This window comes from Streptomyces sp. NPDC059989 (assembly GCF_042736975.1).
Taxonomy (GTDB): domain Bacteria; phylum Actinomycetota; class Actinomycetes; order Streptomycetales; family Streptomycetaceae; genus Streptomyces.
In genome coordinates, this window is record NZ_JBHWUO010000050.1 from 1 (window position 1) to 54,413 (window position 54,413).

The following is a 54,413-nucleotide window of genomic DNA, read 5'->3' on the forward strand; positions in this document are numbered from 1 at the left end:
CCGGCGGGGCTGGATCTGCCCCGCCGGCGGGATCTTCAGCCTCGCCGGCGTTTGAGGCGCGGGGTCTGGGGCGGAGCCCCAGCGGCGGCGCCGCACCCGATGACCTCGTCGCCGGGCTGATCGCTGCGCTCGCTTTCCCCGAGCGGGTGGGCAGGGCCAAGGGCGAGGGAGCCTTCCTCATGGCCTCCGGAACCGCGGCCGAACTCCCGGACGGGTCACCGCTGCGCCGCGCGCCCTGGCTGGCCGTGGCCGTCGCCGATCGCGCCCCCCACTCCGCCTCCGCGCGGATCCGGCTCGCCGCCGTCATCGACGAGGACACGGCCCTGGCGGCGGCCGCCCATCTGCGAAGCGAAGGGGAAGAGGTGCGCTGGGAGGGCGGGGACCTCGTCGCCCGCGCAGCGGAACGGCTCGGGGCGATCGAGCTCGCCGCCCGCCCGCTGCGCAACCCCGACCCGGCCCTCGTACGGGCCGCACTGCTCGACGGCCTGCGCACCGAGGGGCTCGGCCTGCTGCGCTGGTCCCCGGACGCTCAGACGCTCCGCGCCCGCCTCGGCTTCCTGCACCGGACGCTCGGCGGCGCCTGGCCCGACGTGGCGGACGACGGCGCCCTGCTGGACCGCGCCGACGACTGGCTGGAGCCCGAGCTGTCCAGGGCCCGGCGCCGCGCGGACCTCGGGCGGATCGATGCCGGGCAGGCCCTGAACCGGCTGCTGCCCTGGGCCACCGGCGAGGCCTCCCGGCTGGACGAGCTGGCTCCGGCGCGGCTGGAGGTGCCCAGCGGATCGCGGATCCGCGTGGCCTACTCCGCCGAGCACGGGCAGCCGGTGCTCGCCGTCAAGCTCCAGGAGCTGTTCGGGCTGGCCGAGACCCCGCGGGTGGCGGGGGTGCCCGTACTCGTCCACCTGCTGTCGCCGGCCGGCCGGCCCGCCGCCGTCACGGCCGACCTCGCGTCCTTCTGGCAGGGCGGCTACCGCGCCGTCCGCGCCGAGCTGCGCGGCCGCTACCCCAAGCACCCCTGGCCGGAGGACCCTGCCACGGCCGAGCCCACCCGCCACACCAACGCCCGGCTCAGGCGCTGAGCCCCTCCGCTCCCGCTCCCGCCCCCGGCTCCCGGCGGCCGCGCGCCTCCAGCCACAGCGCCAGCCCCAGGAGCGCCAGCCCGCCGACCGCCAGGCCGATGGGCGCGTAGGTGTGCAGCGCGAGGACCTTCGTACGGTTCGACTTGACCAGGTCGACGGTGTAGTCGCTGTAGTCCTCGCGCATCTTCACGTGCCCGGCGAAGGCGGTGAGCTTGCCGTCGGGGCCGCCCGCCGCGATCCCGCCGCGCATCTCCTGCTGGATCTCCTGCTCGGCGTTGACGGGCGCCCCGGTCACCGGGTCGACCCAGAACATCGCCTTCGTCGTGTACCAGAGGGTGGTGCCGGTGGTCGCCTCGATCGTCGCCGGGTCGATGCCCTCGATCGGCATCTTCTTCGGCATGGGCACCTTGGTCCACGGGACGGTCTGCTCGAAGTAGTAGACGTCCATGCCCTTGAAAGTGCGCGGCCCGACGTAGTGGATCGGCGAGGACGTGCGGGTCTGCGCGTCGAAGTACAGGTAGTCGCGCGGCTCGGTGAAGAACGGCCACTTGAACTCGATGCCCTGGCGCTCGACCGCGTCGCCGTCGACCATCTCACCGGTGGCGTGCACCGGGTCCTGGGTGTGCGCGTCGAAGATGTAGCGCTCGGGGATCTGGGAGACCATCTTCCCTTCCGGGTCGATGATGTGCGTCAGCGTGTCCCAGACGACGACGTCCTTGCCCGCGCCGGCCTCGATCTCCTTGGACGCCTCCACATTGCCCTTGAGGGTCTGGACGATCGTGACCTTGTCGACCTTCTTGGGCTGCATGCCGTTGAAGTAGTCGAGGAGGGTCGCGTCCTTCGCCTCCAGGACCACTTCCTGGTACTGGTTCGGCGGGATCTTGGCGAGCCGCGGGTACGCGTACCAGCGCAGCAGCGGCGCCAGGGCCGCGAAGAAGACGGCCAGTGCCAACAGGACAAGGCTCGCTCTGCGTCGCATCGCCGGGCCCTCCTCTACTTTCCGGGCGCGGCGGGCGCGGTGGTGAGCAGGGGTTTGGGTGAGGTCTTGCCTTCGGGCGCCCCGAGCGCCGTGATGGCGAGGACGAGGAGCACCGCGAGGACGAGCCCGCTGGCGGCGGCGATGAATGCGCGCATGCCGGTGCCTCCGGAATCTGATAGGGCGTCAGGGCGGAGGCACCGTAGCAATGCGGACGCGAGATGAGAACCGTTTGACTACGGGGTTTCCCCCGGGCCCGTCGCCTCCGGCGCGGGGGACGCGGAGGAGGACCGTGCCGGTGACGGTGCCGGTGACGGTGAGGCGGACGGCTTGGGCGCCGGGGTCGGAGTCCGGGTCGGGCCGGCCGTGGGCGTCGGCTCGGGGCTGGGGGTGGGAGTCGGCGTCGGGGTGGGCGTGGGCGACGGAGTCGGCGTAGGAGTAGGAGTAGGAGTAGGAGTAGGGGTGGGAGTCGGCGTCGGGCTGGGAGTCGGCGTAGGACTCGGCTCCGGCTTCGGCGTGGGCGTCGGCGTGGGGATCGGCTTCGGGGTCGGGGGCGGCGTCGGCTTCGGCTGTGTCGCCGCCAGCGCGCCCGGGCCCGTACCGCCCGTGTCCGGGACCTCGTGCGCCCCCTGGAGGTAGTACGTGAACCAGGACCGCACCGTCCGCAGGTACTCCGTGGACCGGTTGTAGGAGAGCACGGCCCGGTCCAGGTCCGCGTCCAGCCGCAGGTTCCGGGTTCCGGCGCACAGGTAGCGCCCGGCCGCGAGGGCCGCGTCGTGCACGTTGTTCGGGTTGCGCCGGCCGTCGCCGTCCGCGTCCTGGCCCCACGCCGCCCAGGTGGAGGGGATGAACTGCATCGGCCCCACCGCCCGGTCGTACCGGGCGTCGCCGTCGTACGCCCCGCCGTCGGTGTCCGGGATGTTGGCGAATCCGTTGCCGTCGAGCACGGGCCCCAGGATGGGCCGCAGCGTGGTGCCGGCCGCGTCCACCCGGCCGCCGCCCGCCTGCCCCGACTCGACCTTGCCGATCGCGGCGAGGAGTTGCCAGCGCAGCCCGCATCCGGGGTCGCTCTTCCCCACCGTCTTCTCCGCGCCGACGTACGCCGCGAGCACGCTCGCCGGGATCCCCTGCGCCCCCGTCCCCGTCGCCGCCGGTTCGGTGGCCGGACCGGTCACGGCCGCCGCCTGCCCGGCGGGTGCGTTCGGTGCGGCCGGCGCGTCCTCGGTCGCCAGGAGCACGGCCGGCGGTGCGGGGCTCACCAGGGGCGGCAGTTCGGTGAAGTAGGAGGAGTCGCCGCCGCTTGCGGTCGCCGGAGGGGGCTGCGCGCTGCCCTCTCCGGCCGCCGCGACCCGGTCCGTGCGGCCGGCGGCCGGCCCCTGGGAGGCGGTCACCGCGGCGACCACCAGCGCGGAGACGAGGGCGGCCGCCCCGCCCCTGCGCAGCCTGCGTCCGAATATTCGAGCCGACATGAGCCGGGCCCCTCCCCCTCGACGTCCGCGCGACCCTACGTCAACTCCCTTCACAGGGCACGCATCATGGTCCGGAATTCACCACATCCCCACGTCCTGTGCGGCTCGCGCATACTGGCGTCGACCACCGGGCCCGTTCAGATTGGCAAGACGCACCATGCCGTTCACACTCAGCCATGCGGCCGCCGTACTTCCGGCCCTCCGCCGGACCGGGCGTGCCCGGGGGCCGCTGGTCGCCTCCGCGCTGGTCCTCGGGTCGTTCGCGCCGGACACCTTCTACTTCGCGGCCACGATCGTCTCCAGGGTCAAGCCGTACGGCACCTTCACGCACTCCCTGCCCGGCGTGCTGACCGCGGACGCCGCCCTGACTGCGGTCCTCGCGGCGTGCTGGCTGCTGCTGCGCGAGCCCCTGATCGCGCTGCTGCCGCGCGCCCGGCAGGGCCGTGTCCACGCCTTCGTGCGCGGGGAGCACTGGCGGCGGCGCCGACTGCCCTCGCTCGCGCTCTGGTTCTACCTCTCCGCGGTGGCCGGCTCCCTCACGCACGTGGTGTGGGACAGCTTCACGCACATGGACCGCTGGGGGATGCGCGCGCTGCCGCGGCTCGGCGAGCCGCTCGCCTTCGGCCTGCCGCTCTACTTGTACCTCCAGTACGGCACTTCGGTGCTGGCCGCCTGCGTCCTGCTCTGGTTCACGGTGACCGGCCTGCGCCGGCTCCCGGCGCAACCGGCCCCCGCGTCCGTGCCGGTGCTCGGCCGCGCGGAGGTGTGGGGCGGGCTCGCCCTGGTCGGGGTGTGCGTGGCGGTCGGGGTCACGCTGCGCGTGCTGCGCTTCTTCACCTTCTTCGACCGGATCCGTACGCCGCTCGACATCATCCCGACGGTCTGCTTTGGCGCGGGCGGCGGCCTCTGCGTGGGCCTGCTGCTGTACGGGGTCCTCGTACGGCTCCGGCACCGCGGCGACCGCAACGGAAGCCGGGACGGAAGCCGCGACGGGCAGCGGGCGGACGAGGACACGCGAACGCCCGTCCCCACCGCATAGCGGGGACGGGCGCCGACGGAACCTTCCGCGGGGATCAGTGCGCGGCGGACTCCCAGTCGGGGCCGACGCCCACGGACACGTCCAGCGGGGCCCGGAGCTCGACGGCGGCGCCCATCTCGCGGCGCACCAGCTCCTCCACCTTCTTCCGCTCGCCCGGGGCGATCTCCAGCACGATTTCGTCGTGGACCTGGAGCAGCATCCGCGACTTCAGCCCGGCCGCCACGATCGCCTTGTCCACGCGCAGCATCGCGACCTTGACGATGTCGGCGGCGGTGCCCTGGATCGGGGCGTTGAGCGCCATCCGCTCGGCGGCCTCGCGGCGCTGGCGGTTGTCGCTGTTGAGGTCGGGCAGGTACCGGCGGCGGCCGAAGACCGTCGCCGTGTAGCCGGTGGCCCTGGCTTCCTCGACGACGCGGCCCAGGTAGTCCCGGACCCCGCCGAACCGCTCGAAGAAGGTCTCCATCAGCCCCCGCGCCTCGGCGGGCTCGATGTTCAGCTGCTGTGCGAGACCGAAGGCGGAGAGCCCGTACGCGAGCCCGTACGACATGGCCTTGATCTTGCGGCGCATCTCGGCGTCGACGGCGGACCGCTCCACCCCGAACACCTGGGAGGCGACGGTGGTGTGCAGGTCCTCGCCGGACAGGAACGCCTCGATCAGGCCCTCGTCCTCGGAGAGGTGGGCCATGACGCGCAGCTCGATCTGGCTGTAGTCGGCCGTCATGAGGGACTCGAAGCCCTCGCCGACGACGAACCCGCGGCGGATGGCGCGGCCCTCGTCGGTGCGCACCGGCACGTTCTGCAGGTTGGGGTCGGTGGAGGACAGGCGTCCGGTCGCGGCGACGGTCTGGCTGAAGCTGGTGTGCACCCGGCCGTCGGCGGCGATGGTCTTGACCAGGCCTTCGACGGTGACGCGCAGCTTGGCCTGCTCCCGGTGGCGGAGCATGATCACCGGGAGTTCGTGGTCGGTCTGCGTGGCCAGCCAGGCCAGCGCGTCCGCGTCCGTGGTGTAGCCGGTCTTGGTCTTCTTCGTCTTCGGCAGGTCCAGCTCGCCGAAGAAGACCTCCTGGAGCTGCTTGGGCGAGCCGAGGTTGAACTCGTGGCCGACCGCCGCGTGCGCCTCCTTCACGGCCTGCTGCACCGCTCCGGCGAACTGCTGCTCCATGGCCTCCAGGTGGTCGCGGTCGGCGGCGATGCCGGCCCGCTCCATCCGGGCGAGCAGCTCTGAGGTCGGCAGCTCCATGTCGTGGAGCAGCTCGACGGCGCCCACCTCGGCGAGCTTCCCGGTGAAGGCCTCGCCGAGGTCCAGGACCGCGCGGGCCTGCGCCATCAGCGCCTCCGCCTCGGCCGTCTCGTCGGCGCCGAAGGCCAGCTGCCCGTCGGCCGCGGCCGGCGCGAGCTCGCGGTGCAGGTACTCGTTGGACAGTACGTCCAGGGCGAAGGACCGGCGGCCCGGCTTGACCAGGTAGGCGGCGAGCGCGGTGTCCATGGTGACGCCCGCCAGGCTCCAGCCGTGCTCGGGGAAGACCCGCATCAGGCCCTTGGCGTTGTGCACCACCTTCGGCTTCGCCGCATCGGCCGCCCAGGCCGCGAAGGCCCGCTCGTCGGCCTCGTCCAGCTCGGACGGCTCGAACCAGGCAGCGGCGCCCGCGGCCGAGGCCAGGGCGATCTCGCTGATGTTGCCCTGGCCCAGCGCCCAGCTGTCGACGGTGGACACGCCCAGCGGCGCGCCCGCGTGGGCTTCGAGCCACGGCGCGAGCTCGCCCGCACCCAGCACGGAGCCGTCCAGCTCCACACCGGCCGCCGCCGGAGCGGGGGCCGGCTCCTCGGCCGCGCCCGGGTCCACGGCCAGCAGCCGCTCGCGCAGCGAGGCGTTGCGGATCTCCAGCACGTCCAGCACACCGGTCAGCGCGGACCGGTCGTACGGCAGGCGGGCCAGGTCGGCGGGGGTCTTGGGCAGCTCCACGTCCTTGACCATCTCGGTCAGGACGCGGTTGAGCTTGACGGCCTCCAGGTGGTCCCGGAAGTTCTGCCCGGCCTTGCCCTTGACCTCATCGGCGCGCTCCACGAGCTCCGCGAACGACCCGAACTGGGTGATCCACTTGGCCGCCGTCTTCTCGCCGACGCCCGGGATGCCGGGGAGGTTGTCGGACGGGTCGCCGCGCAGCGCCGCGAAGTCCGGGTACTGCTGGGGGGTGAGCCCGTACTTCTCCTCGACCTTCTCCGGCGTGAAGCGGGTGAGCTCCGAGACGCCCTTGGTCGGGTAGAGCACGGTGGTGTGCTCGGAGACGAGCTGGAAGGAGTCGCGGTCGCCGGTGACGATCAGCACGTCGAAGCCGAGGGCCTCGGCCTGCGTCGCGAGCGTCGCGATCACGTCGTCGGCCTCGAAGCCGTCGACCGCGAACCGCGGCACGTGCATCGCGTCGAGCAGCTCGCCGATCAGCTCGACCTGGCCCTTGAACTCATCGGGGGTCTTGGAGCGGTTCGCCTTGTACTCGGGGAACTCCGTCGAGCGCCACGTCTTGCGGGACACGTCGAACGCCACCGCGAAATGCGTGGGCGCCTCGTCGCGCAGCGTGTTCGCCAGCATCGACGCGAAGCCGTAGATGGCGTTCGTCGGCTGGCCGGTCGCGGTGGTGAAGTTCTCCGCGGGCAGCGCGAAGAACGCCCGGTACGCCAGGGAGTGCCCGTCCATGAGCATCAGGCGGGGGCGGTCCGCTGCGGTCGTCTGGTCGGTCTTCTTCGATGCTGAATCTGCCACGCCCCCGATCCTAGGCGCCCCCACCGACAAATCCGCCGTCGGCGATGTCGGCCGGGCGTGACAGGATCGGATGTGTACGACATGAGTACGCGAAGACTGCTCAAAGGGGAGCGACATGGCCGCCAAGCCGCCCGTAGGTGATCCGGTTCAGGACGCGCCGCAGGTCGCGCCGCCGAAGCACGCGGCCGCCGGGCTGCCCGCGATCGGGCACACCCTGAAGATCGCGCAGCAGCAGATGGGCCTGGCCCGCACCGCCCGCACCCTGCTCAAGGTGAACCAGAAGGACGGCTTCGACTGCCCCGGCTGCGCCTGGCCCGAGGGCGACAAGCGGCACACCGCCGAATTCTGCGAGAACGGCGCCAAGGCCGTCGCGGAGGAGGCCACGCTGCGCCGGGTCACCCCGGAGTTCTTCGCCGCGCACCCGCTCTCCGACCTCGCCACGCGCTCCGGGTACTGGCTGGGCCAGCAGGGCCGGATCACCGAGCCCATGTACATGGCGGAGGGCGCGGACCGGTACGAGGCCGTGAGCTGGGATCGGGCCTTCGCGATCATCGCGGAGGAGCTGCGCGCCCTCGGCTCCCCCGACGAGGCCCTCTTCTACACCTCCGGCCGCACCAGCAACGAGGCCGCGTTCCTCTTCCAGCTCTTCGCCCGCGAGTTCGGCACCAACAACCTGCCCGACTGCTCCAACATGTGCCACGAGTCCTCGGGCTCCGCGCTGAACGAGACGATCGGCATCGGCAAGGGCAGCGTCTCCCTCGAAGACCTCCACCAGGCCGACCTGATCATCGTCGCCGGCCAGAACCCGGGCACCAACCACCCGCGCATGCTCTCCGCCCTGGAGCAGGCCAAGTCCGCCGGCGCGAAGATCATCTCGGTGAATCCGCTGCCCGAGGCCGGCATGGAGCGGTTCAAGAACCCGCAGACCCCCCTCGGCATGCTCAAGGGCACCGCCCTCAACGACCTCTTCCTGCAGATCCGCATCGGCGGCGACCAGGCCCTCTTCCGCCTCCTGAACAAGCTCGTCATCGAGGCGGGCGGCGCCACCGACGAGGACTTCATCCGCGAACACACCCACGGCTACGAGGAGTTCGCGGCCGCCGCCAAGGAAGCGGACTGGGACGAGACCCTCACCGCCACCGGCCTCACCCGCCCCGAGATCGAGCACGCCCTGGCCATGATCCTGGCCTCGCGGCGCACCATCGTCTGCTGGGCCATGGGCCTGACCCAGCACAAGCACGCCGTCGCCACCATCCGCGAGGTCGTCAACCTCCTCCTGCTCCGCGGCAACATCGGCCGCCCCGGCGCCGGCGTCTGCCCCGTCCGCGGCCACTCCAACGTGCAGGGCGACCGCACGATGGGGATCTTCGAACGCCCGGCCCCCGCCTTCCTCGACGCCCTCGACCGGGAATTCGGCATCACCTCGCCGCGCGAGCACGGCTTCGACGTGGTCCGCTCCATCCAGGCCCTGCGCGACGGCCGGGCCAAGGTGCTCTTCGCCATGGGCGGCAATTTCGTCGGCGCCACCCCCGACACCGAGGTCACCGAGGCCGCGATCCGCCGCGCCTCCCTGACCGTGCACGTCTCCACCAAGCTCAACCGCTCCCACGCGGTCACCGGCCGGCGCGCCCTGATCCTGCCCACCCTCGGCCGCACCGACAAGGACGTCCAGGCCACGGGCAAGCAGTTCGTCACCGTCGAGGACTCCATGGGCATGGTCCACTCCTCCCGCGGCAACCTCGCCCCCGCCGGCCCCCGCCTGCTCTCCGAGCCCGCCATCGTGGCCCGCATGGCCCGCGCGGTCCTCGGCGAGGCCTCGAAGACCCCGTGGGAGGAGTTCGAGCGCGACTACGGCACCATCCGCGATCGCATCTCCCGCGTGGTCCCCGGCTTCGAGGACTTCAACACCAAGGTCGCCCACCCCGGCGGCTTCCAGCTCCCGCACGCCCCGCGCGACGAGCGCCGCTTCCCCACCAAGACCGGCAAGGCGAACTTCACCGCCGCGCCCGTGGAGTACCCGAAGGTCCCGGCGGGACGGCTGCTCCTGCAGACCCTGCGCAGCCACGACCAGTACAACACCACGATCTACGGCCTCGACGACCGCTACCGCGGGATCACCGGCGGCCGCCGCGTGGTCATGGTCAACCCCGAGGACGCCGCCGAGCTGGGACTGGCCGACGGCTCCTACACGGACCTGGTGAGCGAGTGGAAGGACGGCGTGGAGCGGCGCGCGCCCGGCTTCCGCGTCGTGCACTACCCGACCGCCCGCGGCTGCGCCGCCGCCTACTACCCCGAGACCAATGTGCTGGTCCCGCTCGACTCCACCGCGGACACCAGCAACACCCCGGCGAGCAAGTCCGTCGTCATCCGCTTCGAACGGGCCTGATAGAACGACCCAGGACAAGATGGTTAACGAGCGTTGACGAACGGAGCCGGCCCATGGGCGAGCAGCACGCAGTGAAGTTCCCGCAGGAGGTACTCGACGAGTACGCGGCCCTGGGCCTGGACCTGCCCGCCCTCTTCTCGGCGGGCGCCCTCGGGCAGCGCATGGACATACAGATCCTGGAGGCCTCGGCCGAGCGGGTCGTGGCCACGATGCCGGTCGAGGGCAACACCCAGCCGTACGGGCTGCTGCACGGCGGGGCCTCCGCCGTGCTGGCCGAGACCCTCGGCTCGGTCGGCGCGATGATGCACGGCGGCATCACCAAGGTCGCCGTCGGCGTGGACCTGAACTGCACCCACCACCGGGGCGTGCGCTCCGGCATGGTCACCGGCGTCGCCACCCCCGTGCACCGGGGCCGCTCCACCGCCACCTACGAGGTCGTCATCAGCGACGAGCAGGAGCGGCGCGTCTGCACCGCCCGCCTGACCTGCCTCCTGCGCGACGCCGCCCCGGCCGGAGCCTGACCCCCTGCCGCCGAGCCGCAGGCCCGGACCCCGCCCCACTCGGCGAGGGCTCCCGGGCCTGCGCCCGTCTCCGCCCCACATCCCGAGTCGGCACCGCCGGGGCCGGGTGTGTGCCGGGGCGCCCCCGCAGGGCGCCGAACGCAACAAGGCTGTCACTCTCCGACCCCTGGCCACGTTCGGCGCCCGAGGAGGTGCCTCGGCGCGCGCCCGGCCCCGGCGGACCCCCCGCCGCTGCGCGGAGCTGGGAAGCCCGGCTCCGCCGGGACCTGGGGCTCCGCCCCAGACCCTCCCCCAGACTCCGTCCGGGGGGACCCCCACGCCTCAAACGCCGGCGAGGCTGGATTTCCCCGCCTCGCGCCCGGGTGCGGCTCAAAGACCGCACCTCAAACACCGGCGAGGCTGGATTGTGCCCACCCTGAGCGCCCTAGTCCGGCCTCACCCACCCGGAATCCGCCAGTCCGAAACCTCGCGCGCCCGCATGTGTTGTGTCACCGATGGTGACGGCCTACCTTCCCCTCATGGGGACCCCGCCACGCTCCACGGTCCGGTACGCCGCCTCCACCCTCCTCGCGGCGCTCGCCCTGACCGGATGCTCAGCCTCCACCCCACCACCCGAGGCCGACCGCTCCGCTTCCGAGAGCCCCGCCCCGAGCCCCTCCTCGCCCGCCCAGGTCTGCACCAGCCTGGTCTCGTACTGGGCCAAGGAGACTCTCCTCGGAACCAAATGGTCCGGTTTGGACTGGGAGCAGAAGGGTCTTTCCAACGAGCAGTACGCGATCCACGAGGACGCGGTCGCCGCGGGCCGCGCCGAGGAGCGAACTGCCGGACAGGCCAAGGCACTTGAGCTCATCGACCGATTCGTGGCCCAGCGCTGCGCGGAGCAGAACGGGGCGACCGGGAGCTCCGAGAACTGGCGCCCCCCGACGTGACCGGGGTCACCGCATTCCCGCGCGCACTGTCCGGCTTCCGGGCACATGCCACCCACATGCCACCGTACGGACGAACCGCAGGTGGCAGGCCCTACGACCACCGGAACAAGATCCATCCGAGCCGTTTGGATCAACCTCGTTCGTTACTCTACGTAATGAACATGCCGGATCGAATCCCCCTTTTCCCTTGGGAATGGCCACCCGGCGGATTCTTTCGGCCACGCGCTGCCACATTCGGCTGAATTGGATCAAAGACAGGTGCATGGAGGCCTCAAGCCCCTTAGGGGAGCAGGTATTTCTCACGATGCGGACATTCCCAGCCGTCGCTAAACGCCCGATCTGTCCACACTCCCACCACCCATTCTTGCCCTTGGCATAACAAGAGCGTCACATCATCCTTTCCCCGCTCCCCGTGCTCGCCACCTCGGGCCTAGAGTCACGGCCAGTCACCGCGCCGATGGGCGCGACTCAGCACGGCCGTGGACCTCCCAGTGCGGCCCGGCGACCTACCGGCACCTCGACAGAGGGCGCCGCGCCAGGGAAAGGAAGAATCGTGCGACACCGTTCTTTGCTCGTCCTCACCACCGTGATCACCACGGGAGCACTGACCCTCACCGCTTGCGGCTCGCGCGACGGAGAATCCAAGGACAACGGCGGCGGCAAGAAGACCGTCGTGGTCATCGGCGTGGACGCCCCCCTCACGGGCTCGCTCTCCGCGCTCGGCCAGGGCATCAAGAACTCCGTCGACCTCGCGGCCAAGACGGCCAACAAGAACAACGAGGTCCCCGGCATCGAGTTCAAGGTCGAGGCCCTCGACGACCAGGCGGTCCCCGCCTCCGGTCAGGCCAACGCCACCAAGCTCGTCGGCAACAAGGACGTCGTCGGCGTCGTCGGCCCCCTGAACTCCGGCGTCGCCCAGCAGATGCAGGGCGTCTTCGCCTCCGCCAAGCTGGCGCAGGTCTCGCCCGCCAACACCAACCCCTCGCTCAGCCAGGGCGACAACTGGGGCAAGGGCGAGTTCAAGCGCCCCTTCGACACCTACTTCCGCACCGCCGCCACCGACGTGGTCCAGGGCAAGTTCGCCGCCCAGTACCTCTTCAAGGACGCCGGCAAGAAGAAGGTCTTCGTCGTCGACGACAAGCAGACCTACGGCGCCGGCCTCGCCGCGATCTTCTCCGACGAGTTCAAGAAGCTCGGCGGCGAGGTCGTCGGCACCGACCACGTCACCGTGAAGGAGACCGACTTCTCCTCCACCGCCGACAAGGTCAAGACCTCCGGCGCCGACTCCGTCTACTTCGGCGGCCAGTACCCCGAGGGCGGCCTGCTCGCCGACCAGATCAAGAAGACCGGCGCCAACATCCCGCTCATGGGCGGCGACGGCATCCAGGACCCCGCCTTCATCAGCGCCTCCGGTGAGGCCAACGAGGGCGACCTCTCCACCTCCATCGGCTACCCGGTCGAGAAGCTCCCCACGGCCAAGCAGTTCATCGAGGACTACAAGGCCGCCGGCTACAAGGACCCGTACGCCGCCTACGGTGGCTACTCCTACGACGCCGGCTGGGCCGTCATCCAGGCCGTCAAGGCCGCTGTCGCCGCCAACGGCGGCAAGCTGCCCACCGACGCCCGCGCCAAGGTCGTCGAGGCTCTCGGCAAGGTCTCCTTCGAGGGCGTGACCGGCAAGGTCGCCTTCGACCAGTACGGCGACACCACCAACAAGCAGCTCACGGTCTACAAGGTCGAGGGCGGCAAGTGGATCGACGTCAAGAGCGACACCTTCAACCAGTAGCCCCCACGTCCCGCTAGCCGGGACCCCGGGCCGGTCCTTCCCGACGGCCTGACCCCCTCAAAAGAACCAGCCGCGCGAGGGCGCAAACAGCGCCCTCGCGCGGAGTCTTATCCGACACGCTCATCGGAGGCCCTGCGGTGCACGAACTGCCGCAACAGCTGGCCAACGGCCTTGCCCTCGGTGCCCTTTATGGCCTCATCGCCATCGGGTACACCATGGTCTACGGCATCGTCCAGCTCATCAACTTCGCCCACGGCGAGATCTTCATGATCGGCGGCTTCGGCGCGCTCACCGCCTACGCCATCCTCCCGACCGGCACCTCCCTGCTGATCGCGATACCCGTCATGATCGTCGGAGGCGCGCTCGCCTCGGTCCTCGTCGCCACCGCAGCCGAACGCTTCGCGTACCGACCCCTGCGCAGCGCCCCCCGACTGGCCCCGCTCATCACCGCAATCGGCCTCTCGATCGCGCTCCAGCAGCTCGTCTGGCAGTTCTACCCGGACGCCAAGAAGGCCGTCAGCTTCCCCGAGTTCAAGGGCGCCGCCTTCAAGATCACCGACAACCTGGCGATCCAGCGCGCGGACCTCTTCGTCCTCATCCTCGCCCCGCTCTGCATGCTCGCCCTCGGCGTCTTCGTCTCCAAGAGCCGCAGCGGCCGCGCCATGCAGGCCACCGCGCAGGACCCCGACACCGCCAAGCTCATGGGCATCAACACCGACCGCATCATCGTCATGGCCTTCGCCATCGGTGCCGCGTTCGCCGCCGTCGCCGCCGTCGCCTACGGCCTCGACAAGGGCCAGATCAACTTCGAGATGGGCTTCATCCTCGGCCTCAAGGCCTTCACCGCCGCAGTCCTCGGCGGCATCGGCAACATCTACGGCGCCATGGTCGGCGGCGTCGTCCTCGGCCTCGCCGAGGCCCTCTCGATCGCCTACATCGAAGAGATCCCCGGCATGCAGCAGCTCGGCGGTGGAGCCTGGTCCAACGTCTGGGCGTTCGTACTCCTCATCGTCGTCCTCCTCGTGCGGCCACAAGGCCTGCTCGGCGAGCGCGTCGCGGATCGGGCGTGAGAACCATGACCACCAACACCACCCCGCAGACCGCCGTCGCCAAGCAGGGCCCCGCCCCCGCCGCACTCCTCTACGCGGTCATCGGCGGCAGCCTCCTCACCATCGTCAGCGCCTTCCTCGCCTGGACCTGGACCGCCGAATTCCCCGGCGACCTGACCTACTACGGCAGCCCGGCGCCCATCCAGACCCTCAGCCTCGTCGCCGGACTCCTGACCGCCGCCTTCGCGCTCTCCGCGCTCGGCGTCAAGGGCCTGCGCTGGCTCACCCCCACCGGCGCCCGCAAGCCCGTCTGGATCCTCGCGCTCGGCACCCTCGCCGGCACCTGGTTCACGGTCATCTCCATCGCCGTGGTCCTCGGCGGCTTCGCCCACCTGGAACCCGGCGCCTACGTCGCCCTCGTCGGCTCGCTCATCCCGGCCCTCGCCGCGTACAAGCTCCCCGACGACAGCCACAAGGCGGCCCCCGCCAAGAAGCTGCCCTCCTGGGCCGAGATCCTCATCATCACCGGCGCCTTCGCCCTCGGCCTCTACGTCATCACCTTCGGCATCGACACCGATGACAAGGAACCGCAGCTCTTCGTCACCTACCTGATCATCGTTGGCTTCGCGGCCTTCGCCCTGCTCAAGTCCGGTCTCCTGGACCGCTTCAGCACGATCACCGCGAACAACCGCCAGGTCACCCTCATCGGGACCGCGGCCGCCGCGATCGCCTTCCCCTTCATCCAGCAGAGCGGCGACACCTACACGCTCATCGCGGTCAACATCCTGATCTTCGCGACCGTCGCCCTCGGCCTCAACGTCGTCGTCGGCCTCGCCGGCCTCCTCGACCTCGGCTACGTCGCCTTCCTCGGCGTCGGCGCCTACACCGCCGCCCTGGTCTCCGGAAGCACCGCCTCCGCCTTCGACGTCCGCCTCCCCTTCTGGGCAGCGATGATCGTCGGCGCCCTCGCCTCGCTCATCTTCGGCGTGGTCATCGGCGCACCCACCCTGCGCCTGCGCGGCGACTACCTCGCCATCGTCACCCTCGGCTTCGGAGAAATCTTCCGCATCGCCATGGGCAACCTCGACGGCGACTCCGGCCCCGACATCACCAACGGCCCCAACGGCATCCCCAACATCCCCCACCTCGAAATCTTCGGGTGGAACTTCGGGGAATCCCACACGGTCGGCGGCATCGTCCTCGGCGCCTACGCCAACTACTACTTCCTGATGCTGCTCGTCATGGCGCTGGTCATCCTGGTCTTCGCCCGCGCCGGCAACAGCCGCATCGGCCGCGCCTGGGTCGCCATCCGCGAGGACGAGACCGCCGCCGAAGCCATGGGCATCAACGGCTTCAAGGTCAAGCTCATCGCCTTCGCCCTCGGCGCCACCCTCGCCGGCCTCGCCGGCACCGTCCAGGCACACGTCAACAGCACGGTCGTCCCCGAGAACTACGTCTTCGCCGGGCCCGTCCCGCCGAACTCCGCGTTCCTCCTCGCCGCCGTCATCCTCGGCGGCATGGGCACCATCCGCGGCCCCATCCTCGGCGCCGCACTCCTCTTCCTGATCCCGGCGAAGCTGGCCTTCCTCCAGGACTACCAGCTCCTCGCCTTCGGCATCGCCCTCATCCTGCTCATGCGCTTCCGCCCCGAAGGCCTCATCGCCAACAAGCGGGCGCAGCTCGAGTACCACGACGAAGAGACGACTGACCAGGCCCCCACGGACCTGGCCACCGCCAAGGCGGGGGCGTGAACACCATGACCACCACAGACACCACCACCACGACCACCGTCCTCGAAGCCAGCGGCGTCACCATGCGCTTCGGCGGCCTCACCGCCGTCAAGGGCGTCGACCTCAAGGTCAACGCCGGCGAGATCGTCGGCCTCATCGGCCCCAACGGCGCCGGCAAGACCACCTTCTTCAACTGCCTCACCGGGCTGTACGTCCCCACCGAGGGCACCGTCAGCTACAAGGGCACCGTCCTGCCGCCCACGCCCCACAAGGTCACCGCAGCAGGCGTCGCCCGCACCTTCCAGAACATCCGGCTCTTCCACAACATGACCGTGCTGGAGAACGTCCTCGTCGGACGCCACACCCGCACCAAGGAAGGCCTCTGGTCCGCCCTCCTGCGCGGCCCCGGCTTCAAGCGCGCCGAAGCCGCCAGCGAAGCACGCGCCATGGAACTCCTCGAGTTCATCGGCCTCCAGAACAAGGCCGGACACCTCGCGAAGAACCTCCCCTACGGCGAACAGCGCAAGCTCGAAATCGCCCGCGCCCTCGCCAGCGACCCCGGCCTCATCCTCCTGGACGAGCCCACCGCCGGCATGAACCCGCAGGAAACCCGCGCCGCCGAAGAACTCATCTTCGCCATCCGCGACATGGGCATCGCCGTCCTCGTCATCGAGCACGACATGCGCTTCATCTTCAACCTCTGCGACCGCGTGGCCTGCCTCGTCCAGGGCGAAAAGCTCATCGAAGGCACCGCCGCCGAAGTCCAGGGCGACGAACGCGTCATCGCCGCCTACCTCGGCACCCCCTTCGAGGGCGCCCCCGGCGACGAAGAAGTCGCCGAGGTCGAAGCCGCCGAGGCCCACGCCGAAGCGGAAGCCGAGGCCGAAGTCGAGGCCGAGACCGCCGCGGACGCGGACGCTGACGCGGACAGCACCACCAGCACCACCAGCACGGAAGGAGAGGCCAAGTGACCGCACTGCTCAAGGTCGAAGACCTCAAGGTCGCCTACGGCAAGATCGAAGCCGTCAAGGGCATCTCCTTCGAGGTCAACGAAGGCGAAATCGTCTGCCTCGTCGGCACCAACGGCGCCGGCAAGACGACCACCCTGCGCACCCTCTCCGGGCTCCTCAAGCCCACCGCAGGCAACATCACCTTCGACGGCAAGCCGCTGGCCGGCGTACCCGCCCACAAGATCGTCTCCATGAAGCTGGCGCACTCCCCCGAGGGACGCCACATCTTCCCCCGGCTGACGATCGCCGAGAACCTCCAGCTCGGCGCCTTCCTGCGCAGCGACAAGGAAGGCATCGAGAAGGACATCCAGCGCGCCTACGACCTCTTCCCCATCCTGGGAGAGCGCCGCAAGCAGGCCGCCGGCACCCTCTCGGGCGGCGAGCAGCAGATGCTCGCCATGGGCCGCGCCCTCATGTGCCAGCCCAAGCTGCTCATGCTCGACGAGCCCTCCATGGGCCTCTCCCCGCTCATGATGCAGAAGATCATGGCGACCATCGCCGAGCTCAAGGCCACCGGCACCACCATCCTGCTCGTCGAGCAGAACGCCCAGGCCGCGCTCTCGCTGGCCGACCAGGCGCACGTGATGGAGATCGGCAAGATCGTGCTCTCCGGCACCGGCCAGGACCTCCTGCACAACGAGGACGTCCGCAAGGCCTACCTCGGCGAGGACTGACCCCGCCCTCCACGCCGTGAGGCCCGTCTCCCCTCGGGGGGAGACGGGCCTCACGCATGTTCCGGGGCCGGGGCCGGGGCCCTACTGGCCCTTGGCGGCGTCCTGCTGCTGCTTCTTCTCCTCGGCGTCCTCGATGACCGCCTCGGCGACCTGCTGCATGGACATGCGGCGGTCCATGGAGGTCTTCTGGATCCACCGGAACGCGGCCGGCTCGCTGAGCCCGTACTGGGTCTGCAGGATGCTCTTGGCCCGGTCCACGAGCTTGCGGGTCTCCAGGCGGAGCGAGAGGTCGGCGACCTCCTTCTCCAGCGCCTTCAGCTCGGCGAAACGGGAGACCGCCATCTCGATGGCGGGCACGACGTCGCTCTTGCTGAACGGCTTCACGAGGTACGCCATGGCCCCGGCGTCACGGGCCCGCTCGACCAGATCGCGCTGCGAGAACGCGGTCAGCATCAGCACCGGCGCGATGGACTCCTCCGCGATCTTCTCGGCGGCGGAGATCCCGTCCAGGACGGGCATCTTCACGTCGAGGATGACCAGGTCGGGCCGGTGCTCGCGCGCGAGCTCGACGGCCGTCTGCCCGTCCCCGGCCTCGCCGACGACGGCGTACCCCTCCTCCTCGAGCATCTCTTTCAGGTCCAGGCGGATGAGCGCCTCGTCCTCGGCGATGACGACGCGGGTCGTCAGCGGCGGAACGTGCGACTGGTCGGCGTCGGGCGTGGGCGTCGACTCGTGCTCGGCGGTCACGGGGGCTCCTTGTTGCAAGGCGATTCAGCTCCCCCGAGCCTACCTAGCTCCTGTATGTTTGTGACACGGAGGGTCTTAGGTATCCTTCGTTTCCAAGGGGCCCCGGTAGCCCAGCGGTAGAGGCGATGGATTCAAAACCCATTCAGCGTCGGTTCGAATCCGACCCGGGGTACTTCTCCTTTAGTTCCAAGGTCGCCAAGCGCATTTTGCGATCTTCACTCGTCACGGTGAACGAAACTTCGATTTACGGCCAACCGGACGATTGACGGCGAAGCTCCCGGGTGTGGAGCACAATCCTTCGATACGTGAAGAAGCAGTCTTGCTGCTACGCCGGGGCGTGACCAACCGGGTAGTGGCCGAGCACCTCGGCGTGCCGCGCGGCACCATCGGATGGTGGCGGCACGAGGACCGAAGACACCGCGGCGAGACCTACTTCCAGCCGACCGATTGCCCGAGGTGCACAGGCCGGGAATTCGATCAGCGCGCGTACGCCTACCTCTTGGGCCTCTACCTCGGTGACGGCCACATCATCTCGAAACGCAAGCAGCACCACCTGTCCATCTTCTGCGACGCGTCGCGGCCAGGGCTCATCGACGCCGCCGAGGAAGCGATGCACCTCGTCATGCATCAGCCCAGGGTGGGGCGACGCCTCAGGCAGGGCTGCGTGGAGGTCAAGTCGTACACGTGGCACTGGACATGCATGTTCCCGCAGCACGGGCCCGGCAAGAAGCACGAGCGCCGCATCGTCCTCGACGACTGGCAGCAGGAGATCCTCGATGCCCACCCGTGGGAGTTCATCCGGGGGCTCATCCACTCCGACGGATGCCGGACGATCAACTGGACCACGCGGATGGTCGGCGGCGAGCGGAAGCGGTACGAGTACCCGCGATACTTCTTCACCAACAAGTCGGACGACATCCGGAAGCTCTGTACCGACACGCTCACCAAGGTCGGCGTCCGGTGGACGATCCTGGCCCGGGGCAGCGACCCGTTCAACGTGTCCATCGCCCGCAAGGAATCCGTCGCGCTGATGGACGCCCACATCGGGCCCAAGTACTAGCCCCGCGCCTAAAGTGCCACTGTGAACGACAGCACCTATGACATACGGATCAGACCGGGCAGGCCGGAAGACGCGGCCGGCATTCTGGGGATGCTCGACGCCGCGGTGGTCTGGATGAACCAGCGCGGCAATACCGAGCAGTGGGGCACGACGCCGTACTCGGAGCGGCCCGGCGGGCCGGCGCGGGTCGAGCGGTACACGACCGAGAACGCCCCCTACATCGCGGAGTTGGACGGGACACCCGTCGGAGCCCTGGTGCTGGATTCCGGGCCCAGCCCGCAGATGCCGATCGCGGCGGCCGGTGAACCCGAGCGGTACGTCCGGCTGCTGGTGTCCGACCGGCGGTACGCGGGTCTGGGCATCGGGGCGGCGCTGCTGGCCCATGCCGTCGAGGAGGCCCGGCGGGCCGGGGTGGGCTTGCTGCGGGTGGACTGCTGGGCGGGTGGCGGGGGCGCTCTGGTCGCGTTCTACGAGCGCAACGGCTTCACCTCGACCGAGCGTTTCCTGTCCGGGGACTGGCCGGGGCAGGTGCTGGCCCGGCGGGTCGGTTAGGGAAGGTCGCCGTTGCCGCCGAGGTTGGCTACGAGGCGGCGCAGGACGTCGATGGTGGCCGCGTAGGCCGCGTCGTCGATGCCTTCCCGCATGCGGGCGTGGACCTTGGCGTTGCGGTCGCGGGCGCGGAGGCGGCCGGCTTCGCCCTGGTCCGTGAGGGTCAGGGTGTCGTCGGTTTCGGTGAGCCAGCCGCGGGCTTCGAGGTCGGCGAAGAGGGCCTCGAAGTCGGTGTCCTGGTCGTCGTAGGGGGCCAGCTTCGTGGTGAGGGCGGCGCGGGTCCACTCTCCGGGGGCGCCGGCGATGTGGTTGAGGGCCCACCAGTGGGGCTGGGTGAGGTCCTCCTCGGCGAGGGCGGCGCGGAGGCCGCCTATGGCGAGGTTGGCGGCTTCGCGGGTCCAGTAGCCGGTGGGCTGGGCGGCGAGCTGGTTTTGGGGGTATTCCTTGATCGACATGTTGTTGACCGTAGGACCTGAAGTCAGGTTGAGGTCAAGGCGTTCGATGAAGGGGACTGTGTGATGAGTGAGAAGGCCCGGAAGCTGTTCGAGGCGTTGGATTTGAACGCGGATGGTGAGCTGACCCGGCTGGAGGTGATCTCGGCGTTGCGGTCGAAGGGGCCGACGCTCGCTGCCCAGGGGGTTCTGCCGTTTTGGGGTGTGGGGGATGTGGACGCTTCGTCGGCGTTGTTCGATGCGGCGGACGCGAACGGGGATGCGGTGTTGACGTTCGAGGAGTTCGCGGCCGTGGTGGATCGGCGGTTCGGCTGGTAGTGCCTCATGGGCGGCGCGTGAGGCCGTTCAGGATGGTGGTGACGTGGGCTTCGGCGTCTGCCGGGTCGAGGGGGGCGTGGGCGATGAGGAGGCGGTACCAGAAGGGGCCGAAGATCAGGTCGGTGGCGTGGTCGAGGTCGGTGTCGGCGGGGATTTCTTCGCGGGTGATGGCGCGGGTGAGGAGGGTGGTGACGAGTTCGCGGCGGGTTTGGACCCAGGCGCGGAAGGGTTGGGCGAAGGCGGGGTCGAGTTGGGCTTCGGCCATGAGGCCGGTGAGGGCTTTGGTGCGGACGGGGTCGTTGCCGATGCGGTAGAGGTCGGTGACGAAGGCGGTGAGGTCGCCGGTGAGGGTGCCGGTGTCGGGTTCGGGGACGCGGGTGGCGGTTTCGTGGGCGTAGGCGTCCATGACGAGGGCGGGTTTGGATTTCCACCAGCGGTAGACGGTGCTTTTGGCGACGTTGGCGCGTTTGGCGACGCCTTCGATGGTGAGGGCGCCGTAGCCGTTTTCGACGAGTAGTGCTGCGGTGGCTTCGAGGACGGATTGGTGGGCGTCTTCGTTGCGGAGGCGGCCGCCCGTTCGGGGCGTGGGGTTCTGGGGAGTGGTTGACACGTCATCACGATAGCCCTACCTTTAATCGAAACGCTGCGTAGCGTTTCGATAGATCGAGATGGTGGGGGACAGTCATGAGCAGGATCGTGATCGCGCACGGGTACGGGATGAGCAGTGGCGAGCATTGGTACGGGTCCGTGGTGCAGGAGTTCTCCGGCGAGGGGCACGAGGTGCGGGTGCCGGACTTCCCGGAGCCGTTCGCGCCGGAGGCGGGCGCGTGGCTGAAGGGTTTGCGCGCGGAGACGGAGGGGGCTCCGGCCGGTGAGACCGTGCTGGTGGGACACAGTCTGGGCGGGGTGAATGTGGTGCGTCTGCTGCAGGAGCACGACACTGAGGCCGAGGGGGCGTTCGCGGGGGTGGTGTTCGTGGCGTCGATGTCCGGCGAGGTGGGTTATGACGCTCTGGCGCCGTTCTTCTCGTCTGAGTTCGACTGGGCGAGGATCCGTGGGGCGGCGCGGGGGTTCCGGGTGTTGCATGCGGCCGATGACCCGGTGACCGGGGCGAAGACCTCGGAGCACGTGATGCGGTTCGTGTCGGAGCTGGGGGCGACGGCGCGGGTGACCGCGTCGGGCGGGCATTTCCCCAGTACGGGTGAGAGCCTGTTGGAGCTGCCCGACGCGGTGCGTCTTATACGTGAGGTGCTGTAGCCGCAGTGGCTGCGGGTGGTCAGCGGACGGCGTCGCCGATGTGGTGGATGCGGACCAGGTTGGTGGATCCGCTGACGCCGGGGGGTGAGCCGGCGGTGATGACGACGATGTCGCCGGGGACGCAGCGGCCGATGCGCAGGAGTTCTTCTTCGACCTGGGCGACCATGGCGTCGGTGGAGTCGACGTGGGGGCCGAGGAAGGTTTCGACGCCCCAGGTGAGGTTGAGCTGGGAGCGGGTGGCGGGGTCGGGGGTGAAGGCGAGGAGGGGGATGGGTGAGCGGTAGCGGGAGAGCCGGCGGACGGTGTCTCCGCTCTGGGTGAAGGCGACGAGGAATTTGGCGTCGAGGAAGTCGCCCATTTCGGCGGCGGCTCGGGCCACGGCTCCGCCTTGGGTGCGGGGCTTGTTGCGCTCGGTGAGGGGCGGGAGGCCCTTGGCGAGGATGTCCTCTTCGGCGGCTTCGACGATGCGGGACATGGTGCGGACGGTTTCGACGGGGTATTTGCCGACGCTGGTTTCACCCGAAAGCATCACGGCGTCGGTGCCGTCGATGACGGCGTTGGCGACGTCGGAGGCTTCGGCGCGGGTGGGCCGGGAGTTGTCGATCATCGAGTCGAGCATCTGGGTGGCGACGATGACGGGTTTGGCGTTGCGCTTGGCGAGTTTGATGGCTCGCTTCTGGACGATCGGGACCTGTTCCAGGGGCATTTCGACGCCGAGGTCGCCGCGGGCGACCATGATGCCGTCGAAGGCGGCGACGATGTCGTCGATGTTGTCGACGGCCTGGGGCTTTTCGACCTTGGCGATGACGGGGAGGCGGCGGCCTTCCTCGTTCATGATGCGGTGGACGTCGTCGATGTCGCGGCCGCTGCGGACGAAGGAGAGGGCGATGACGTCGGCGCCGATGCGCAGGGCCCAGCGGAGGTCTTCGATGTCTTTTTCGGAGAGGGCGGGGACGGAGACGGCGACGCCGGGGAGGTTGAGGCCCTTGTGGTCGGAGACCATGCCGCCTTCGACGACGCGGGTGTGGACGCGGGGGCCGTCGACCGCGGTGACTTCGAGGGTGACGCGGCCGTCGTCGACGAGGATGCGTTCGCCGGTGGTGACGTCCTGGGCGAGGCCCTTGTAGGTGGTGCCGCAGGTGTGGCGGTCGCCTTCGTGGTCTTCGACGGTGATGGTGAACTCGTCGCCGCGTTCAAGGAGTACGGGTCCTTCGCGGAAGCGGCCGAGGCGGATCTTCGGGCCTTGAAGGTCGGCGAGGATCCCGACGCTGCGGCCGGTCTCGTCGGCGGCCTTGCGTACGCGCTGGTAGCGCTCTTCGTGTTCGGCGTAGGTGCCGTGGCTGAGATTGAAGCGGGCGATGTCCATTCCGGCTTCGACCAGGGCTTTGATCTGGTCGTATGAGTCGGTGGCGGGGCCCAGGGTACATACGATTTTCGCTCGGCGCATGAGGCGAGCGTATTCCCCTACCAGGCAGTAGGAAATTGGTTCCGGGTGTCCACTCAACAACCTTTGGGCAAAAGCTTGTTGACAATTGTTGAATGTGCATGGGGGTGCTCTGATGAGCACCCCCGGGGTGCCGATTCCGCAGTTTTTCAGAGTTGCGGAGGGGTCATGGTGAAGCGGGCGTTCACCTGGGCGTAGACGGTCTGGCGCTGTGGTTCGAGGTCGAGGGGCGGGGGGCCGGCGTCCTCGGCGGCGCTGAAGGCCATGGTGCGCATTCCGGCGCCGGGGGCGGGCTGGAAGGGGGCGGCGTTCTCGGCTCCGAGGTCGGCGAGTTCGACGAGGGCGGCGAGGCGGGCGCCGAGTGCTTCGGCGTATTCGCGGGCGCGCTGGACGGCTTCGAGTACGGCTTGGCGGCGGGCTTCGCCGTGGGCGGGCGAGGTGGGGCGCAGGGCCCACCAGGGGCCGTCGACCTCGGTGAGTTCGAGGTCGGCGAGGCGGGTGGTGAGTTCGCCGAGGGTGGTGAAGTCGTTGAGCTCGGCGGTGATGTGGACGCGGCCGTGGTAGGCGCGGATGCGTTCGCCGCGGCCGTGGCGGGTGAGTTCGGGGGTGATGGAGAAGGAGCCGGTTTCGAGTTTCTCGACGGGGTCGCCGTAGCCCTTGACGAGGTCGAGGACGGTGTTGTTGCGGCGGGTGAGGTCGTCGAGTGCGGTGCGCCGGTCGGTGCCGCGGGCGCTGACGGTGATGCCGATGCGGGCGATCTCGGGGTCGACTTCGATGCGGGCTTCGCCGCGGACGGCGACGCGGGGTACCTCGGGGGTTCCGTAGGGCTGGTGCGATGCGTGCGATGCGTCCTGGGTCATGGTTTCACTCTCGCACTGTCGCTCGTACCGGTCCGGTCATCGGATCGAAACCCGGGCGGGGTGTTGCTGCTTGTTACCGATGGGTCAGAATCTACGCGCGTTGTTGAGCTCACAAGGGGAGATGGCATGGCGTTCGACCGTAGGGCGTTTCTGGGGACCACGGCCGCGACAGGTGCGGCCGTTGCGTTGGCGGGGGCCACGAGCACCCCGGCCGCCGCTCAGGCCGGGTCGGGGAAGCCGCAGCCGCGGACGTACTCGTTCACGGTGATGGGCACGACCGATCTGCACGGGAATGTCTTCAACTGGGACTATTTCACGGACAAGGAGTTCGACGACAAGGCGCACAACGACGTGGGTCTGGCGAAGATCTCCACGCTGGTGAAGCAGGTGCGGGCGGAGAAGGGGCGGTGCAACACGCTGCTGATCGACGCGGGTGACACGATCCAGGGCACGCAGCTTTCGTACTACTACGCCAAGGTGGACCCGATCACCGCGCGGCGGGGTCCGGTGCATCCGATGGCCCAGGCGATGAACGCGATCGGCTACGACGCGGCGGCGCTGGGGAACCACGAGTTCAACTACGGCATTCCGGTGCTGCGCAAGTTCGAGCAGCAGTGTGACTTCCCGCTGCTGGGGGCGAACGCGCTGGATGCGAAGACGCTGCGGCCGGCGTTCGCGCCGTACAGCATGCACCGGCTGCGGACCCCGCACGGGCCGGATGTGAAGGTGGCGGTGCTGGGGCTGACGAACCCGGGGATCGCGATCTGGGACAAGGCCAATGTCCAGGGGAAGATGACCTTCCCGGGGCTGGAGGAGCAGGCGGCGAAGTACGTGCCGAAGCTGCGTTCGATGGGCGCCGACGTGGTGATCGTGTCCGCGCACTCGGGGTCGAGCGGGACGTCCTCGTACGGGGATCAGCTGCCGTACATCGAGAACGCGGCCGGGCTGGTGGCGGAGCAGGTGCCGGGGATCGACGCGATCCTGGTGGGGCACGCGCACACGGAGATCCCCGAGTACCGGGTGAAGAACAAGGCGACCGGCAAGGACGTGGTGCTGTCGGAGCCGCTGAAGTGGGGGCAGCGTCTGACGCTGTTCGACTTCCAGCTGGTGTGGGCGAAGGGCCGCTGGTCGGTGGCGCAGGTGTCGGCGAAGGTGCTGAACTCGAACACGGCGGTGGAGGACCCGGAGATCACGGGGCTGCTGTCGGACGAGCACCGCAAGGTCGTGGCGTACGTGAACCAGGTGATCGGCACCTCGACGCAGGCGATGTCCTCGGCGGACGGGCCGGTCAAGGACGTGGCGATCATCGATCTGATCAACCATGTCCAGGCGGAGACGGTGAAGGCGGCCCTCTCGGGTACGGAGTGGGCGGCGCTGCCGGTGGTGTCGCAGGCCTCGTGCTTCTCGCGGACGGCGTCGATCCCGGCGGGTCAGGTGACGATCAGGGACGCGGCGGGCCTGTACCCGTTCGAGAACACGCTGGAGGCGCGGCTGCTGACCGGTGCGCAGTTGAAGGACTATCTGGAGTACTCGGCGCGGTACTACGTGCGGACCGCCCCGGGTGATGTGGTGGATCCGGCGAAGCTGACGAACTCCGAGAGCATTCCGGACTACAACTACGACGCCGTGTACGGGTTCACGTACGACATCGACATCGCGCAGCCGGTCGGTTCGCGGATCACGGGGCTGTCGTTCCAGGGGAAGCCGGTGGATCCGGCGGGGCAGTTCGTGCTCGCGGTGAACAACTACCGGGCGTCGGGGGGCGGGAACTTCCCGCACGTGCCGCAGGCGAAGCAGCTGTGGGCGAATTCGGACGAGATACGCAACACGATCATCCAGTGGGTGAAGGCGAAGGGGACGGTGGATCCGGCGCAGTTCGCGGCGGTGGACTGGCGGCTGACCCGGGCGGGTACGCCGGTCTTCTAGTCGGGGTACCCGTGTGGACGGGGGCCGGGGTCCGCTGTGGCGGGCCCCGGCCCCTTGCGGGTTGAGGGGGCGGTGCGCACGAGGTGGGCCGGTATGGCGGCGACCCTGGCGCCGGGGGTGGGGCGGACACCCTCTAGGGGTGTTCGACCAGTGGGAGGAGGTCGACGGTCGGTTGGGGGCGGGTGTGTTCGCGTTGTTCGAGGCCGAAGGTGGTGAAGGCGGTGCGTTCGGGCTGGGGGTAGGGGTCTTTGCCCGTGAGGGTGTTGAGGATGGCGGCGCTGCGCCAGGCGGCGAGGCCGAGGTCGGGGGCTCCGACGCCGTGGGTGTGGCGTTCGCCGTTCTGGACGAAGATGCTGCCGGTGACGGCCGGGTCGGTGATCATCCGGTAGTGGTCGTCGATGCGGGGGCGGCCTGAGGAGTCCTTGCGCAGGTAGGGGTCGAGGCCTGCGAGGAGGCTGGTGAGGGGGCGTTCGCGGTAGCCGGTGGCGAGGACGACGGCGTCGGTGGTGAGGCGGGAGCGGGTGCCCTGTTCCACGTGTTCGAGGTGGAGTTCGACCTTGGTGGTGGCGACGCGGCCGGCGGTGCGGACGCTGACTCCGGGGGTGAGGACGGCGTCGGGCCAGCCGCCGTGGAGGGTGCGGCGGTAGAGCTCCTCGTGGATGGCGGCGATGGTGTCGGCGTCGATGCCCTTGTGGAGCTGCCATTGGGCGGGGACGAGCTTGTCGCGGACGGGTTCGGGGAGGCCGTGGAAGTAGCGGGTGTAGTCGGGGGTGAAGTGTTCCAGGCCGAGCTTGGAGTACTCCATGGGGGCGAAGGAGGGGGTGCGGGCGAGCCAGGTGAGGCGTTCGCGGCCGTGGGGGCGGGCGCGCAGGAGGTCGAGGAAGACTTCGGCGCCTGATTGGCCCGATCCGATGACGGTGACGTGTTCGGCGCCGATGATGCGTGCGCGGTTGTCGAGGTAGTCGGCGGAGTGGACGACGGGGACGGTGGGGGCGTCGACGAGGGGGCGCAGGGGTTCGGGGACGAAGGGGGCGGTGCCGACGCCGAGGGCGAGGTGGCGGGTGTAGGTGCGGCCGAGGGCTTCGGCTTCGCCGTCGGTGTCGAGTTCGGTGAAGTCGACTTCGAAGAGGTCGCGTTCGGGGTTCCAGCGGACGGCGTCGACCTGGTGGCCGAAGTGGAGGCCGGGCAGGCGGCCGGCGACCCAGCGGCAGTAGGCGTCGTATTCGGCGCGCTGGATGTGGAACTGCTCGGCGAAGTAGAAGGGGAAGAGCCGTTCCTTGTGCTTGAGGTAGCTGAGGAAGCTCCAGGGGCTGGCCGGGTCGGCGAGGGTGACGAGATCGGCGAGGAAGGGGACTTGGAGGGTGGCTCCGTCGATGAGCAGGCCGGGGTGCCAGCGGAAGTCGCGGCGCTGGTCGTAGAAGGCGGTGGCGAGTTCGCCCGCTCCTAGGTGCGGCAGGCCGTGGGCGAGGGCGGCGAGGGAGAGGTTGAAGGGTCCGATGCCGATTCCGACGAGGTCGTGGGGTGCATCGAGCTGGGCGGTCATCGGTGGGTGCTGCCTTCCAGGAGGGTGACGAGGGTGTCCAGGTCCCGCGCGGTGGCGTGGGGGTTGAGCAGGGTGGCTTTGAGCCAGAGGCGGCCGTCGGCGTGGGTGCGGCCGAGGACGGCGCGGCCTTCGTGGAGCAGGGTGCGGCGCAGGGTGGCGACCTGGGTGTCGTCGGCGTGGGTGGGCCGGAAGAGCACGGTGGTGAGGGTGGGCGGGGAGTGGAGTGTGAAGCGGGGGTGGGTGTCGAGGAGCCGGGCGAGGTGTTGGGCGAGTGCGCAGGTGTGGTCGATGAGGCGGGCTAGTCCGTCGCGGCCGAGTGAGCGCAGGGTGGTGGCGATCTTGAGGGCGTCGGGGCGGCGGGTGGTGCGCAGGGAGCGGCCGAGGAGGTCGGGCAGGCCGGCTTCGGTGTCGTCGGTGGCGTTGAGGTAGTCGGCCTGGTGGGCGAGGGGGGCGAGCAGGGCGGTGTCGGGGACGGCGAGGAGTCCGGCGGCGACGGGCTGCCAGCCGAGTTTGTGCAGGTCGACGGTGAGGGAGTGGGCGCGGGCGAGGCCGTCGACTGTGGTGCGGTGGCGGGGGCTGAGGGCGAGGAGGCCGCCGTATGCGGCGTCGATGTGGAGGTCGGCGCCGTAGCGGTCGCAGAGGTCGGCGATGCGGTGGAGGGGGTCGATGAGTCCGGCGTCGGTGGTGCCGGCGGTGGCGGTGACGAGGACGGGGCCGGGGGTGGCGGCGAGGGCCTCGGCGAGGGTGGCGGGGTCGAGGGTGCCGGTGGGGGTGGGGAGGGCGCGGGCGGGCGGGAGGCCGAGGAGCCAGGCGGAGCGCGGGATGGAGTGGTGGGCGTTGGCGCCGTGCAGGACGGTGAGGCCGGGTCCGTGGCGTTCGCGGGCGAGGAGGAGGGCGAGCTGGTTGGCTTCGGTGCCGCCGGTGGTGACGAGGGCGTCGGGGTGGGGGGCGTCGGGGTAGAACTCGGCGGCGAGGGTGCGGGTGAGGAGGGCCTCGATGGTGGCGGCGGCGGGGGCCTGGTCCCAGGAGTCGAGGGAGGGGTTGAGGGCGGAGGCGGCGAGGTCGGCGGCGGCCGCGACGGCGAGCGGCGGGCAGTGCAGGTGGGCGGCGCAGAGGGGATCGGCGGGGTCGGCCGCGCCGGCGGCGAGGGTGTGCACGAGGGTCCGGAGCGCTTCGTGATCGCCGTGGCCCTTTTCGGGGAGTACGTCGCCCAGCGCGGCCTGGACGCGGGCCGCGAGCGCGTCGGGGCCGCCGGCCGGAATGGGCCCGCCGCGCTCCTGGGCTCCGGTGTGCAGGGCGTCCAGGACGGTGTCGAGGAGGGGCCGCAGGGCTTCGGCGCCGTGGAGGCCGCCGGCGAGCGGGGGCGGTGTGCCGGGCGGCTCTGTCATGCGGGGTCCTCCGGAGGCTGGGGCGGGCTGGGTGGCTGCGCTTCGGCTGCGCCGGGGCTGGGCTGGGCGGTGCGGTGCGGGGCTGGGCTGGGCTGGGCGGTGCGGGCACCCGGCCGGTACAACGATCAGACCCGAATGGGGTAACCGCCGGGGTTTGTCCGGATCGCCTACCTGCCGGTTCCCTGCGGGGGCGGCGGCGGGGGCGGGGGCGGGGGCGGGGCATGCGGGTGCGGCGCCGCTGCCGGGGCTCCGCCCCGGACCCCGCGCCTCAAACGCCGGCGAGGCTGGATGTGCCCGCGCCTCGAACGCCAGTGAGGCTGGATGTGCCCCGTGCCTCGAACTCCCCCAGCTACCGCTGGGAGGTGCCCCCAGGCGAGGCTGGATGTGACGCCGGTGGGGCCGGAGGGGACCCGGAGCGCCGGTGGGGTCGGATGTCAGACTCGATCTTCATGAGCGATTGGTTCTTGCAGCAGGGGCACGGGGTTCGGTTCGAGTGGGGGCCCGCCGGTGCGAGGGAGTTGGCGGCGGGTGGCGGCTGCCTGGTGGTGGTCGACGTGCTGTCGTTCACGACGGCGGTGAGCGTGGCCGTCGAGGCGGGCACCCGGGTCTTCCCCTATGGCTGGCGGGACGAGACGGCGGTCGCCTTCGCGCGGAGCAAGTCGGCGGCGCTGGCCGTAGGGCGGAGCGCCGCGAGCCCGGCCTCTCCGTGGTCGCTGTCTCCCGCGGCGCTCCGGCGGGCCCCGTATGCGCCCCGGCTCGTGCTGCCCTCGCCCAACGGATCCGCCATCTCCGCGGCGGCGGGCGATGCCACGGTGGTGGCGGCCTGTCTGCGCAACGCCAAGGCGGTCGGGCAGTGGCTGGCCGGGCACGGTTACGGGACGGCGGAGCGGCCCGTCCTGGTGGTCGCGGCCGGTGAGCGGTGGCCCGACGGGGGGCTGCGGCCGGCGCTGGAGGATCTGCTGGGTGCGGGGGCGGTCATCGCCGCCCTGGCCTCGCAGGGCGTCGGCTCCCTGTCCCCCGAGGCCGCTGCCGCCCGGGGCTGTTTCACGCAGACCGCCGATGTCGCCGGGGCGGTGGCCGGCTGTTCCTCGGGGATCGAGCTGGCCCGGGGCGGGTTCGCCGACGACGTGGCCGTCGCTGCCGAGCTCGACGCGAGCGCGGTCGTGCCCGTACTCGCCGACGGGGCCTTCGCGCAGGGCGCCGACGTCCCGTAGGCCGCCGGCGCCCGCCCCTCGGTGGGGCGGGCGCCGGTCGGATCAGGAGGTGCGGACGCGCAGGGCGCGGGCGAGGTCGTCGAGCTGGTCGACGAGCTTGCGGCGGAGCAGGGGGAGGATCTCCGGGTCCTCCAGGCAGGAGCGTCCGGCCTGGAGGTTGATCTCGTCGATGGCGTAGGCGGGGAAGGCCCAGCGGCCGGCGGCCTCGGCGATGGCGGGGCCGCGGCGGGCGCCGAGGGCGACGGCCTCCGGGTAGAAGCGGGTCACGTACTCCCGTACGAGGTCGGCCTGTTCGGGCTGCCAGAAGCCCTGGGCGGTGGCGCTGAAGAGGTAGTTGGAGAGGCTGTCGTCGTGGAAGAGGCGCTGCCAGGCGGCGGCCTTGGCCTCCGCCGAGGGGAGCGCGGCGCGGCAGCGGGCGGCGCCTTCCTCGCCGGTGGCGCTGGGGTCGGCGGCGAGGGCGGCGTCGATGTCCCGCTCGCCGACGGCGCCGAGGACGGCGAGGCGGGCCAGGATGCGCCAGCGCAGTTCGGGGTCGAGCTCGGGGCCGCCGGGGACGGTGTCGTCGGCGAGCCAGGCGGCGATGGTGTCGGGCTGGGTGGCGCTGTCGACGAGGGTGCGGACGGCGGTGAGCCGCAGGCCGGGCTCGGAGCCGTCCTCGGTGCGCCGCAGCAGGTCGCGGGCGATGGAGGTGATGGTGGCCAGGGCCGCCGGCCGCTCCTCGGGAGCGACGTAGCGCACGGCGACCTGGTGGCGGGCGAAGGCGAGGACGCCCTGGACGACGGCCAGGTCGCGTTCCTGGTGGAGGTGGGCGGCGGCGGTCATCAGGTAGGTCTCCGGCTCCAGTTCTCCGTCGCGGACCATGTCGCGCAGGGAGTTCCAGACGACGGCGCGGGTGAGCGGGTCGGGGATGCCGGAGAGGCTGCTGAGGGCGGTTGCGACGGAGGTGTCGTCGAGGCGGACCTTGGCGTAGGTGAGGTCGGCGTCGTTGAGGACGAGGAGGGCGGGGCGCGGGCCGCTCGCGGAGACGATGTCGCCGGAGGGGACGTCGAGGTCGAGGAGTTCGCGCAGTTCCAGGATGTGGGCGTCGACGGGGTCGTGGTCGTAGAGGCCGACGGCGATGTGGTGGGGGCGGCTGCCGCGGCGGTCGACGGTGAGGGTCCAGCCCTCGGGGGCCTCCTCGATCTGCGGGGTGAGGGTGTCGATGCCGGTGGTGCGCAGCCAGATGTCGGCCCAGGCGTGGACGTCGCGTTCGGTGTGGGCGGCGAGGGAGTCCACGAAGTCGGCGAGGGAGGCGTTGGCGAACTTGTGGCGGGCGAAGTGGGTGTTGATGCCGGCGAGGAAGTCCTTCTCGCCGAGCCAGGCGACGAGCTGGCGCAGGGCGGAGGCGCCCTTGGCGTAGGAGATGCCGTCGAAGTTGAGGAGGGCGGAGGCGGTGTCGGGGACGTCCTCGGGGGCGGGGGCGACGGGGTGGGTGGAGGGCCGCTGGTCGGCGTCGTAGCCCCAGGGCTTGCGCTCCATGCCGAATTCGGTCCAGGTGCCGGTGAAGCGGGTGGCTTCGGTGAGGGTCTGGTAGCCCATGTACTCGGCGAAGGACTCGTTCAGCCAGATGTCGTCGAACCAGGCGAGGGTGACGAGGTCGCCGAACCACATGTGGGCCATCTCGTGCGCGATGACCATGGCGCGGCGCTGGCGTTCGGTGTCGGTGACGGCGGAGCGGAAGATGAACTCGTCGCGGAAGGTGACGAGGCCGGGGTTCTCCATGGCGCCGGCGTTGAACTCGGGGACGAAGGCCTGGTCGTAGGAGTCGAAGGGGTACGGCTCGGTGAACTTCTCGTGGTAGCGGTCGAAGCAGGCCGTGGTGATGGAGAGGATCTCTCCGGCGTCGGCGTCCAGGTGGGGGGCCAGGGACTGGCGGCAGTGGATGCCGAAGGGCAGTCCGGCGTGCTCGGTGCGGACGCTGTGCCAGGGGCCTGCGGCGAAGGCGGCGAGGTAGGTGGAGATGACGGGGGTGGCGGCGGACTGCCAGATGCCGGCGCCGTCCGTGTCCCGGTCGGCGAGGCGCGTGGTGATGCCGTTGGCGAGGACGCTCCAGTGCGCGGGGGCGGTGATCGTGAACTCGAAGACGGCCTTGAGGTCGGGCTGGTCGAAGGCGGGGAAGACCCGCTGGACGTCGTCCAGGAACATCTGGGTGTAGACGTACGTCTCCCCGTCCGCGGGGTCGGTGAAGCGGTGCAGGCCCTCGCCGGTGCGGGAGTAGCGCATGCGGGCGTCGATGTGCAGCTCGTGGGGGCCGGGGGTGAGGCCGGTGAGCGGGAGGCGGTTGCCGTCGAGGGAGGCCGGGTCGAGGGGGTGGCCGTCGAGGGCGACGGAGCGCAGGACGTCCGGTTTCAGCTCCAGGAAGGTGTCTCCGGCGGTGCGGGCGGTGAACCGGATGACGGTGGTGGAGTCGAAGGTGTCGTCGCCGACGGTGAGGTCGAGGCGGACGGCGTAGTGGTGGACGTCGAGGAGCTGTGCTCGGAGCTGCGCTTCGTTGCGCGTCATTGCGGACATGGGGCCCATGCTGCCTGACCGCTGCGCTGGGCTGTAGGCCGTCCCCGGGCGGTGCCGGACCCGGAGCCGCCGTGCCGGGCGGCGGCCGTGCCGGGCGGCGGCCGTGCCGGGCGGCGGCCGTGCCGGGCGGCGGCCGTGCGCGGGGTCTCTCCGGAGTGTCTCCTCGTCCTCGCGCACCAAGCCTTGTCTCGGCGTTCAGGGTGGTTGCGCGCTCGTCCTGCGGGGACCCTCCTGCGCGCCCCCGCACACGGCCGCCGCCCGGCCCGGCGGGGCCCGAGGGTCGGGGGGCCCGAGGTCAGGGGCCGTCGACATGGCGCAAGTGCCGCGGCGGTGACCTGGGGGCGGGCCTGGCCCCGCCGGGCGGGCGGGGGCTGGGCGGCGCCGGATCCGGGGCTGTTACTGCTCGCCCGCGGCGATGGTCTCGTGGTGGCGGATGACCTCGGCGATGATGAAGTTGAGGAGCTTCTCGGCGAAGGCCGGGTCGAGCTTGGCGTTCTCGGCGAGCTGGCGGAGCCGGGCGATCTGGCTGGCCTCGCGGCCGGGGTCGGCCGGGGGCAGGTGGTGCCGGGCCTTGAGGTGACCGACCTGCTGGGTGCACTTGAAGCGCTCGGCGAGCATGTGGACCACGGCCGCGTCGATGTTGTCGATGCTGTCCCGCAGGCGGGCGAGCTCGGCGGTGACGGCCTCGTCGGTCTCGTCGATGTCGCTGTTGTTCATGGTTCCCGAGAATACGTGGCGCAGGCGGGTGGTCGTCGGGCCAGTCGGCCAGTGAGACGGATACCGGCCGGGGCGCTCCCCTCCTCCCCTTACAGGGGCAGGGTCGCGGTGACCAGCCAGCCGCCTTCCGGGGCGGGGCCGGCGGTGAGGGAGCCGCCGAGGGCCTCGGCGCGTTCGGCCATGCCGGCCAGTCCGTAGCCGCCGCCGCGGGCGTTCTCGGAGAGTCTGGCGGGGCGTCCGCCGTCGTCGGCGATGCGGACCTCCAGGCCGGCGGGGACGGTGCGCAGCCCGATGCGGACCGCGGTGGCGGTCGCGGCGTGCTTGCCGATGTTGGTGAGGGCCTCCAGGACGATGCGGTGGGCGGTGGCGGCGACGTGGGCGGGCAGGCGGTCCTCCAGGCCCGCCTCCACGTACAGGACGACGGGCGGGCCGGTGACGGAGAAGCGTTCGGTGAGCACGCGGATGTCGGCGAGGCCGGCGACGGGGCTGGTGCCGCCGCCGGGGGTCTCGGCGCCGCCCGGGCCGCCCGGACCGTCGGTCTCGCGGAGGATCGTGACGAGGCGGCGCATGGAGCCGAGGGCCTCGTCGCCGGCGTTCTCGATCCGGCCGAAGATCTCGCCGGCGCGTTCGGCGGAGACCTTGGTGAAGCGGGCGGCGCGCGCCTCGACGACGATGCCGGTGACGTGGTGGGCGACGAGGTCGTGGAGCTCGCGGGCGAGCTCCAGGCGTTCGGCGGTGCGTACGGCGCGCAGTTCGCGCACGCGCTGGGCGGCCTGGAGGCGCAGGAGGAGGGAGTACGCCGCGACGACGACGGCCAGGACGGAGAAGAGGAGGGTGAACCGGCCGGGGTCGGTGTCCCGGACGGGCACGGCCGTGCAGCCGAGGCCGAGGAGGGGGCCGAGGACGGCGGCGGTCCGGGCGGGGGCGCGCAGCAGGACCTGGGTGAGGAGGACGAGGAGGGCCACGGCCTCGCCGCCGCCCCAGACGACGATGGGGTGGTTGCCGAAGATGAGGAGGAGGGTGGCGGTCCAGGTGACGGCGGCGGCGAACCAGGCGCGGGTGAGGAGGGGGATGCGGGGCCAGGGCGCTGCGCTGAGGCACACGAGGATGCCGGACACCCAGACGGTGGCGTGCGGGAGGCTGGGCCGGCGGGCCAGGACGACGCCCTCGAAGGTGACGAGGGCGAGGAGGACGAGGGAGAGGCAGAGGCGGGCCCAGTTGGCGGTGTGGGGGTTGCGGCGGGCCCAGCCGGAGAGGGGGCTCATGGGGTCTTCCCGCTGCGCGGGGGGCTGGGCGTACGGGTTCCCGTGGCGGTGGGGGTGTGCGGCGTCGGGGCGGCTGCGCCGCGGCTTCCCGGGGCTCCGCCCCGCACCCCGCGCCTCAATCGCCGGCGGGGCTGGATTTGGCGGTCCGCAGCCCCGGAGTGGGGCGAGAGGCACCGCAGCAGGGCTCCTGCGGACCGGCCTCCTGGGGCTCCGCCGCGCCTCAAACGCCGGCGGGGCTGGATGTGGCGGGGCCGGGTGGTCCGGTGCGGGTCACCGATCGGGGCTCCGCCCCGCACCCCGCGCCTCAAACTCCCCCGGCTACCACTGGGAGGTACCCCCAGGCGAGGCTGGAATTGCCCGGCCCGGACCCTCAGGCGAGGCTGCAGGTTCACGCCGTTGCGGCGGCCAGGCCGCTTTCCCAGGCCCAGGCGGCGATTTCGACGCGGTTGCGGGCGTCGAGTTTGGCCTGGACGTTGGCCAGGTGGGTTTTGACCGTGGACAGGGAGACGAAGAGCTCGCCGGCGATCTCGGCGTTGGTCAGGCCGCGGGCGAGGCAGCGGACGACCTCGCGTTCCCGGTCGGTCAGGGGTTCGACGGGGCGGCGGGCCGCCTGGGCGGCGGGGGTGCGCGGGGCCATCTCGCGCAGCAGGCGGACGGTGATGGCCGGGGAGACCAGGGAGTCGCCTACGGCGGCCGCGCGGACCGCTTCAACCAGCATGGCCGGGCTGGCGTCCTTCAGGAGGAAGCCGGATGCTCCGCCGTGGAGCGCCGCGTGGACGTACTCGTCGAGGTCGAAGGTGGTGACGATGACGATGCGTGGTGTGTCGTTGCCCGAGGTGCCCGTGGTGCCCGAGGTGCCCCTGGTGGCGGAGAGGCGGCGGGTCACTTCCAGGCCGTCGAGCTTCGGCATGCGGATGTCGAGGAGGAGGACGTCCGGGCGGTGTTCGGCGACGGCGGCCAGTGCGGCCTCGCCGTCGACCACGTCGGCGACGACCTCGATGTCCGGCTGGCTTTCGAGGATCATCCGGAATCCGGTTCTGACCATCTCCTGGTCGTCCGCGATGACCACTCTGATCGCCATGCCCTGCCTGCCCCACTGTCGCCCGGTGCGTTCTGTCCATGGGACCGGCGCGTGCGGCGGCCCGCAACCGCAGCCGTGCTGCCCGTCAGCCGACGATACGTACATTTGGGGCATGGCGCCTCGTCCTTCCGGCCGGTTCCCGCCCGGCCGGAAGAACGGGGCGGTTCGGCTACAGGGTCGCCGCGGCGGCCTTGATCGCGGAGGCGAAGGTGGAGACCTCGGTGTAGACGCCGGGGTAGTCGGGCCGGGCGCAGCCTTCGCCCCAGCTGACGATGCCGACCTGGATCCAGGCTCCGGCGTTGTCGCGGCGGAACATGGGGCCGCCGGAGTCGCCCTGGCAGGTGTCGACGCCGCCCTCGTCGAGGAAGCCGGCGCAGATCTCCTCGTTCGGTACGAGGGAGGAGCCGTACGCGGCCTTGCAGGCGGCGTCGGAGACGAAGGGGACGGTGGCCTTCATGAGGTAGCGCTGCTGGCCGCCGCCCTCGCGGGTGGCGCCCCAGCCGGCGACGGTGAAGGTGCCGTTGTCGTAGGCCTTGGTGTCGGCGATCTTGAGGGTCGGGAGGTTGATGGGCCTGGCGAGCTTGATCAGCGCCCAGTCCTTGCCCGTGCCGTTGTAGCCGGGGGCCTGGAGGACCTTGGTGGACTTGACCTTGATGGCGCTGGAGCTGTTGAGGTCGACGACTCCGGCGGTGGCGGTGATGGAGGTGTTGTTGCCGGAGCCGTTCACACAGTGGGCGGCGGTGAGGACGATCTGCTGGGTGTAGAGGGCGCCGCCGCAGCCCATGGAGAGGCGCACCATGAAGGGGAACTCGCCCTGGGCGGCGCGGGTGCCGCCGACGACGGGCGCGGTGGAGGCGGTGGCGGAGCCGGGCTGGAGGCTGACGGCCGCGAGGGCGACCGCGCCGGCTGCCAGGGTGCGCTTCGCGAAGCGGGCAAGGGTGGTCACAGTCAACACACTGCCTTTCGTGGGGGGTTGGGCCGTGCGCGTCATCGGGTGAATGACACGTCCATGACACATCCGATGTATGGCGGGCATCAAGAACGCGTTTTCGGACAACTTCCGGCCCTGGGGGCGGCATGACGGAGAACAGCGGGCCCGGCAGCCCGATCGAGCACGGATTTCCGCACCTGGAGACCGTGCGCGCCTCGATCGCCGCGCTGTTCCGGCGCCTGTCCGCCGACGGGGTCCGCGCCTACGCCGGCAGCCTCGCCCCCGCGGACGCCGCCTTCACGGCCGAGGACGACCTGCACCTGGGAGCCCAGCGGGTGGCCTCGGCGGTGGTGCGCGCGCTGCGGCTGCCCGACGCGCGCATGGTGGTGAGCTTCCGGCCGATGGAGGAGGCGGCGACCGTGGAACTGGCGGCGGGGCCCGAGTACTTCATCGAGGTCAACGACCGCTTCCGCGTCCACCGGCGCGATCTGGCGGCGGCCCTCGCCCACGAGGTCACCCACGTCCTGCTGCACCGCCTGGACCTCTCCTTTCCCGCCACCGCGAAGAACGAGATCCTCACCGACACCGCCGCCGCCCACCTCGGCGTCGGCTGGCTGCTGCTCGACGCGTACCGCGAGGACGCGCTGACCCACCAGAAGCTCGGCTACCTCACCCCCGAGGAGTTCGGGTACGTCCTCGCCCGGCGCGCCCGGCTGACCGGCGAGGACCTCTCCGCCTGGTTCACCAGCCCGCAGGCGTACGAGGCCTACGCGCGCGGCCGCGCCATGGCCGAGCGGGATCTGCGCCGGCCTCCGCTCGCCGCCGCGGGCCCGGTGGCGCGGCTGCGCTACGCCAAGGACCGCCGGGCCGGGGCCGCTTCGGGGCGGGGGGCGGCGTACCGCTTCGAACGCCTCGACGACGGCCTGCGGGTGAGCTTCCCCTGCCCGGTGTGCGAGCAGCGGCTGCGGGTGCCGGTGCGCGGGCGGCTGAGGGTGCGGTGCGGGCTGTGCCGCACGGTCCTGGACTGCGATACGTAGCGCCGCGGGGCGGGGGGTTCACCGGGTGGCCACAAAAAGTTTCCTACCGGCCGGTAGACAACGGTGCGGATCTCGCCAACTCTGATCACGTACATGTCAACGCGTGATCGAGGAGCGTCCCCCCATGCGCAGCACCCGTACCGCCACCGCCGCCGCGGTGGCCGCAGCGGCCGCCGTCCTGACCCTGGTTCCGGCCACCGCCGCCCAGGCGGCCCCGGCCGCCCCGGCGTCCGTCACCGCGTCCGCGCCTGGCGGAAACGCTGCGATCCTCGGCATCGACTACGCCACCTGGCAGCGCGATGTCGCCGCCGTCATCGACGCCGCGCGTCCCGCCATCGAGCAGCGCATCGCCGCCGCCCCGGCCGGTGAGAAGCCGGCGATCGTCCTCGACATCGACAACAGCTCGCTGGAGACGGACTTCCACTGGTTCTGGACCTTCCCGACCCCCGCGATCTCCAAGGTCCGCGAGCTGACCCGGTACGCGAACGACCGCGGGGTGGCGATCTTCTTCGTCACCGCCCGCCCCGGGATCATCCACTCCCTCACCGAGCGCAACCTCAAGGCGGTCGGCTACCCCGTCTCCGGCCTCTACGTCCGCGATCTGCCCGACCTGTTCGACGAGGTCAGCGCCTACAAGACGGGCAAGCGCGCCGAGATCGAGGCCCGCGGCTACACGATCATCGCCAACATCGGCAACAACGAGAGCGACCTGGTCGGCGGCCACGCCGAGCGCACCGTCAAGCTGCCGGACTACGACGGCAAGCTGTCCTGACGGCCGAGGGCCGCGGTGATGGCGTTGACCGCGGCCCAGCCGAAGGCCATGGCCGGGCCGATCGTCGCGCCCGGCCCGGGGTAGGTCTCCCCCATCACCGCCGCCGAGCAGTTGCCGGACGCGTAGAGGCCCTCGACGGGTGAGGAGTCCTCGCGGAGCACCCGGCCGTCGCCGTCCGTGACCAGGCCTCCCTTGGTGCCGATGTCCCCCGGGTGCACGGGCACCGCGTAGAAGGGGGCCTTCACGATCGGCGCCAGGTTCGGGTTCGGCAGCGTCGGGTCCCCGTAGTAGCGGTCGTAGACGCTCTCGCCGCGCCCGAAGTCCTCGTCCGTGCCCGCCTCGGCGAAGCCGTTGAAGCGGCGGATCGCCGCGGGCAGGCCGGGCGCTGCGATCCGCCGGGCCAGCTCCTCCACGGTGTCCGCCTCCTTCAGGAAGCCGCTCTCCCGCCACGCCTTGGGGAAGGGCTGCCCGGGGAAGAGGCCGGCGAACAGGTAGCGGGCCTTGGAGCGGGCGTCGAGGATCAGCCAGGACGGCACCGTCCGGGCCTCCGGGCGGTCGGCGGCGTACATCCGGTCCACGAACGCGTGGTACGGCAGCGCCTCGTTGGCGTACCGCTCCCCCGCCTCGTTGACGATCACCATCCCCGGGATGCCGCGGTCGGCGACCAGGAAGAACGGCTTCTCCCCCGGCGGGCACACCGAGGGCGCGCCCCAGACCTTGTCCAGCAGGTCGGTGGCGGCCCCCAGTTCGCCGGCGAGCCGCAGGGCGTCGCCGGTCTGGCCCTCCGCGGCGTGCGTCCAGGCCGTCGAGGTGGGCGCGGGCAGGTGCTTCTCCCGTAGCGCCTGGTCGTGCGAGAAGCCGCCCGAGGCCAGGACCACCCCGCCCCGGGCCCGTACGGCCACCTCGCGGCCGTCCCGCTCCACCCGTACGCCCGTCACCCGGCCCGCGGCGTCCGTGACCAGCCCGGTCAGCGGCGCCGACAGCCACAGCTCCCCGCCGAGCCGCTCCAGCGAGAGCCGCATCCGGGCGATCAGCGCCTCGCCGAGGGAGAGCAGCCTGCGGCCGGTGGCCAGCGCCTTGACGGCCCGCGCCCCGACCTTCAGGGACGCCTTCTTGCCGGCCCAGGTGCGGCCGACCATGTTCAGGAAGCGGAAGTCGTACGAGGTCATGGTCAGCCCGTAGGTGGGCAGGCCCGCCCGGCGCATGCCGTGGCGCAGGGCGCCCAGGCGGTTGAAGTCCACGATGCACGGCTCGACGGAGCGGCCCTGGGCCATGCCGCCCTGGGCCTCGGGGAAGTAGTCCGCGTAGCCGGGGGTGTACATGAAGCGGATCTCGGTGCGGTCGTGGAACTCGCGGACCATGCGCGGCCCGTGGGAGAGGTACGCGTCCTTGCGGGCGGCCGGGACACGGTCGCCGACGGTGGCGTCGAGGTAGGCGCGGGCCTTGTCGTAGGTGTCGGCGAGGCCCGCCCGGTCGAGGTGGAAGTTGCCGGGGACCCAGATGGCCCCGCCGGACAGGGCGGTGGAGCCGCCGTACTTGTCGGTCTTCTCCACGACGAGGGCGGTCAGGCCGCGCAGGCGGGCGGTGACGGCCGCGGCGAGGCCGGCCGCGCCGGACCCCACCACGACCACGTCGTACTCGTACTCGAACCCGTACTCGGGCGCGTTGTCGGATGTCACGATGCGAAGGCTCCGGTGGCGTAGTCGCTGCGGAAGTACAGCAGGGGCGATCCGCCGTCGCGGGCGGTCGGTTCGAGGACCCGGGCGGTGACCAGGTAGTGGTCGCCGGCCTCGTGGACCTCTTCGAGGGCGCAGTCGACGGTGGCGAGGGCCCCGGAGATCCGGACGGCGCCGTGCTGTGACAGCTCCCAGTCGACCCCGTCGAACTTCTCGCCGCCGCGCCGCCCGAGGGCCTGGCACACCTCCCGCTGTTCCTCGGCGAGGATGCTGACCCCGAACCGGCCGGCCGCCCGGACGGCGGGCCAGCTGGAGGAGGACCTGCCCACGCACAGCAGGACCAGCGGCGGATCCAGGGACAGGGAGGCGAAGGACTGGCAGGCCAGGCCCGCCGGACTGCCGTCCTCCCCGACGGCCGCGACGACGGTGATGCCGGAGGCGAAGGCTCCGAGCACCTCGCGGAACGAGGCCGGGTCGATCAGCCGTTCCACTGGTGGCCCCAGAAGCTGTCCGCGGTGATCTCCTTCGCCGTCCAGGTGGCGGGGTCGACGACGAGTCCGTCCCAGCCGTATTCGACCTGGAAGCCGCCGGGGGCCTGCGCGTAGAAGGAGACCATGTGGTCGTTGGAGTGCCGGCCGAGGGTGGAGGCGATGGGGATGCCCGCCCGGTTCATGCGGTCCAGGCAGTAGCCGACGTCGTCGAGCCGCTCCAGTTCGACCATGAAGTGGACGATGCCGGGCGGCAGCGCGCCCGGGTAGAGGCCGAGGCTGTGGTGGCGGCGGTTGGGGCTGAGGAAGTGCATCCAGTGGAAGTCGCGGCCGGGCTCGCCGGTGGGGACCGCGACCGGGGGCAGCCTCATCGAATCGCGCAGCTGGAAGCCGAGGAGGTTCTCGTAGAAGTCGAGGGTGGCCCCGGTGTCGGGGGCCGGGAGGACGACGTGGCCGAGGCCGAGGTCCCCGTGGGGGCCGCCCGTGACGAAGCGGTTCCCGTACGGGGCGGCGAGCGGGCTGTGGTCCTGGGCCTGGCCCCAGTAGATCTCCAGCGGATTGCCGCTGGGGTCCTCGCAGTGGACGAGTCCCTGGACGCGCCGGTCGGCGAGGGTGGCGGCGTCGCCCTCCTTGACGGCGAACCCGGCGGCCTCCAGCTCGGTGGCCGCGTCCTCCAGCGCGCGGGAGTTCGCGACCTCGAAGCCGGCGGCGAGCAGCCGGTCCTGGCTGCCGGCGACGAACTGGAAGCGGTGGACGCGGTCGTCGATCCGGACGTTGAGGAGGGTGTCGGTGGTGCCCTCGGCCTCGGCCATGCCGAGGATGTCGAGGACGTACGTGCGCCAGGCGGCGAGGTCGGCGGTCTCGATGCGGAGGTAGCCGAGTGCGCGGATGTCCATGTGAAGGCTCCCTAGTACCGGAAGAAGGCGGTGGCGAGGCGGTTGAACTCGGCGGCGGCCTCGGTCTGCGCCCAGTGGCCGCAGCGCGGGAAGACGTGGAGCCGGGCGTCGGGGATGGCCTTCAGGGCGAGGAAGGCGCCGTCGACGGGGTTGACGCGGTCCTCGCGGCCCCAGGTCAGGAGCACGGGCCGGGTGATGCGGTGGGCCTCGCGCCAGAGCATGGTGTCCTCGGGCCACCTGGCGAAGGTGGCGGCCATGCGGGCGTTGCCGAGCCGGGCCTGCGGGTCGGTGGCCTGGGCGTAGCGCTCCTCGACGAGCGCGTCGGTGACGAGCGCCGGGTCGTGGACGAGGGTGGTGAGGAAGGTGCGCATCTGCTCGCGGGTGGGGTCGGGCGCGAGGCTGAACTCGAAGAGCCGCTTGATGCCTTCGGTGGGGTCGGCGGAGAACAGGTTGAGGGAGATCCCGCCGGGGCCCATCAGCAGGAGCTTGTCGACCCGGTCGGGGTGGTCGAGGGCGAGGCGGGTGGCGGTGCCGCCGCCGAGGGAGTTCCCGATGAAGTGGGCGCGCTCGATGCGCAGTTCGTCCATGAGGGCGACGAGCGCGCGGGCGCTGTAGGTGAAGTAGTCGCGGTCGGGCTCGGGTTTGTCGGAGCGGCCGTAGCAGGGCTGGTCGACGAGCAGGGTGCGGAAGTGCTCGGCGAAGTGGGGCAGGTTGCCGCCGAAGTTGGACCAGCCGGAGGCGCCGGGGCCGCCGCCGTGCAGCATGATCACGGCGGGTGCCTGCGGGTCCGCCGGTCCGGCCTCGTGGAAGTGGAGGGTCAGGCCCGCGGCCTTGGCGGTCCGGGAGGTGTTCTCGTACGTGAGGCTCACAGCATCGTGTCCTGGATGTCGAGGCCGAGGGCGCCCTGGCCGAAGAGGACCAGGGCCCGCTCGGGGTCGTTGGCGGCGTGGCCGCGCCCGGTGTGGACGTCGCGCCAGGCCCTCTGGACGGGGTTGGGGCCGGTGCGCAGGGCGCTGCCGCCCGCGTTCTCCATGAGGAGGTCGACGGCGGCGACGCAGCGCTCGGTGGCCAGGACCTGGTCGCGGCGGGCCCGGGTGCGCAGGGGTGTCGGCAGCTCCTCGCCGCGTTCGGCGAGGGCGTACAGCTCGGCGATGTTGCGCCGGAGCTGGAGCCAGGAGGCGTCGATGTCGCTCGCGGCGCGGGCGATGCGGACCTGCGCGAAGGGGTCCTCGGCGACCTGCTGGCCGTAGGAGATGCGGAAGCGCTCGCGGGTGGCGGCGACGTAGTCCTCGTACGCGCCCTCGGCGATCCCGACGATCGGGGTCGAGATGGTGGTGGTGAAGACGGCGGCGTACGGGAGCCGGTAGAGCGGTTCGGGGTTGAGCCGGTGGCCGGGGACCTGGAGGGCGGTGACCGGGCCGAAGCTCAGGGCGCGGTGCTCGGGGACGAACACCTGGTCCAGGGTGATGTCGTTGGAGCCGGAGCCGCGCAGGCCGACGGTGTCCCAGACCTCGTCGATGCGGTACTGGGAGCGGGGGACGAGGAAGGTCCGCATGTCCACGGGCCGGCCTTCGGCGTCGGTGACGAGTCCGCCGAGCAGGGCCCAGTCGGCGTGGTCGCAGCCGGAGGAGAAGTGCCAGCGGCCGCTGATGGTGAACCCCCCGTCGACGGGGGTGACCTTGCCGGTGGGCGCGTAGGAGGAGCAGATGCGGGTGTCGGGGTCCTCGCCCCAGACCTCTTCCTGGGCGCGGGGGTCGTAGAGGGCGACGTGCCAGGGGTGCACGCCGACGACGGAGGCGACCCAGCCGGTGGAGCCGCAGGCCTTGGCTATCTCCTTGACGGCGGCGTAGAAGACGGCGGGGTCGGCGGCGAGGCCGCCGTGGGCCTTGGGCTGGAGGAGGCGGAAGAAGCCGGTGTCGGCCAGCTCCTTGATGCTGGCCTCGGGCACTTTGCGCAGGGCTTCGGCCTCGGCGGTGCGCTCGCGGAGGCCGGGGGCGAGTGCGCGGACCGCTGCGAGGACCTCTTCGTCGCTCATGGTGTCCCCTTGCTGCGTCGGACGTCGGGATCGATGGCGTGGAACGTACGCCGGGTGCCGCGGGCGCGGAACGCGCCGTTCCCGCTGAGTGGGAAGCCGGTCCGGGGCTCGGGCTCGCGCCCCGCCCGGCGCGCATCCGACCCACACCTGGCTACCCAAAGTATTACTGAATGAAATACCTCGGTCCGGGTTCTTCCCTCCGCCCCGGGGCCCGTGGCAGGGTCGCCCCAACGCCTCACGCAGGGGGTTCCTCGTGCTTGACCAGGTCATGGAGTCCGCGCTCGCACCGCTGTCGCTGCTGGAGAAGGCCGCGCGGGTGCTGGGCGCCTTCGAGGGTCCGGAGCCGCGGCTCTCGCTCACCGAGGTCGTACGCCGCTCCGGAATCCCGCGCTCCTCCGCCCACCGGATCCTCGACCAGCTGGTGCAGCTGCGCTGGCTGGACCGCGAGGGCCGGGACTACCGGATGGGCATGCGCATGCTGGAGCTGGGGGCGCTGGCCTCCCACCACAACCGGCTGCGCCGGGCCGCCCTCCCCCTGCTGCACGCGCTCCACGAGCAGACCGGGCAGCTGGTGCACCTGTCGGTGCTGGACGGGGCCGAGGTGGTCTGCCTGGAGCGGATCGGCGGCTCGGAGGCCACCGCCGTGCCCTCCCGGGTGGGCGGGCGGATGCCCGCGTACTGCACGGCCGCCGGCAAGGCGGTGCTCGCGTTCGGCGATCCGGCGGCGGTGGAGCACGTCCTGGCCCAGGGGCTGCGGCCGCGCACGGCCCGCACGCTCATCCGGCCGCTCGCGCTGCGCTCGGAGCTGGCGGCCACCCGCGAGCGCGGGGTGGCCTACGACCGGGAGGAGAGCTTCCGCGGGATCTCCTGCGTGGCCGCCCCGCTGCGGGGCGCGGGCCGGGCCGTCGCCGCGGTCTCGGTCTCCTCCTGCCGGAGCGAGCGCGAACTGGCCCGGCTGGGACCGGTGGTCGCGGCGTGCGCGCGGGCCGTGTGGCGCGAGCTGTACGGACCGGGGCGCGCGGGGCGTTCGGCGGCCGCTCCGTCGCGGGATCCGGAACCGGCGGTGTCCGCGCAGGCGATGGACAACATGATGGGCTGGCTGCGGTTCAGCGAGTGGATGTAGCGGGTACAGATATCCCACGGACCCGACCCCTCGCCAGGGGGCCGGGCCCGATACTTTTGGTCCCCATGACCACTTTGGAGACCATCCACGACGTTCCCGTCATGATGTACCCCGCCGTGGGCGCGCCCATCGCCGCCGAGGCCGACGCCCTGGATCTCATCGGCGATGCCTCGTACCAGGGCGCCCAGTGGGCCGTCGTCCCCGCCGAGCGGTTCGACGACGCCTTCTTCCGGCTGCGCACCCGCGTCGCCGGCGACATCATCCAGAAGTTCGCCCAGTACCGCATGGGCCTCGTCGTCCTCGGCGACGTCTCCCGGCACACGGAGGCCAGTTCGGCGCTGCGGGACTTCGTCCGCGAGTGCAACCGCGGACGCCAGACCTGGTTCCTGGCCGATGTCGAAGAGCTCCGGGAACGCCTGAAGGGCTGAGGCGGCGCAGGTCAGTCCGCGACGGCGGCCGGCTGCGGCCCCACGGTCTCGACCGTGCCGTCCCGCCGGGCGCGTTCGGCGGCGAGGACGGTCAGGTGGCTGGTGAGGGACTCCCGCGGGCCGGACTTCACCAGCTCGGGATCGCCGGTGGCGACGGCGGCGACGAAGGTGTCCATGAGGCCCGCGTCGCCGCCGCCGTGGCCGCCCGCCGCGTCCATCGCCCCCGCGTCGCCGCCCAGTGCGACCTGCTCCTCGGTGCGCGTCAGGAAGTCGTAGACCCGCAGGCTCCGCCCGTCGCCGCGCAGTTCGCCGCGGGTGCCGAAGACGCGGGTCTGGCGGTCCGCCTGCTCGGTGAAGGCGGTCATGGTGAAGGTGGCCGTGGCCCCGGAGTCGAACTCCATGGCCACCACCTGGTGGTCGACCACGTCGTTGTCGCAGGCGTACACGCACCGCCCGTACGGTCCTTCGCGCAGCGCGCTCTCCAGTGCCCGCGGGGTGAACTCGTCGAGCACCACGTTCAGCGGCCAGGAGTGCTCGCCGCGGGCCAGCCGGTCGCCGTACTCGCGGGTGGCGGAGTACGGGCAGGTGCTCTCCACGGCGCAGTCCAGGCAGCGGTCCGCCGCGCCGGCGGGCCTGTTCCCGGGCCTGAAGTGGGAGAGGCGGCCGAAGCTGGAGACGCGGACGGGCGGCCGGCCGAGCACGTACTGGAGCCAGTCCAGATCGTGGCAGGACTTGGCCATCAGCATGGACGTCGCCTGGTCCTCGCGGCGCCAGTTGCCCCGTACGAACGAGTGGGCCTGGTGCCAGAAGCCGACCGGCTCCAGGTGCTGGACGCTGACGACGTCCCCGAGCCGGCCGGAGTCGACGACGGCCTTCAGCGCCCGCGTGTAGGGGGTGTAGCGCAGGACGTGGCCGACCGCGAGGGTCACCCCGGCCTCCTCCACCGCGTCCACGATCCGCCGGCACTCCGCCTCCGTCAGCGCCATCGGCTTCTCGAGCAGGATGTGGTAGCCGAGCGCGGCGAAGGCCAGGACGGGCTCCAGGTGGTCCCGGTCCAGGGTGCAGATCAGCACCGCGTCGGCGATCCGCCCGCGGGCGGCCAGCTCCCGCCAGTCGCCCACGGCCGCCCCGGGCCCGATCCCGTGGTCGGCCGCGAGCCTCTCCCGCCGGACCGTGCGCGGTTCGGCCACGGCGACGACCTTCGCCCGCTCCGGGTGGGCCAGGACCCAGCGGGCGTAGCCGGTTCCCCGGTTTCCGGCGCCGACGACGGCGAGAGTGACAACGGCAGGCATGCGTAAGCCTTTCCCTGCGGCCCGCCGTTCCAGTCGGTGCCGGCCGGTGCTAGTGCTGTGACCGGAAAGGTTCACCGGGTCGCGGCGCCCGGCACGGCACCTCGCCGCGTTGTCGGACCACGCAAGTACGTCCAGTACGAGCCGCGGTCCTCCGCCTTGCGATGCACCGCACCGGACGCCGCGACCCGGCAAACCTTTCCGGCCACAGCACTAGTCGTAGGTGATCCGCACCCGCGCCCGGCCTTCCGCGCGTGCCTGGCAGGCCAGGACGTAGCCCTCGGCCAGGTCCTCCCGGTCGAGGACCTCGTTGCGGGCCATGGTGACCTCGCCCGCCACGACCCGGCAGCAGCATGCGCTGCAGGCCCCCTCCCGGCAGGAGTACGGGGCCGCGACGCCCGCCGCGAGGAGCGCGTCGAGCAGCGGGGTCCCCTCGGGCCAGGGCACGGTGTGCCGTTCTCCGTCGAGCTCCACCTCGGCGGTGGTCCCGTCGGTCGCGGGGGTCGGCGCCGGCCCCGGGGCGAAGACGTCCGCGCTCAGGGAGAAGTAGCGCTCGCGGTGGATCCGGTCCGGCGCGGCCCCGGCCGAGCGGAGCGCGGTCTCGGCGGCGTCCATCAGCGGGCCGGGCCCGCACAGGTAGGCATCACGACCGGCGTACGGGGCCACCTGCGCGCCGAGTCGCACGGCGGTCGGCAGCCCCTGGAGGGTCTCCAGCCAGTGGATGACGGTCAGCCGCCCCGGATGTGCCTCGGCCAGCCTCCACAGCTCGTCCCGGAAGATCACCGACTCGGGGTCGCGGTTGGCGTACAGCAGGGCGACGCTCCCGCGGCCCGCCGCCAGCGCCGACTTCGCGAGGGAGAGCACGGGGGTGATGCCGCTGCCGCCCGCCACGAGGAGGAGGTCCCGGTCGAGGCCGCCGGGCCCGGGGGTGAAGGTGCCGGCGGGCGGCAGGACCTCCAGCTCGTCGCCCGGGGCCACCGCGTCGCAGATCCAGCCGGAGCCGAGCCCGCCGGGCACCCGCTTGGCGGTGATCCGCATCGGCTCGCCGGTGTGCGGGGAGCTGGCCAGCGAGTAGCAGCGGGCGGCGCCGCCCGGGATCCGGAGGGTGAGGAACTGCCCGGGGCGGTAGGGGAGTTCCGGGTACAGGACGAGGGAGACGGCCTCCGGGGTCTCCTGGATCCGCTCCACGACGCGGACCCGCAGCGTGCCGGGGGCTCCGCCCGGGGACGGAGCCGGGGCCGCGGCCGGGACCGGGGCCGGGCGGGCCGACGTAGAAGCGTGGTCACGGGACATCGGCGGGCACCTCCAGACGGCCCTCCCGGACGGCGGCCTCGATGCTCGCGCGCAGGGCCGGGCAGGAGCGGACGCGGGCGCTGAGCTCCCCGGACGCCACCTCGGCGGCGATGCGCGGGCAGAGGGCGGCGGCCTCGCCGGTCCACTGGACCTGGGTGTGCGCGGGGCTGAACTTCTCGCACAGCACGCCGGCGCCGCACTCCGCGCAGACGAGGGGGCGCATCACGGGGCCTCGGCCCGGCGGGCGAGGTTCTCGGCGACCTCGGCCTTCCAGGCGGCGGTGGCGCGGGTGGTGTCGATCTCGAACTCGAAGCGGCGGACCATCTCCTCGCGGACGTCGGCTGCGTCCACGTAGAACTGCTCGTACCAGCGGCGGAGCTGGTAGACGGGGCCGTCCTCCTCGGTGAGGAGGGGGTTGTCGATGCGGGTCTTGTTCCGCCAGATCTCGACGTCCTGCTCGAATCCGACGGCGAGGCCCTCGGAGGTGAGGCGGGCGGCGTCGGCGGCCTGCTCGTCGCTCATGCCGGGGAGCTTCCTGACGATGGCCCCGTACATGAGCATGAAGCTGTTCTCGTCGATCGGGTAGTGGCAGTTGATGAGGACCGATTCGAGCTCGACGCCGCCGCCGACGTCGCTCCACAGCTTGTCGATCATGTAGGAGGGGCCGTGGTAGGAGGCGTCGGAGCGCAGGCCGCCGCCGGTGGAGAGGGTGCCGAGGTCGACGTCGCCGCGCGGGGTGGACTCCATGTACTGGGTGGCGACGTGGCCGTCGAAGACGTTCTTGAAGTAGTGGGGGAAGGCGTAGTGCACGTAGTAGAAGTGCGCCATGTCCACGACGTTGTCGACGATCTCGCGGCAGTTGGAGTTCTCGACGCGCAGGAAGTTCCAGCTCCAGTCGCTCCACTCGGGGCTGCCGACGCCCTCGATCTCGGGGATGGTGACGCCGGCGGGCGGCGGGTTGCCCTCGGGGTCGTGCCAGACGTAGAGCTGGGCGTTGCGCTCCAGGGTGGTCCAGGCGTGGGTCCGGGCGCGGGGCGGGATGCGGCGGGCGTAGGGGATGGCGGCGCAGCGGCCGTTGCCGGACCAGCGCCAGTCGTGGAAGGGGCAGGCGAGGGTGTCGCCCTTGACGGTGCCGTGGGCGAGGTTGCCGCCCATGTGGGGGCAGTAGGCGTTCAGGACGTGCAGTTCGCCGGTGTCCTGGCCCTGGAAGACGACGAGCCGGGTGCCGAAGGCTTCGATTTCGTGGGGGGTTCCGTCCCGGAAGGGGGCGGCCAGTCCTAGGCAGTGCCAGCCGCGGGCGAAGCGGGTTGGCACTGCGGCCGCCTCGATGGTGCGGGGTTCTTCTTCGGCTGGGGTCGTTTCGGCCATCGGTGGCCCTCCACTTCGTTGTGGTGTCGTACGGCAGGTTCGAGGTCGGGCTGGCCGCCGTGTCCTGGAGCTCCGCCCCAGACCCCGCGCCTCAAACGCCGGCGGGGCTGGATTTGCCCGCCCCAAGTCCGCAAGTGCGGGCACAGGACCGGGGCTGCGCGCCCTAGCGCTCCGCGGCGAGTTCGAGGGCGATGTCGATCAGTTGGTCCTCCTGGCCGCCGACCAGGCGGCGTTCGCCCGCGCGCAGGAGGATCTCGGCGCCGGAGACGCCGTAGCGTTCGGCCTGGCGGTAGGCGTGCTTGAGGAAGCTGGAGTAGACCCCGGCGTGGCCCATGAGCAGGGCCATGCGGTCGAGTCGGCACTCCTCGTCCATGACGGGCCGGACCACGTCCTCCGCCGCGTCGATGATCTTCAGGACGTCGATGCCGGTGCGCAGGCCCATCTTCTGGCAGACGGCGGCGAAGGCCTCGACGGGCGTGTTGCCCGCGCCTGCGCCGAGGCGGCGGGTGGAGCCGTCGATCTGGAGCGCCCCGGCTCGGACGGCGGCGACCGAGTTGCCGACGCCGAGGCCGAGGTTCTCGTGGCCGTGGAAGCCGACCTGGGCGTCCCGGCCGAGTTCGGCGACGAGCGCGGCGACCCGGTCGGTGACCTCGTCCATGACCATGGCGCCGGCGGAGTCGACGACGTACACGCACTGGCAGCCGGCGTCGGCCATGATGCGGGCCTGGCGGGCGAGGTTCTCGGGGGTGGTGGAGTGGGCCATCATCAGGAAGCCGACGGTCTCCAGGCCCATCTCGCGGGCGAGCCCGAAGTGCTGGACCGAGATGTCGGCCTCGGTGCAGTGCGTGGCGATCCGGCAGATCTCGCCGCCGTTGCCGTGGGCGGCGCGGATGTCGTCCTTGACGCCGAGGCCCGGCAGCATCAGGAAGGCGATCTTCGCGTTCCGCGCCGTGTCCGCGGCGATCTTGATGAGCTCCTGCTCGGGGGTCTTCGAGAAGCCGTAGTTGAAGGAGGAGCCGCCGAGCCCGTCCCCGTGGGCGACCTCGATGACGGGGACGCCGGCGGCGTCGAGGGCGGTGACGACGGACCGTACGTCCTCGCCCGTGAACCGGTGGCGTTTGGCGTGGGAGCCGTCGCGCAGCGAGGAGTCGGTGATCCGGATGTCGAGGGTGTCGGAGTACGGGTGCGTGTTCACGCGGTGAGCCCCTTCGCGAACTCCTCGCCGACCTTGGTGGCGGCGGCGGTCATGATGTCGAGGTTTCCGGCGTACGGGGGCAGGTAGTCGCCCGCGCCCTCCACCTCCAGGAAGATCGCGACGCGGGCCGTTGCGCCGTTCAGCGGAGAGGGGTCGTCGAACTGCGGCTCGGTGCGCAGCCGGTAGCCCGGTACGTACGAGGCCACGTCCTCGGCGACCTGTTTGACGGAGGCGGCGACGGCCTCGCGGTCGGCGTCGGCCGGGATCGCGCAGAAGACGGTGTCGCGCATGATGACGGGCGGCTCGGCGGGGTTGAGGATGATGATGGCCTTGCCGCGTGCGGCGCCGCCGATCTCCTCGATGCCCCGCGCGGTGGTGCGGGTGAACTCGTCGATGTTGGCGCGGGTGCCGGGGCCCGCCGAGACGGAGGCGACCGAGGCGACGATCTCGGCGTAGGCGACGGGGACCACGCGGGAGACGGCGTACACCATGGGGATGGTGGCCTGCCCGCCGCAGGTGATCATGTTGACGTTGGCCTGGTCGAGGTGGGCGGTCAGGTTCGCGGGCGGGACGACGGCGGGGCCGACGGCCGCCGGGGTCAGGTCGATGGCCTTGATGCCGAGGGCGGCGTAGCGCGGAGCGTTGGCGCGGTGCACGTACGCCGAGGTGGCCTCGAAGACGAGGTCGGGGAGTTCGTCCTGGGCCAGCAGCCGGTCGACGCCCTCGTGGGTGGTCTCCAGTCCGGCGCGGCGGGCGCGGGCGAGGCCCTCGCTGTCCGGGTCGACGCCGATCATCCAGCGGGGCTCGATGTGCGGGGAGCGCAGGAGCTTGTGGAGCAGGTCGGTTCCGATGTTGCCGGAGCCGACGATGGCGGCGGTCGCTTTCCTCACGGGGTACCTCGCTCAGGGCTCAGGAGAAGGAGAGGGACACCGAGCCGAGCCCGGTGAACTCGGCGGTGTACGTGCGTCCGGCGGCCACGTCCACGGCGCGGGTGCACGATCCGGGCAGGACGAGGTGGCCCTTGCGCAGCGGGACGCCGAAGCGGGCGACGGTGCGGGCCAGCCAGGCGACGGCGGTGGCGGGGTCGCCGAGGACGGCGTCGGAGCGGCCGGCGGCGAGGGTCTCGCCACCGCTGTCGAGCCGGGCCTCGATCGCCTTCAGGTCCAGCTCGCGCGGGTCGCGGCCCTCCCCGATGACGTATCCGGCGGAGGAGGCGTTGTCGGCGATGGTGTCGGCGAGGGAGATCCGCCAGTCGGCGATCCGGCTGTCGATGAGCTCCAGGGCGGGGACGACGCGTGCGGTGGCGGCGAGGACGTCGGCCTCGGTGCAGCCCTCGCCCGGCAGGTCGGCGCCGAGGACGAAGCCGACCTCGACCTCGATGCGGGGCGCGCAGTACGCGGCTGCCGGGACGGGGGTGTCCTCGCGGAGCTCCATCGCGTCGAGGAGGTGCCCGTAGTCGGGCTCGTCGACGCCCATCATGGCCTGCATGACGGGGGACGAGAGCCCGACCTTGTGCCCGGTGACGACGGCTCCGTCCGCGCAGCGCGCCCGGATGCCCAGGAGTTGGATCTCGTACGCGTCCTGCGCGCCGATGCCCTCGTACAGCTCGGTCAGCGGCCTCATGGGGGCCCGCCGCCGCTCCGCCGCGCTCAGCAGCTCGGCGGCCTCGCGCCGGTGCCGGTCGTTCAGCATGGGGTCCTCCCGGCTGCGGTGGTGTGTGGTGCGGCAGACGGTAGGCGGGGGGCGGGGGCGGGCGGGAGGCCGTGTTCCCGCTGAGCGGGAAAGGCCTTGGGCGGCCTTTCCCGGCTCTTACGCGGCCTTACGCGGTCACGGTCTCGGGGTGCGGCTGCGACTGCGGCTCCGGGGACACGGCGGTGCGGGGCAGCGCCAGGCACAGCACCGCGCTGAGCAGGAACCCGGCGGTCACCCAGGGCATGGCGGTGGTCAGGGCGTGGGTGGAGCCGCCGTCGGCGACGGCGCCGAAGAAGACGGAACCGATGACGGCCGCGCCGAGGGCGCCGCCGAACTGCTGGGCGGTGGAGAAGATTCCGGAGGCGCCGCCGGCGATGTCGGCGGGGACGGCGGAGAGCACCACGTTGACCAGCGGCACCACGAGGAAGCCGAGTCCGGCGCCCGCGACGAGCAGGCCGGGCACGAGCGGCCAGGCACCGGTGTGCGCGGCGGTGGAGTGGGCGACTGCGTACCAGACCCAGGCGAAGCCGCCCGCCATCATGAGCGCGCCGGCGGCCAGGACGAGGCGGCCGAAGCGGACGGCGAGGGTGTCGGCGGCCGGGGCGGTGAGGAAGCCGCCGACGGAGAAGGCGACGGTGACCAGGCCCGCCTGCATCGGGGTGTAGCCCTCGCTGCCCTGGAGCCAGATCGCGAAGATCAGGAAGAAGCCCTGCATGCCGACGGAGAAGAGGAGTTGGACGGCGAGGCCGAAGGAGAAGGCGGGCAGCCGGAACGCGCGGACGGGCAGCAGGGGCACGGTCGCCGCCGCGCGCCGGCGGGCTTCGAGGACGCCGAGGCCGGCCACGGCGAGGACGCCGGCGGCCAGGCAGAGCCAGCCCCACAGCGGCCATCCGTTGGCCTCGCCCTGCACCAGCGGCAGCACGATGGCGATCAGACCGCCGGCGAGGACGAGGCTGCCGAGCAGGTCGGGCCGGCCGGCGCCGCGCTCGCGGGTGGCGGGGACCAGGACGGCGCCGGCGGCGAGGGTGACCAGGGAGACGGGCACGTTGACGAGGAAGACGGAGCGCCAGCCCCAGCCGAAGAGGTCGGCGTCGGTGAGCAGGCCGCCGAGCAGCAGCCCGACGGCGGAGGCGAAGCCGGCGACGGCCCCGTACATCCCGAAGACCGCCCCGCGCTCCTTGCCGTGGAAGAGGGTGCGGAAGGAGCCGAGCACCTGGGGCATCAGCAGGGCGGCCGTCACGCCCTGCACGGCGCGGGCGGCGATCAGCTGGCCGGGGCTCTGGGCGATGCCGCAGGCCAGGCTGGCCAGTCCGAAGCCGGCGGTCCCGGCGAGGAAGAGCGCCTTGCGGCCGTACCGGTCGCCGAGGTGGCCGGAGACGATCAGGGTGGCGGCGAAGCCGAGGAGATAGGCGGAGACGAGCCACTGGAGGGCGCTCTCCGAGGCGTGCAGATCACGGCCTATGGAAGGAATGGCGACGTTGACGATGGTCACGTCGAGCAGGTCCATGAGCGCGGCGACCATCATGACGACGGCGGCGGCCCAGCGGCGTGGATACGGGGTCATGGCGGTCTCCAAGTCTTTCGTTCGGACAAACGAAAGACTTGCACGCGGGTACGGTTGATCACAACTCTTTCGTTCGTCCGAACTAAATTCTTGCTACGGTGACCCCATGAGCGAAGACGCGGAGGCTCGGCGCGCGGCGGTCCTGGAGGAGCTCAACCGGACGGGCCGGGCGACGAGCGCGGCGACGGTGATGTTCCACGAGGCGGCGGCCGCGAAGCAGGGGCTGAGCGCGACGGAGTCGAAGACCCTGGACCTGCTCCAGCAGCGCGGCCCGCTGACGGCCAAGGAGCTGTCGCAGCACACCGCGCTCGCCCCGGCGTCGGTGACGGGCCTGATCGACCGGCTGGAACGGAAGGGCTACGTCCGCCGCGTCAAGCACCCCACGGACAAGCGGCGGATCCTGGTCGAGGCACTCCCCGACCGCCTGGACGCGCTCCGGCCGGTGTTCGACGACTGGGCCCGCGAGGTCTCGGAACTGTGCGGCGAGTTCACCACGGAGGAACTGGAAACGGTGATCCGCTTCCTCCACGGCTCCAACACCCGCCAACTCCGCGCGGCGGCCCGCCTGTCGGACTGACGCCGAGTGGTCGGGCGCGGCTCCGCTGCTGGGGCTCCGCCCCAGACCCCGCGCCTCAAACGCCGGCGAGGCTTGGGTTTGTCCCCCCGGGCGGGATCTCGATCGCCGGGCCTGTCCGCGGGGTCCCTCCGGGACGTCTCCTCGTCCTCGCGCACCAAGCCTCGTCACTGGCGTGCGGCTTTGGTTGCGCGCTCGTCCTGCGGGGACGCCCCTGCGCGCCCCCGCTCCCCCCGCGGGTCCCAGGGCCCCGGCTCGGTGTAGGGGGAGTCGAT

Annotated in this window: 50 protein-coding genes and 1 tRNA gene; 22 read left to right on the forward strand and 29 right to left on the reverse strand. The window is 71.6% G+C overall.

Annotation, left to right across the window (positions count from 1 at the left end; all coding sequences use genetic code 11):
• The coding region (locus tag ACFWBN_RS31810; RefSeq protein ID WP_385182566.1) for an ATP-dependent helicase C-terminal domain-containing protein at positions 1-1,079 on the forward strand (1,079 nt) is incomplete at its 5' end.
• Here the strand turns inward: ACFWBN_RS31810 and ACFWBN_RS31815 are convergent.
• From ACFWBN_RS31815 to ACFWBN_RS31825, 3 genes are all read right to left on the reverse strand, one after another.
• Entirely contained in the window at positions 1,069-2,058 is a 990-nt protein-coding gene (locus ACFWBN_RS31815; RefSeq protein ID WP_385182569.1) for a DUF3068 domain-containing protein, read from the reverse strand. The two genes, ACFWBN_RS31810 and ACFWBN_RS31815, sit on opposite strands and share 11 nt — an antisense overlap.
• A 14-nt stretch (positions 2,059-2,072) precedes the next feature.
• Entirely contained in the window at positions 2,073-2,213 is a 141-nt protein-coding gene (locus ACFWBN_RS31820; RefSeq protein ID WP_385182571.1) for an SPW_0924 family protein, read from the reverse strand.
• A gap of 78 nt (positions 2,214-2,291) precedes the next feature.
• Positions 2,292-3,524, reverse strand: a complete 1,233-nt coding sequence (locus ACFWBN_RS31825) for a lytic transglycosylase domain-containing protein (RefSeq protein ID WP_385182574.1) — start codon at positions 3,522-3,524, stop codon at positions 2,292-2,294.
• Positions 3,525-3,681: 157 nt separating this feature from the next.
• Here ACFWBN_RS31825 and ACFWBN_RS31830 point away from each other — a divergent pair, with 157 nt between their 5' ends.
• Positions 3,682-4,563: a DUF4184 family protein gene (locus ACFWBN_RS31830; protein WP_385182577.1), complete on the forward strand. Its 882-nt coding sequence runs from the start codon at positions 3,682-3,684 to the stop codon at positions 4,561-4,563.
• A 34-nt stretch (positions 4,564-4,597) separates the two neighbouring features.
• Here the strand turns inward: ACFWBN_RS31830 and polA are convergent, their stop codons facing one another.
• Entirely contained in the window at positions 4,598-7,321 is a 2,724-nt protein-coding gene (gene polA / locus ACFWBN_RS31835; protein WP_385182579.1) for a DNA polymerase I, read from the reverse strand.
• A gap of 115 nt (positions 7,322-7,436) precedes the next feature.
• Between polA and ACFWBN_RS31840 the strand changes: the two genes are divergently transcribed.
• The 8 genes from ACFWBN_RS31840 to ACFWBN_RS31875 all read left to right on the forward strand — a co-directional run bounded on the left by ACFWBN_RS31840 (position 7,437) and on the right by ACFWBN_RS31875 (position 17,406).
• Complete coding sequence (locus ACFWBN_RS31840) at positions 7,437-9,707, forward strand: FdhF/YdeP family oxidoreductase (protein ID WP_385182583.1); 2,271 nt, start codon at positions 7,437-7,439, stop codon at positions 9,705-9,707.
• Between the two features lie 53 nt (positions 9,708-9,760).
• Complete coding sequence (locus tag ACFWBN_RS31845; protein WP_385182586.1) at positions 9,761-10,228, forward strand: PaaI family thioesterase; 468 nt, start codon at positions 9,761-9,763, stop codon at positions 10,226-10,228.
• 518 nt (positions 10,229-10,746) lie between these two features.
• The gene (locus ACFWBN_RS31850; RefSeq protein ID WP_385182588.1) at positions 10,747-11,157 is read left to right on the forward strand and encodes a hypothetical protein; all 411 of its coding nucleotides are present in this window, start codon (positions 10,747-10,749) and stop codon (positions 11,155-11,157) included.
• A 553-nt stretch (positions 11,158-11,710) separates the two neighbouring features.
• On the forward strand, positions 11,711-12,943 hold the full coding sequence (locus ACFWBN_RS31855) for a branched-chain amino acid ABC transporter substrate-binding protein (RefSeq protein ID WP_385182591.1): 1,233 nt from the start codon (positions 11,711-11,713) through the stop codon (positions 12,941-12,943).
• 137 nt (positions 12,944-13,080) lie between these two features.
• The gene (locus tag ACFWBN_RS31860; protein ID WP_385182594.1) at positions 13,081-14,013 is read left to right on the forward strand and encodes a branched-chain amino acid ABC transporter permease; all 933 of its coding nucleotides are present in this window, start codon (positions 13,081-13,083) and stop codon (positions 14,011-14,013) included.
• Between the two features lie 5 nt (positions 14,014-14,018).
• Positions 14,019-15,743, forward strand: a complete 1,725-nt coding sequence (locus ACFWBN_RS31865) for a branched-chain amino acid ABC transporter permease (RefSeq protein WP_385182702.1) — start codon at positions 14,019-14,021, stop codon at positions 15,741-15,743.
• A 5-nt stretch (positions 15,744-15,748) separates the two neighbouring features.
• Positions 15,749-16,693, forward strand: coding sequence for an ABC transporter ATP-binding protein (locus tag ACFWBN_RS31870; protein WP_385182597.1), 945 nt, complete (start codon positions 15,749-15,751; stop codon positions 16,691-16,693).
• Positions 16,690-17,406 (forward strand): ABC transporter ATP-binding protein, encoded by a 717-nt coding sequence (locus ACFWBN_RS31875; protein WP_385182600.1) that lies wholly within the window; start codon positions 16,690-16,692, stop codon positions 17,404-17,406. The genes ACFWBN_RS31870 and ACFWBN_RS31875 overlap by 4 nt, the downstream gene beginning before the upstream one ends.
• 81 nt (positions 17,407-17,487) lie before the next feature.
• Here ACFWBN_RS31875 and ACFWBN_RS31880 read toward each other — a convergent pair whose 3' ends face one another.
• A complete protein-coding gene (locus tag ACFWBN_RS31880; RefSeq protein ID WP_382642087.1) occupies positions 17,488-18,153 on the reverse strand; it encodes an ANTAR domain-containing response regulator in 666 nt (221 codons plus the stop codon).
• Between the two features lie 99 nt (positions 18,154-18,252).
• Between ACFWBN_RS31880 and ACFWBN_RS31885 the strand changes: the two genes are divergently transcribed.
• The 3 genes from ACFWBN_RS31885 to ACFWBN_RS31895 all read left to right on the forward strand — a co-directional run bounded on the left by ACFWBN_RS31885 (position 18,253) and on the right by ACFWBN_RS31895 (position 19,765).
• A tRNA-Leu gene (locus ACFWBN_RS31885) sits at positions 18,253-18,325 on the forward strand.
• A gap of 147 nt (positions 18,326-18,472) precedes the next feature.
• Positions 18,473-19,213, forward strand: a complete 741-nt coding sequence (locus ACFWBN_RS31890; RefSeq protein ID WP_385182604.1) for a helix-turn-helix domain-containing protein — start codon at positions 18,473-18,475, stop codon at positions 19,211-19,213.
• A 21-nt stretch (positions 19,214-19,234) separates the two neighbouring features.
• The gene (locus ACFWBN_RS31895; protein ID WP_385182607.1) at positions 19,235-19,765 is read left to right on the forward strand and encodes a GNAT family N-acetyltransferase; all 531 of its coding nucleotides are present in this window, start codon (positions 19,235-19,237) and stop codon (positions 19,763-19,765) included.
• Here ACFWBN_RS31895 and ACFWBN_RS31900 read toward each other — a convergent pair.
• Complete coding sequence (locus ACFWBN_RS31900; protein ID WP_385182610.1) at positions 19,762-20,217, reverse strand: MarR family transcriptional regulator; 456 nt, start codon at positions 20,215-20,217, stop codon at positions 19,762-19,764. The genes ACFWBN_RS31895 and ACFWBN_RS31900 overlap by 4 nt on opposite strands.
• Before the next feature lie 63 nt (positions 20,218-20,280).
• On the opposite strand from ACFWBN_RS31900, the gene ACFWBN_RS31905 reads away from it, so the two are divergent.
• The gene (locus ACFWBN_RS31905) at positions 20,281-20,532 is read left to right on the forward strand and encodes an EF-hand domain-containing protein (protein WP_385182612.1); all 252 of its coding nucleotides are present in this window, start codon (positions 20,281-20,283) and stop codon (positions 20,530-20,532) included.
• Between the two features lie 4 nt (positions 20,533-20,536).
• Here the strand turns inward: ACFWBN_RS31905 and ACFWBN_RS31910 are convergent, their stop codons facing one another.
• The gene (locus ACFWBN_RS31910; protein ID WP_385182615.1) at positions 20,537-21,142 is read right to left on the reverse strand and encodes a TetR/AcrR family transcriptional regulator; all 606 of its coding nucleotides are present in this window, start codon (positions 21,140-21,142) and stop codon (positions 20,537-20,539) included.
• Positions 21,143-21,216: 74 nt separating this feature from the next.
• Here ACFWBN_RS31910 and ACFWBN_RS31915 point away from each other — a divergent pair, with 74 nt between their 5' ends.
• The gene (locus ACFWBN_RS31915; protein WP_385182618.1) at positions 21,217-21,789 is read left to right on the forward strand and encodes an RBBP9/YdeN family alpha/beta hydrolase; all 573 of its coding nucleotides are present in this window, start codon (positions 21,217-21,219) and stop codon (positions 21,787-21,789) included.
• A 19-nt stretch (positions 21,790-21,808) separates the two neighbouring features.
• On the opposite strand, the gene pyk is transcribed toward ACFWBN_RS31915, so the two are convergent.
• A complete protein-coding gene (gene pyk / locus ACFWBN_RS31920; RefSeq protein WP_385182621.1) occupies positions 21,809-23,236 on the reverse strand; it encodes a pyruvate kinase in 1,428 nt (475 codons plus the stop codon).
• Positions 23,237-23,382: 146 nt separating this feature from the next.
• Positions 23,383-24,093: an SIMPL domain-containing protein gene (locus ACFWBN_RS31925; RefSeq protein WP_385182623.1), complete on the reverse strand. Its 711-nt coding sequence runs from the start codon at positions 24,091-24,093 to the stop codon at positions 23,383-23,385.
• 126 nt (positions 24,094-24,219) lie between these two features.
• On the opposite strand from ACFWBN_RS31925, the gene ACFWBN_RS31930 reads away from it, so the two are divergent.
• Positions 24,220-26,019: a bifunctional metallophosphatase/5'-nucleotidase gene (locus ACFWBN_RS31930; protein WP_385182626.1), complete on the forward strand. Its 1,800-nt coding sequence runs from the start codon at positions 24,220-24,222 to the stop codon at positions 26,017-26,019.
• A gap of 133 nt (positions 26,020-26,152) precedes the next feature.
• On the opposite strand, the gene ACFWBN_RS31935 is transcribed toward ACFWBN_RS31930, so the two are convergent.
• A complete protein-coding gene (locus ACFWBN_RS31935; RefSeq protein WP_385182629.1) occupies positions 26,153-27,562 on the reverse strand; it encodes a lysine N(6)-hydroxylase/L-ornithine N(5)-oxygenase family protein in 1,410 nt (469 codons plus the stop codon).
• Positions 27,559-28,950, reverse strand: coding sequence for a pyridoxal phosphate-dependent decarboxylase family protein (locus ACFWBN_RS31940; RefSeq protein ID WP_385182631.1), 1,392 nt, complete (start codon positions 28,948-28,950; stop codon positions 27,559-27,561). The genes ACFWBN_RS31935 and ACFWBN_RS31940 overlap by 4 nt, the downstream gene beginning before the upstream one ends.
• Positions 28,951-29,399: 449 nt before the next feature.
• Between ACFWBN_RS31940 and ACFWBN_RS31945 the strand changes: the two genes are divergently transcribed.
• Positions 29,400-30,164, forward strand: coding sequence for a 2-phosphosulfolactate phosphatase (locus ACFWBN_RS31945; protein ID WP_385182634.1), 765 nt, complete (start codon positions 29,400-29,402; stop codon positions 30,162-30,164).
• Positions 30,165-30,206: 42 nt separating this feature from the next.
• On the opposite strand, the gene pepN is transcribed toward ACFWBN_RS31945, so the two are convergent.
• From pepN to ACFWBN_RS31970, 5 genes are all read right to left on the reverse strand, one after another.
• Positions 30,207-32,714: an aminopeptidase N gene (pepN, locus tag ACFWBN_RS31950; RefSeq protein WP_385182637.1), complete on the reverse strand. Its 2,508-nt coding sequence runs from the start codon at positions 32,712-32,714 to the stop codon at positions 30,207-30,209.
• 396 nt (positions 32,715-33,110) lie between these two features.
• Positions 33,111-33,431, reverse strand: a complete 321-nt coding sequence (locus tag ACFWBN_RS31955) for a chorismate mutase (protein ID WP_385182639.1) — start codon at positions 33,429-33,431, stop codon at positions 33,111-33,113.
• An 89-nt stretch (positions 33,432-33,520) separates the two neighbouring features.
• A complete protein-coding gene (locus ACFWBN_RS31960) occupies positions 33,521-34,696 on the reverse strand; it encodes a sensor histidine kinase (protein ID WP_385182642.1) in 1,176 nt (391 codons plus the stop codon).
• A 388-nt stretch (positions 34,697-35,084) separates the two neighbouring features.
• Positions 35,085-35,777, reverse strand: a complete 693-nt coding sequence (locus tag ACFWBN_RS31965) for a response regulator (RefSeq protein WP_385182644.1) — start codon at positions 35,775-35,777, stop codon at positions 35,085-35,087.
• A 169-nt stretch (positions 35,778-35,946) separates the two neighbouring features.
• Complete coding sequence (locus tag ACFWBN_RS31970) at positions 35,947-36,768, reverse strand: serine protease (protein ID WP_385182647.1); 822 nt, start codon at positions 36,766-36,768, stop codon at positions 35,947-35,949.
• 86 nt (positions 36,769-36,854) lie between these two features.
• On the opposite strand from ACFWBN_RS31970, the gene ACFWBN_RS31975 reads away from it, so the two are divergent.
• Positions 36,855-37,745 (forward strand): hypothetical protein, encoded by an 891-nt coding sequence (locus ACFWBN_RS31975; protein WP_385182649.1) that lies wholly within the window; start codon positions 36,855-36,857, stop codon positions 37,743-37,745.
• A 124-nt stretch (positions 37,746-37,869) separates the two neighbouring features.
• On the forward strand, positions 37,870-38,517 hold the full coding sequence (locus tag ACFWBN_RS31980) for an HAD family acid phosphatase (protein WP_385182652.1): 648 nt from the start codon (positions 37,870-37,872) through the stop codon (positions 38,515-38,517).
• Here ACFWBN_RS31980 and ACFWBN_RS31985 read toward each other — a convergent pair.
• From ACFWBN_RS31985 to hsaA, 5 genes are read right to left on the reverse strand one after another with little or no spacing between them, the layout of a single operon-like run.
• A complete protein-coding gene (locus tag ACFWBN_RS31985) occupies positions 38,496-40,196 on the reverse strand; it encodes an FAD-dependent oxidoreductase (protein WP_385182655.1) in 1,701 nt (566 codons plus the stop codon). The genes ACFWBN_RS31980 and ACFWBN_RS31985 overlap by 22 nt on opposite strands.
• On the reverse strand, positions 40,193-40,684 hold the full coding sequence (locus ACFWBN_RS31990) for a flavin reductase family protein (RefSeq protein WP_385182657.1): 492 nt from the start codon (positions 40,682-40,684) through the stop codon (positions 40,193-40,195). Before ACFWBN_RS31990 ends, ACFWBN_RS31985 begins: the two co-directional genes overlap by 4 nt.
• On the reverse strand, positions 40,672-41,577 hold the full coding sequence (locus ACFWBN_RS31995; RefSeq protein ID WP_385182659.1) for a VOC family protein: 906 nt from the start codon (positions 41,575-41,577) through the stop codon (positions 40,672-40,674). The genes ACFWBN_RS31990 and ACFWBN_RS31995 overlap by 13 nt, the downstream gene beginning before the upstream one ends.
• Before the next feature lie 11 nt (positions 41,578-41,588).
• Positions 41,589-42,446: a 4,5:9,10-diseco-3-hydroxy-5,9,17-trioxoandrosta-1(10),2-diene-4-oate hydrolase gene (gene hsaD / locus ACFWBN_RS32000; protein WP_385182662.1), complete on the reverse strand. Its 858-nt coding sequence runs from the start codon at positions 42,444-42,446 to the stop codon at positions 41,589-41,591.
• Positions 42,443-43,612: a 3-hydroxy-9,10-secoandrosta-1,3,5(10)-triene-9,17-dione monooxygenase oxygenase subunit gene (hsaA, locus tag ACFWBN_RS32005; RefSeq protein ID WP_385182665.1), complete on the reverse strand. Its 1,170-nt coding sequence runs from the start codon at positions 43,610-43,612 to the stop codon at positions 42,443-42,445. The genes hsaD and hsaA overlap by 4 nt, the downstream gene beginning before the upstream one ends.
• 253 nt (positions 43,613-43,865) lie before the next feature.
• Between hsaA and ACFWBN_RS32010 the strand changes: the two genes are divergently transcribed.
• On the forward strand, positions 43,866-44,735 hold the full coding sequence (locus tag ACFWBN_RS32010; RefSeq protein WP_385182668.1) for an IclR family transcriptional regulator: 870 nt from the start codon (positions 43,866-43,868) through the stop codon (positions 44,733-44,735).
• Positions 44,736-44,800: 65 nt separating this feature from the next.
• Complete coding sequence (locus ACFWBN_RS32015; RefSeq protein ID WP_385182671.1) at positions 44,801-45,163, forward strand: DUF4180 domain-containing protein; 363 nt, start codon at positions 44,801-44,803, stop codon at positions 45,161-45,163.
• 11 nt (positions 45,164-45,174) lie between these two features.
• Here the strand turns inward: ACFWBN_RS32015 and ACFWBN_RS32020 are convergent, their stop codons facing one another.
• The 8 genes from ACFWBN_RS32020 to ACFWBN_RS32055 form a co-directional block, all read right to left on the reverse strand.
• A complete protein-coding gene (locus ACFWBN_RS32020; RefSeq protein WP_385182674.1) occupies positions 45,175-46,455 on the reverse strand; it encodes a Gfo/Idh/MocA family protein in 1,281 nt (426 codons plus the stop codon).
• Between the two features lie 210 nt (positions 46,456-46,665).
• Entirely contained in the window at positions 46,666-47,745 is a 1,080-nt protein-coding gene (locus ACFWBN_RS32025; RefSeq protein ID WP_385182676.1) for a 2Fe-2S iron-sulfur cluster-binding protein, read from the reverse strand.
• Complete coding sequence (locus ACFWBN_RS32030) at positions 47,735-47,968, reverse strand: hypothetical protein (RefSeq protein ID WP_385182679.1); 234 nt, start codon at positions 47,966-47,968, stop codon at positions 47,735-47,737. Before ACFWBN_RS32030 ends, ACFWBN_RS32025 begins: the two co-directional genes overlap by 11 nt.
• Entirely contained in the window at positions 47,968-49,113 is a 1,146-nt protein-coding gene (locus tag ACFWBN_RS32035) for a Rieske 2Fe-2S domain-containing protein (protein WP_385182682.1), read from the reverse strand. Before ACFWBN_RS32035 ends, ACFWBN_RS32030 begins: the two co-directional genes overlap by 1 nt.
• A gap of 163 nt (positions 49,114-49,276) precedes the next feature.
• Entirely contained in the window at positions 49,277-50,308 is a 1,032-nt protein-coding gene (gene dmpG, locus ACFWBN_RS32040) for a 4-hydroxy-2-oxovalerate aldolase (protein WP_385182686.1), read from the reverse strand.
• Positions 50,305-51,198 (reverse strand): acetaldehyde dehydrogenase (acetylating), encoded by an 894-nt coding sequence (locus ACFWBN_RS32045; protein WP_385182688.1) that lies wholly within the window; start codon positions 51,196-51,198, stop codon positions 50,305-50,307. The genes dmpG and ACFWBN_RS32045 overlap by 4 nt, the downstream gene beginning before the upstream one ends.
• Before the next feature lie 19 nt (positions 51,199-51,217).
• Entirely contained in the window at positions 51,218-52,000 is a 783-nt protein-coding gene (locus ACFWBN_RS32050) for a 2-keto-4-pentenoate hydratase (protein ID WP_385182691.1), read from the reverse strand.
• Positions 52,001-52,127: 127 nt separating this feature from the next.
• On the reverse strand, positions 52,128-53,564 hold the full coding sequence (locus ACFWBN_RS32055; RefSeq protein ID WP_385182694.1) for an MFS transporter: 1,437 nt from the start codon (positions 53,562-53,564) through the stop codon (positions 52,128-52,130).
• A gap of 106 nt (positions 53,565-53,670) precedes the next feature.
• On the opposite strand from ACFWBN_RS32055, the gene ACFWBN_RS32060 reads away from it, so the two are divergent.
• Complete coding sequence (locus tag ACFWBN_RS32060; protein ID WP_385182698.1) at positions 53,671-54,141, forward strand: MarR family winged helix-turn-helix transcriptional regulator; 471 nt, start codon at positions 53,671-53,673, stop codon at positions 54,139-54,141.
• Positions 54,142-54,413 lie beyond the last annotated feature (272 nt).

Excerpts from the sequence above, each read along its gene's own strand:
- ACFWBN_RS31815 (WP_385182569.1), bottom strand. The coding sequence starts at position 2,058 with ATGCGACGCAGAGCGAGCCTTGTCCTGTTGGCACTGGCCGTCTTCTTC.
- ACFWBN_RS31820 (WP_385182571.1), bottom strand. The coding sequence starts at position 2,213 with ATGCGCGCATTCATCGCCGCCGCCAGCGGGCTCGTCCTCGCGGTGCTC.
- ACFWBN_RS31825 (WP_385182574.1), bottom strand. The coding sequence starts at position 3,524 with ATGTCGGCTCGAATATTCGGACGCAGGCTGCGCAGGGGCGGGGCGGCC.
- ACFWBN_RS31830 (WP_385182577.1), top strand. The coding sequence starts at position 3,682 with ATGCCGTTCACACTCAGCCATGCGGCCGCCGTACTTCCGGCCCTCCGC.
- ACFWBN_RS31840 (WP_385182583.1), top strand. The coding sequence starts at position 7,437 with ATGGCCGCCAAGCCGCCCGTAGGTGATCCGGTTCAGGACGCGCCGCAG.
- ACFWBN_RS31845 (WP_385182586.1), top strand. The coding sequence starts at position 9,761 with ATGGGCGAGCAGCACGCAGTGAAGTTCCCGCAGGAGGTACTCGACGAG.
- ACFWBN_RS31850 (WP_385182588.1), top strand. The coding sequence starts at position 10,747 with ATGGGGACCCCGCCACGCTCCACGGTCCGGTACGCCGCCTCCACCCTC.
- ACFWBN_RS31865 (WP_385182702.1), top strand. The coding sequence starts at position 14,019 with ATGACCACCAACACCACCCCGCAGACCGCCGTCGCCAAGCAGGGCCCC.
- ACFWBN_RS31870 (WP_385182597.1), top strand. The coding sequence starts at position 15,749 with ATGACCACCACAGACACCACCACCACGACCACCGTCCTCGAAGCCAGC.
- ACFWBN_RS31900 (WP_385182610.1), bottom strand. The coding sequence starts at position 20,217 with ATGTCGATCAAGGAATACCCCCAAAACCAGCTCGCCGCCCAGCCCACC.
- ACFWBN_RS31905 (WP_385182612.1), top strand. The coding sequence starts at position 20,281 with ATGAGTGAGAAGGCCCGGAAGCTGTTCGAGGCGTTGGATTTGAACGCG.
- ACFWBN_RS31915 (WP_385182618.1), top strand. The coding sequence starts at position 21,217 with ATGAGCAGGATCGTGATCGCGCACGGGTACGGGATGAGCAGTGGCGAG.
- pyk (WP_385182621.1), bottom strand. The coding sequence starts at position 23,236 with ATGCGCCGAGCGAAAATCGTATGTACCCTGGGCCCCGCCACCGACTCA.
- ACFWBN_RS31925 (WP_385182623.1), bottom strand. The coding sequence starts at position 24,093 with ATGACCCAGGACGCATCGCACGCATCGCACCAGCCCTACGGAACCCCC.
- ACFWBN_RS31930 (WP_385182626.1), top strand. The coding sequence starts at position 24,220 with ATGGCGTTCGACCGTAGGGCGTTTCTGGGGACCACGGCCGCGACAGGT.
- ACFWBN_RS31935 (WP_385182629.1), bottom strand. The coding sequence starts at position 27,562 with ATGACCGCCCAGCTCGATGCACCCCACGACCTCGTCGGAATCGGCATC.
- ACFWBN_RS31940 (WP_385182631.1), bottom strand. The coding sequence starts at position 28,950 with ATGACAGAGCCGCCCGGCACACCGCCCCCGCTCGCCGGCGGCCTCCAC.
- ACFWBN_RS31945 (WP_385182634.1), top strand. The coding sequence starts at position 29,400 with ATGAGCGATTGGTTCTTGCAGCAGGGGCACGGGGTTCGGTTCGAGTGG.
- pepN (WP_385182637.1), bottom strand. The coding sequence starts at position 32,714 with ATGTCCGCAATGACGCGCAACGAAGCGCAGCTCCGAGCACAGCTCCTC.
- ACFWBN_RS31955 (WP_385182639.1), bottom strand. The coding sequence starts at position 33,431 with ATGAACAACAGCGACATCGACGAGACCGACGAGGCCGTCACCGCCGAG.
- ACFWBN_RS31960 (WP_385182642.1), bottom strand. The coding sequence starts at position 34,696 with ATGAGCCCCCTCTCCGGCTGGGCCCGCCGCAACCCCCACACCGCCAAC.
- ACFWBN_RS31965 (WP_385182644.1), bottom strand. The coding sequence starts at position 35,777 with ATGGCGATCAGAGTGGTCATCGCGGACGACCAGGAGATGGTCAGAACC.
- ACFWBN_RS31970 (WP_385182647.1), bottom strand. The coding sequence starts at position 36,768 with ATGACGCGCACGGCCCAACCCCCCACGAAAGGCAGTGTGTTGACTGTG.
- ACFWBN_RS31975 (WP_385182649.1), top strand. The coding sequence starts at position 36,855 with ATGACGGAGAACAGCGGGCCCGGCAGCCCGATCGAGCACGGATTTCCG.
- ACFWBN_RS31980 (WP_385182652.1), top strand. The coding sequence starts at position 37,870 with ATGCGCAGCACCCGTACCGCCACCGCCGCCGCGGTGGCCGCAGCGGCC.
- ACFWBN_RS31995 (WP_385182659.1), bottom strand. The coding sequence starts at position 41,577 with ATGGACATCCGCGCACTCGGCTACCTCCGCATCGAGACCGCCGACCTC.
- hsaA (WP_385182665.1), bottom strand. The coding sequence starts at position 43,612 with ATGAGCGACGAAGAGGTCCTCGCAGCGGTCCGCGCACTCGCCCCCGGC.
- ACFWBN_RS32015 (WP_385182671.1), top strand. The coding sequence starts at position 44,801 with ATGACCACTTTGGAGACCATCCACGACGTTCCCGTCATGATGTACCCC.
- ACFWBN_RS32020 (WP_385182674.1), bottom strand. The coding sequence starts at position 46,455 with ATGCCTGCCGTTGTCACTCTCGCCGTCGTCGGCGCCGGAAACCGGGGA.
- ACFWBN_RS32025 (WP_385182676.1), bottom strand. The coding sequence starts at position 47,745 with ATGTCCCGTGACCACGCTTCTACGTCGGCCCGCCCGGCCCCGGTCCCG.
- ACFWBN_RS32030 (WP_385182679.1), bottom strand. The coding sequence starts at position 47,968 with ATGCGCCCCCTCGTCTGCGCGGAGTGCGGCGCCGGCGTGCTGTGCGAG.
- ACFWBN_RS32035 (WP_385182682.1), bottom strand. The coding sequence starts at position 49,113 with ATGGCCGAAACGACCCCAGCCGAAGAAGAACCCCGCACCATCGAGGCG.
- ACFWBN_RS32050 (WP_385182691.1), bottom strand. The coding sequence starts at position 52,000 with ATGCTGAACGACCGGCACCGGCGCGAGGCCGCCGAGCTGCTGAGCGCG.
- ACFWBN_RS32055 (WP_385182694.1), bottom strand. The coding sequence starts at position 53,564 with ATGACCCCGTATCCACGCCGCTGGGCCGCCGCCGTCGTCATGATGGTC.
- ACFWBN_RS32060 (WP_385182698.1), top strand. The coding sequence starts at position 53,671 with ATGAGCGAAGACGCGGAGGCTCGGCGCGCGGCGGTCCTGGAGGAGCTC.